General features: G+C 70.2%; 50 protein-coding genes and 2 tRNA genes. 22 read left to right on the forward strand and 30 right to left on the reverse strand.

Annotation, left to right across the window (positions count from 1 at the left end; all coding sequences use genetic code 11):
- Nucleotides 1–417: 417 nt before the first annotated feature.
- Nucleotides 418–1677 (reverse strand): tyrosine--tRNA ligase, encoded by a 1260-nt coding sequence (tyrS, locus tag ACFQW6_RS19555; RefSeq protein ID WP_378549442.1) that lies wholly within the window; start codon nucleotides 1675–1677, stop codon nucleotides 418–420.
- Nucleotides 1678–1749: 72 nt separating this feature from the next.
- On the opposite strand from tyrS, the gene ACFQW6_RS19560 reads away from it, so the two are divergent.
- Nucleotides 1750–3126 (forward strand): serine/threonine-protein kinase, encoded by a 1377-nt coding sequence (locus ACFQW6_RS19560; RefSeq protein WP_378549445.1) that lies wholly within the window; start codon nucleotides 1750–1752, stop codon nucleotides 3124–3126.
- Between the two features lie 3 nt (nucleotides 3127–3129).
- Here ACFQW6_RS19560 and ACFQW6_RS19565 read toward each other — a convergent pair whose 3' ends face one another.
- From ACFQW6_RS19565 to ACFQW6_RS19575, 3 genes are read right to left on the reverse strand one after another with little or no spacing between them, the layout of a single operon-like run.
- The gene (locus tag ACFQW6_RS19565; RefSeq protein ID WP_378549448.1) at nucleotides 3130–3795 is read right to left on the reverse strand and encodes a response regulator; all 666 of its coding nucleotides are present in this window, start codon (nucleotides 3793–3795) and stop codon (nucleotides 3130–3132) included.
- Nucleotides 3792–5060: a sensor histidine kinase gene (locus ACFQW6_RS19570; protein WP_378549451.1), complete on the reverse strand. Its 1269-nt coding sequence runs from the start codon at nucleotides 5058–5060 to the stop codon at nucleotides 3792–3794. Before ACFQW6_RS19570 ends, ACFQW6_RS19565 begins: the two co-directional genes overlap by 4 nt.
- Nucleotides 5061–5089: 29 nt before the next feature.
- Nucleotides 5090–5596 (reverse strand): hypothetical protein, encoded by a 507-nt coding sequence (locus ACFQW6_RS19575; RefSeq protein WP_378549454.1) that lies wholly within the window; start codon nucleotides 5594–5596, stop codon nucleotides 5090–5092.
- A 155-nt stretch (nucleotides 5597–5751) separates the two neighbouring features.
- On the opposite strand from ACFQW6_RS19575, the gene ACFQW6_RS19580 reads away from it, so the two are divergent.
- Complete coding sequence (locus ACFQW6_RS19580) at nucleotides 5752–7338, forward strand: protein kinase (protein WP_378549457.1); 1587 nt, start codon at nucleotides 5752–5754, stop codon at nucleotides 7336–7338.
- Between the two features lie 64 nt (nucleotides 7339–7402).
- Here the strand turns inward: ACFQW6_RS19580 and ACFQW6_RS19585 are convergent.
- Nucleotides 7403–7476 (reverse strand) — tRNA-Ile (locus ACFQW6_RS19585).
- 12 nt (nucleotides 7477–7488) lie between these two features.
- Nucleotides 7489–8475, reverse strand: coding sequence for a GNAT family N-acetyltransferase (locus ACFQW6_RS19590; protein WP_378549460.1), 987 nt, complete (start codon nucleotides 8473–8475; stop codon nucleotides 7489–7491).
- 172 nt (nucleotides 8476–8647) lie between these two features.
- Between ACFQW6_RS19590 and ACFQW6_RS19595 the strand changes: the two genes are divergently transcribed.
- Nucleotides 8648–10048, forward strand: a complete 1401-nt coding sequence (locus ACFQW6_RS19595) for a DUF1800 domain-containing protein (RefSeq protein ID WP_378549463.1) — start codon at nucleotides 8648–8650, stop codon at nucleotides 10046–10048.
- A gap of 1 nt (nucleotide 10049) precedes the next feature.
- On the forward strand, nucleotides 10050–11369 hold the full coding sequence (locus ACFQW6_RS19600; RefSeq protein ID WP_378549466.1) for a DUF1501 domain-containing protein: 1320 nt from the start codon (nucleotides 10050–10052) through the stop codon (nucleotides 11367–11369).
- A 24-nt stretch (nucleotides 11370–11393) separates the two neighbouring features.
- Here ACFQW6_RS19600 and ACFQW6_RS19605 read toward each other — a convergent pair whose 3' ends face one another.
- Nucleotides 11394–12626 carry a sulfite oxidase gene (locus tag ACFQW6_RS19605; protein WP_378549469.1) on the reverse strand — a complete coding sequence of 411 codons (1233 nt, stop codon included), beginning with the start codon at nucleotides 12624–12626 and terminating at the stop codon, nucleotides 11394–11396.
- A 58-nt stretch (nucleotides 12627–12684) separates the two neighbouring features.
- Here ACFQW6_RS19605 and ACFQW6_RS19610 point away from each other — a divergent pair, with 58 nt between their 5' ends.
- A complete protein-coding gene (locus ACFQW6_RS19610) occupies nucleotides 12685–13437 on the forward strand; it encodes a PIG-L deacetylase family protein (RefSeq protein WP_378549472.1) in 753 nt (250 codons plus the stop codon).
- On the opposite strand, the gene ACFQW6_RS19615 is transcribed toward ACFQW6_RS19610, so the two are convergent.
- Nucleotides 13391–14263, reverse strand: a complete 873-nt coding sequence (locus ACFQW6_RS19615) for a hypothetical protein (RefSeq protein ID WP_378549475.1) — start codon at nucleotides 14261–14263, stop codon at nucleotides 13391–13393. The genes ACFQW6_RS19610 and ACFQW6_RS19615 overlap by 47 nt on opposite strands.
- Nucleotides 14264–14376: 113 nt before the next feature.
- Nucleotides 14377–15072 (reverse strand): ANTAR domain-containing protein, encoded by a 696-nt coding sequence (locus tag ACFQW6_RS19620; RefSeq protein ID WP_378549478.1) that lies wholly within the window; start codon nucleotides 15070–15072, stop codon nucleotides 14377–14379.
- Between the two features lie 292 nt (nucleotides 15073–15364).
- On the opposite strand from ACFQW6_RS19620, the gene aqpZ reads away from it, so the two are divergent.
- The 4 genes from aqpZ to ACFQW6_RS19640 all read left to right on the forward strand — a co-directional run bounded on the left by aqpZ (nucleotide 15365) and on the right by ACFQW6_RS19640 (nucleotide 20211).
- Entirely contained in the window at nucleotides 15365–16090 is a 726-nt protein-coding gene (gene aqpZ / locus ACFQW6_RS19625) for an aquaporin Z (protein ID WP_378549481.1), read from the forward strand.
- Nucleotides 16091–16135: 45 nt separating this feature from the next.
- Nucleotides 16136–17884, forward strand: a complete 1749-nt coding sequence (locus tag ACFQW6_RS19630; RefSeq protein WP_378549484.1) for a glycosyltransferase — start codon at nucleotides 16136–16138, stop codon at nucleotides 17882–17884.
- A 176-nt stretch (nucleotides 17885–18060) separates the two neighbouring features.
- The gene (locus tag ACFQW6_RS19635) at nucleotides 18061–18654 is read left to right on the forward strand and encodes a DUF1269 domain-containing protein (protein ID WP_378549487.1); all 594 of its coding nucleotides are present in this window, start codon (nucleotides 18061–18063) and stop codon (nucleotides 18652–18654) included.
- 321 nt (nucleotides 18655–18975) lie between these two features.
- Entirely contained in the window at nucleotides 18976–20211 is a 1236-nt protein-coding gene (locus ACFQW6_RS19640; RefSeq protein WP_378549489.1) for a tyrosine-type recombinase/integrase, read from the forward strand.
- Between the two features lie 436 nt (nucleotides 20212–20647).
- Here ACFQW6_RS19640 and ACFQW6_RS19645 read toward each other — a convergent pair whose 3' ends face one another.
- Together ACFQW6_RS19645 and ACFQW6_RS19650 are read right to left on the reverse strand one after the other, a co-directional pair.
- A complete protein-coding gene (locus tag ACFQW6_RS19645) occupies nucleotides 20648–22474 on the reverse strand; it encodes a hypothetical protein (protein WP_378549491.1) in 1827 nt (608 codons plus the stop codon).
- A 769-nt stretch (nucleotides 22475–23243) separates the two neighbouring features.
- The gene (locus ACFQW6_RS19650; protein WP_378549579.1) at nucleotides 23244–24119 is read right to left on the reverse strand and encodes a GAF and ANTAR domain-containing protein; all 876 of its coding nucleotides are present in this window, start codon (nucleotides 24117–24119) and stop codon (nucleotides 23244–23246) included.
- Between the two features lie 113 nt (nucleotides 24120–24232).
- Between ACFQW6_RS19650 and ACFQW6_RS19655 the strand changes: the two genes are divergently transcribed.
- Nucleotides 24233–25033 carry a TSUP family transporter gene (locus ACFQW6_RS19655; protein WP_378549582.1) on the forward strand — a complete coding sequence of 267 codons (801 nt, stop codon included), beginning with the start codon at nucleotides 24233–24235 and terminating at the stop codon, nucleotides 25031–25033.
- A 60-nt stretch (nucleotides 25034–25093) separates the two neighbouring features.
- Here ACFQW6_RS19655 and ACFQW6_RS19660 read toward each other — a convergent pair whose 3' ends face one another.
- Nucleotides 25094–26248 carry an IS30 family transposase gene (locus ACFQW6_RS19660; RefSeq protein ID WP_378549494.1) on the reverse strand — a complete coding sequence of 385 codons (1155 nt, stop codon included), beginning with the start codon at nucleotides 26246–26248 and terminating at the stop codon, nucleotides 25094–25096.
- Between the two features lie 730 nt (nucleotides 26249–26978).
- On the opposite strand from ACFQW6_RS19660, the gene ACFQW6_RS19665 reads away from it, so the two are divergent.
- Nucleotides 26979–27260 carry a hypothetical protein gene (locus ACFQW6_RS19665; RefSeq protein ID WP_378549497.1) on the forward strand — a complete coding sequence of 94 codons (282 nt, stop codon included), beginning with the start codon at nucleotides 26979–26981 and terminating at the stop codon, nucleotides 27258–27260.
- 352 nt (nucleotides 27261–27612) lie between these two features.
- Here ACFQW6_RS19665 and ACFQW6_RS19670 read toward each other — a convergent pair whose 3' ends face one another.
- The gene (locus ACFQW6_RS19670; RefSeq protein ID WP_378549500.1) at nucleotides 27613–28365 is read right to left on the reverse strand and encodes a trypsin-like serine protease; all 753 of its coding nucleotides are present in this window, start codon (nucleotides 28363–28365) and stop codon (nucleotides 27613–27615) included.
- A 197-nt stretch (nucleotides 28366–28562) separates the two neighbouring features.
- Nucleotides 28563–29801 carry an IS110 family transposase gene (locus ACFQW6_RS19675; RefSeq protein WP_378549503.1) on the reverse strand — a complete coding sequence of 413 codons (1239 nt, stop codon included), beginning with the start codon at nucleotides 29799–29801 and terminating at the stop codon, nucleotides 28563–28565.
- Between the two features lie 301 nt (nucleotides 29802–30102).
- Between ACFQW6_RS19675 and ACFQW6_RS19680 the strand changes: the two genes are divergently transcribed.
- The gene (locus tag ACFQW6_RS19680) at nucleotides 30103–30567 is read left to right on the forward strand and encodes a hypothetical protein (protein WP_378549506.1); all 465 of its coding nucleotides are present in this window, start codon (nucleotides 30103–30105) and stop codon (nucleotides 30565–30567) included.
- Between the two features lie 101 nt (nucleotides 30568–30668).
- On the opposite strand, the gene ACFQW6_RS19685 is transcribed toward ACFQW6_RS19680, so the two are convergent.
- The 4 genes from ACFQW6_RS19685 to ACFQW6_RS19700 form a co-directional block, all read right to left on the reverse strand.
- Nucleotides 30669–30866: a helix-turn-helix domain-containing protein gene (locus ACFQW6_RS19685; protein WP_378549509.1), complete on the reverse strand. Its 198-nt coding sequence runs from the start codon at nucleotides 30864–30866 to the stop codon at nucleotides 30669–30671.
- Nucleotides 30859–31098 (reverse strand): hypothetical protein, encoded by a 240-nt coding sequence (locus ACFQW6_RS19690; RefSeq protein WP_378549511.1) that lies wholly within the window; start codon nucleotides 31096–31098, stop codon nucleotides 30859–30861. Before ACFQW6_RS19690 ends, ACFQW6_RS19685 begins: the two co-directional genes overlap by 8 nt.
- Nucleotides 31099–31268: 170 nt before the next feature.
- On the reverse strand, nucleotides 31269–34019 hold the full coding sequence (gene mobF, locus ACFQW6_RS19695) for a MobF family relaxase (RefSeq protein ID WP_378549514.1): 2751 nt from the start codon (nucleotides 34017–34019) through the stop codon (nucleotides 31269–31271).
- Between the two features lie 836 nt (nucleotides 34020–34855).
- On the reverse strand, nucleotides 34856–35479 hold the full coding sequence (locus tag ACFQW6_RS19700) for a hypothetical protein (RefSeq protein WP_378549517.1): 624 nt from the start codon (nucleotides 35477–35479) through the stop codon (nucleotides 34856–34858).
- Nucleotides 35480–36695: 1216 nt separating this feature from the next.
- Here ACFQW6_RS19700 and ACFQW6_RS19705 point away from each other — a divergent pair.
- Complete coding sequence (locus ACFQW6_RS19705) at nucleotides 36696–36902, forward strand: hypothetical protein (RefSeq protein ID WP_378549520.1); 207 nt, start codon at nucleotides 36696–36698, stop codon at nucleotides 36900–36902.
- Between the two features lie 175 nt (nucleotides 36903–37077).
- Here ACFQW6_RS19705 and ACFQW6_RS19710 read toward each other — a convergent pair whose 3' ends face one another.
- The 4 genes from ACFQW6_RS19710 to dnaG form a co-directional block, all read right to left on the reverse strand.
- Complete coding sequence (locus ACFQW6_RS19710) at nucleotides 37078–37398, reverse strand: hypothetical protein (RefSeq protein ID WP_378549523.1); 321 nt, start codon at nucleotides 37396–37398, stop codon at nucleotides 37078–37080.
- 936 nt (nucleotides 37399–38334) lie between these two features.
- A tRNA-Asn gene (locus ACFQW6_RS19715) sits at nucleotides 38335–38407 on the reverse strand.
- A gap of 52 nt (nucleotides 38408–38459) precedes the next feature.
- Complete coding sequence (locus ACFQW6_RS19720; RefSeq protein WP_378549526.1) at nucleotides 38460–38897, reverse strand: hypothetical protein; 438 nt, start codon at nucleotides 38895–38897, stop codon at nucleotides 38460–38462.
- A 74-nt stretch (nucleotides 38898–38971) separates the two neighbouring features.
- Nucleotides 38972–40879 (reverse strand): DNA primase, encoded by a 1908-nt coding sequence (gene dnaG, locus ACFQW6_RS19725; protein WP_378549529.1) that lies wholly within the window; start codon nucleotides 40877–40879, stop codon nucleotides 38972–38974.
- Between the two features lie 140 nt (nucleotides 40880–41019).
- Between dnaG and ACFQW6_RS19730 the strand changes: the two genes are divergently transcribed.
- The 3 genes from ACFQW6_RS19730 (at nucleotide 41020) to ACFQW6_RS19740 (ending at nucleotide 42086) form a co-directional block, all read left to right on the forward strand.
- Complete coding sequence (locus tag ACFQW6_RS19730) at nucleotides 41020–41439, forward strand: phage holin family protein (protein WP_378549532.1); 420 nt, start codon at nucleotides 41020–41022, stop codon at nucleotides 41437–41439.
- The gene (locus ACFQW6_RS19735; RefSeq protein ID WP_378549535.1) at nucleotides 41432–41692 is read left to right on the forward strand and encodes a DUF3618 domain-containing protein; all 261 of its coding nucleotides are present in this window, start codon (nucleotides 41432–41434) and stop codon (nucleotides 41690–41692) included. Before ACFQW6_RS19730 ends, ACFQW6_RS19735 begins: the two co-directional genes overlap by 8 nt.
- A 61-nt stretch (nucleotides 41693–41753) precedes the next feature.
- A complete protein-coding gene (locus ACFQW6_RS19740; protein WP_378549537.1) occupies nucleotides 41754–42086 on the forward strand; it encodes a YtxH domain-containing protein in 333 nt (110 codons plus the stop codon).
- A 24-nt stretch (nucleotides 42087–42110) separates the two neighbouring features.
- Here ACFQW6_RS19740 and ACFQW6_RS19745 read toward each other — a convergent pair whose 3' ends face one another.
- A complete protein-coding gene (locus tag ACFQW6_RS19745) occupies nucleotides 42111–43379 on the reverse strand; it encodes a deoxyguanosinetriphosphate triphosphohydrolase (RefSeq protein WP_378549539.1) in 1269 nt (422 codons plus the stop codon).
- 120 nt (nucleotides 43380–43499) lie between these two features.
- On the opposite strand from ACFQW6_RS19745, the gene ACFQW6_RS19750 reads away from it, so the two are divergent.
- The gene (locus tag ACFQW6_RS19750; protein WP_378549542.1) at nucleotides 43500–43976 is read left to right on the forward strand and encodes a DUF5994 family protein; all 477 of its coding nucleotides are present in this window, start codon (nucleotides 43500–43502) and stop codon (nucleotides 43974–43976) included.
- Here the strand turns inward: ACFQW6_RS19750 and ACFQW6_RS19755 are convergent, their stop codons facing one another.
- The 5 genes from ACFQW6_RS19755 to ACFQW6_RS19775 all read right to left on the reverse strand — a co-directional run bounded on the left by ACFQW6_RS19755 (nucleotide 43977) and on the right by ACFQW6_RS19775 (nucleotide 48964).
- The gene (locus tag ACFQW6_RS19755) at nucleotides 43977–44936 is read right to left on the reverse strand and encodes a hypothetical protein (RefSeq protein ID WP_378549544.1); all 960 of its coding nucleotides are present in this window, start codon (nucleotides 44934–44936) and stop codon (nucleotides 43977–43979) included. It lies immediately after the preceding gene.
- A 203-nt stretch (nucleotides 44937–45139) separates the two neighbouring features.
- Nucleotides 45140–46279, reverse strand: coding sequence for a tRNA dihydrouridine synthase DusB (gene dusB / locus ACFQW6_RS19760; protein WP_378549547.1), 1140 nt, complete (start codon nucleotides 46277–46279; stop codon nucleotides 45140–45142).
- A 37-nt stretch (nucleotides 46280–46316) separates the two neighbouring features.
- Nucleotides 46317–46922 (reverse strand): hypothetical protein, encoded by a 606-nt coding sequence (locus ACFQW6_RS19765; protein ID WP_378549549.1) that lies wholly within the window; start codon nucleotides 46920–46922, stop codon nucleotides 46317–46319.
- 236 nt (nucleotides 46923–47158) lie between these two features.
- Complete coding sequence (locus tag ACFQW6_RS19770; protein ID WP_378549552.1) at nucleotides 47159–48571, reverse strand: glycine--tRNA ligase; 1413 nt, start codon at nucleotides 48569–48571, stop codon at nucleotides 47159–47161.
- 63 nt (nucleotides 48572–48634) lie between these two features.
- The gene (locus tag ACFQW6_RS19775; RefSeq protein ID WP_378549555.1) at nucleotides 48635–48964 is read right to left on the reverse strand and encodes an antibiotic biosynthesis monooxygenase family protein; all 330 of its coding nucleotides are present in this window, start codon (nucleotides 48962–48964) and stop codon (nucleotides 48635–48637) included.
- A 70-nt stretch (nucleotides 48965–49034) separates the two neighbouring features.
- On the opposite strand from ACFQW6_RS19775, the gene ACFQW6_RS19780 reads away from it, so the two are divergent.
- The 4 genes from ACFQW6_RS19780 to ACFQW6_RS19795 are packed head-to-tail and all read left to right on the forward strand — an operon-like array spanning nucleotide 49035 to nucleotide 52144.
- Entirely contained in the window at nucleotides 49035–49961 is a 927-nt protein-coding gene (locus ACFQW6_RS19780) for a metal ABC transporter substrate-binding protein (protein WP_378549558.1), read from the forward strand.
- Nucleotides 49952–50740 carry a metal ABC transporter ATP-binding protein gene (locus ACFQW6_RS19785; protein ID WP_378549561.1) on the forward strand — a complete coding sequence of 263 codons (789 nt, stop codon included), beginning with the start codon at nucleotides 49952–49954 and terminating at the stop codon, nucleotides 50738–50740. Before ACFQW6_RS19780 ends, ACFQW6_RS19785 begins: the two co-directional genes overlap by 10 nt.
- Complete coding sequence (locus ACFQW6_RS19790) at nucleotides 50737–51744, forward strand: metal ABC transporter permease (RefSeq protein ID WP_378549564.1); 1008 nt, start codon at nucleotides 50737–50739, stop codon at nucleotides 51742–51744. The genes ACFQW6_RS19785 and ACFQW6_RS19790 overlap by 4 nt, the downstream gene beginning before the upstream one ends.
- A complete protein-coding gene (locus ACFQW6_RS19795; RefSeq protein ID WP_378549567.1) occupies nucleotides 51731–52144 on the forward strand; it encodes a Fur family transcriptional regulator in 414 nt (137 codons plus the stop codon). The genes ACFQW6_RS19790 and ACFQW6_RS19795 overlap by 14 nt, the downstream gene beginning before the upstream one ends.
- A gap of 10 nt (nucleotides 52145–52154) precedes the next feature.
- Here ACFQW6_RS19795 and ACFQW6_RS19800 read toward each other — a convergent pair whose 3' ends face one another.
- Both ACFQW6_RS19800 and ACFQW6_RS19805 read right to left on the reverse strand, forming a co-directional pair.
- Entirely contained in the window at nucleotides 52155–52943 is a 789-nt protein-coding gene (locus ACFQW6_RS19800; RefSeq protein ID WP_378549570.1) for an isoprenyl transferase, read from the reverse strand.
- A gap of 52 nt (nucleotides 52944–52995) precedes the next feature.
- Nucleotides 52996–53883 carry a hypothetical protein gene (locus tag ACFQW6_RS19805; protein ID WP_378549573.1) on the reverse strand — a complete coding sequence of 296 codons (888 nt, stop codon included), beginning with the start codon at nucleotides 53881–53883 and terminating at the stop codon, nucleotides 52996–52998.
- 266 nt (nucleotides 53884–54149) lie between these two features.
- Between ACFQW6_RS19805 and ACFQW6_RS19810 the strand changes: the two genes are divergently transcribed.
- Nucleotides 54150–55300 (forward strand): hypothetical protein (locus ACFQW6_RS19810; RefSeq protein WP_378549576.1); only part of this gene is annotated, 1151 nt, incomplete at its 3' end.

A 55300-nucleotide genomic window follows, 5' to 3' on the forward strand; every position in this document is an offset into this window, starting at 1 on the left:
CAAAACAAACTAATTCGTCGACTAATCAAACACACTGTTGAGTTCTCAAGAATCAGACGCACCCACATCGCGATCCGGTGAGGATCTCGGTTGCGTGAGGCAACTGGTCAAACTTAGCGAGCGACTTTCTGGCGAGGCAAATCCTCGGCTGTTTCGCTCTGACCCGGTGGTGTCACCGTGACCGATGACCGCTTCGGGTTGTCCTGCCCGGGGCCGGGAGCCCGACCTGACCGGTCTTGCTCCCCGCCGCTCCCTGGCGACAGAGAGAACATTATGCAGTTCGCCCGGATCGCGCAAATCGAAAAGCTGTGACCGCGAGCACACTCGCGTTTGCGCAGGTCAGAGGCCTGTTGTGGCCCCTGGGGCGGTGGTGACGGGGTGTCGGGCGGGGCCGCGGGGTCCCTCCCGACGACCTCCTCACGAGACCTCGACGCCCGCGAAGTTCTTCTTGCCCCGCCGCAGCACGAGCCAGGACCCGGCCACCAGGTCGGACGCGGTGGGCTGCAGCTCGGGATCCTCGACCCGCACGTTGTTGAGGTACGCGCCGCCCTCGGCGACGGTGCGCCTGGCCTCTCCCTTGCTCTTCGCGAGACCCGCGGCCACCAGGAGGTCGAGGATTACCGGCAGCTCGCCGGCCGGAAGCGTCGTACCCCCTGCTTCCCTCAGTGCGGAGGCGAGGGTGTCGGGCTTGATGCCCGCCAGGTCTCCCCCGCCGAACAGCGCGGCGGCCGCGGCCTTGGCGTGCTCGACCTCGTCGGCGCCGTGCACCAGTGCGGTGACCTCGTCCGCCAGGCGCTTCTGCGCGGCACGCAGGAACGGCTTGTCGGCCGTCTGCTGCTCGAGGTCCTCGATCTCCTCGCGGGAGAGGAACGTGAAGATCCGCAACAGCTCGCCGACCTTCTCGTCCTCGACGTTGAGCCAGAACTGGTGGAAGGCGTAGGGCGACATCATCTCCGGATCGAGCCAGAGCGCACCGCCCTCCGTCTTGCCGTACTTGGTGCCGTCGGCCTTGGTGATCAGCGGCGTGGCGAAGGCGAAGACGCTCTCGCCCGTGACGCGGCGCACGAGCTCAGCGCCGCCGGTGATGTTGCCCCACTGGTCGGAGCCGCCGAACTGGAGCGCAACCCCGTGCTCGCGGAACAGGTTGAGGTAGTCCATCGACTGCAGCAGGACGTAGGAGAACTCGGTGTAGCTGATCCCCGACTCGAGCCGACGTTTGACGGTGTCGCGGGCGAGCATCCGGTTGACCGGGAAGTGCTTGCCGATGTCACGCAGGAAGTCGATCGTCGAGAGCGACGCGGTCCAGTCGTAGTTGTTGACCGTCGTAGCCGCGTTGGCGCCATCGAAGGTCACGAACCGCGAGACCTGCTGCCGGACGCGCTCGGTCCACTCCTTGACCGTGTCGAGGGAGTTGAGCGTGCGCTCCCCCGAGTCGCGCGGGTCGCCGATCATTCCGGTGGCACCACCGACCAGGATGTACGGCGTGTGGCCCGCGTCCTGCAGACGGCGGGCAGTCACCAGCTGGACCAGGTTCCCCATGTGGAGGCTCGGGGCCGTGGGATCGAAGCCCACATAGAACTTGACGCTCCCCTCGCCCAGCGCGGCGCGGAGCGCGTCGCGGTCGGTGGAGTGCGCGATGAGGCCGCGCCACTCCAGCTCGTCGAGGACGTTGGTCACGTGAGTTCCTTCGGGTGAGGTGGACTGGTTCGCGGGCACTAGCCTAGGGCGACGACGCAGGAGGTTCGGCACGTGATCGCAGGCAGGTACCGGCTCGAGAGGCAGATCGGCCGCGGTGGCTCCGGCACGGTGCACCTCGCACTCGACGAGGTCCTCGGCCGCCAGGTGGCGATCAAGCGCATCGGGCTGATCCCGGGTTCGGACAGCGCCGAGCTGGAGCGCGCCGAGCGCGAGGCGCGGCTCGCCGCGGCGCTCAACCACCCGAACGTGGTGTCCGTCTTCGACCTCGTCGACGAGGAGGACGTGCGCTGGCTGGTGATGGAGTACGTCGACGGCGAGACGCTCAGCGAGCGGGTGCGGACCTCCGGTCCCCTGGAGGCCACCGAGGCGGCGACGCTGCTGGCGCAGACGGCGGACGCCCTGGTCGAGGCGCACGACCACGGCATCGTCCACCGCGACGTGAAGCCCAGCAACATCATGATCGCCGGCGGAGCGGCCAAGTTGAACGACTTCGGCATCGCCCGCTCGGAGGACGACCCCTCCCTCACCCAGACCGGGCTGGTGACCGGGTCGCCGGCCTACCTCGCGCCCGAGGTGGCGTCGGGCTCGTCGGCCACCCCGGCCAGCGACGTGTGGTCGCTCGGCGCGACGCTCTACCACGCGGTCACGGGCAAGCCGCCGTACGACGTCGGCGACAACCTGATCGGCGCGCTCTACAAGATCGTCCACGAGGACCCGCCGCGGTTGCCCGACGAGCACCCCATGGCCGGCCTGCTGACCGTCATGATGCACCGCGACGTCGAGGCGCGTTGGCCGATGCCGCGCGTGCGCGACGAGCTGGCGCGCATCGCCAGTGGGCAGCGCTCCACCGTGGTCCCGGCACCCGCTCCGGCGCCGACCCGCGAGGTGACCGGCGTGCTGCCGCCCGCGCTGGCCGTACCCCCGGCTGCGCCCGCCCGCCGGCACGGCGCCCGCTGGGCCGGGCTGGCTACCGTCGCGGTGCTCGCGGTCGCGGCGGTCGTGGCGGCGTACGTCTGGGCGGGGCGCGGCACCCCCGAGGCACTGCCCGACGAGCAACAGCCCCGCCCGGCGGCGACGTCCCAGACCACCACCGGCAGCACCAGTCCCCCGGTCACGGCGGAGGACACCCGCGAGCAGATGGATGCCTTCATCACCTCCTACCTCGCCACCGTCACGAGCGACCCCCGAGCGGCCTTCAACCGGCTGACGCCCGAGTTCCGGCGCGCCAGCGGCGGCTACGAGGGCTACATGGGGTGGTGGGGACGCGTGCAGTCGGCGTCCCTGGCCGAGGTCGCCAGTGACCCGTCTGACCTGACGGTCGGCTACACCGTCAACTACGTGATGACGAACGGTGAGCGGATCACCGAGCGCGTACGCCTCCAGCTCGAGCGGTTCGACGACCGGCTCCTCATCGCCGGCGAGGGGTAGTAGTCAGCCGGACCCGGTCGCGGATCCGCCGAGGTGGTGGCGCTGCGCCCACAGGGCTGCCTGGGTGCGGTCGGCGACGCCGATGCGCTGGTAGGCCGAGGTGAGGTGCGCCTTGACGGTGCGCTCGGTGATGCCGAGCCGCTGGGCGATCTGCTTGTTGAGCAGGCCCTCGACCACGAGTCGGAGCACCTCAGCCTCGCGCGGTGACAGCGCGGCGACGTCGACGTGCCCGGGCTCCGGGGCGGCGGCCGCGGCCGACCGGCGCGACAGGAGCCGCCGTGCGGCCCTGGGGTCGAGGGGCGACCCGCCCCGCGCCACCGCGCGGATGCCGTCGAGGAGCACGTCGGGCTCGGCGTCCTTGAGCAGGTAGCCCACCGCCCCGGCCTCGATGGCGGCGTCGATGCGGGCGTGGTCGGAGAAGGACGTGAGGACCAGCACCTCCGTGCCGGTCGCCCCGCCGACGATCGCGCGAGTGGCCTCGACGCCATCGAGGACCGGCATCTGCAGGTCCATCACCGCCACGTCGGGCCGGTGCTCCCGCACCAGGTCGACGGCCTCGCTGCCGTCCCTCGCGACGCCGACCACCTCGAGGTCGTCGGTCGACTCGATGAGACCGGTCAGTCCCCGCCGTACGACGGCGTGGTCGTCGGCCACCACCACGCGGATCATCCGACCGGCACCTCCACACGGACCATCGTGCCCGAGCCGGGCGCGGAGTCGACCTCCCAGGTGCCGCCGTGCTCGCGCACGAGGCTCTCGGCCGCGCGCAGGCCGAAGTGGTCGTCGGTCGCCACGGTGGCCGGGTCGAAGCCGACCCCGTCGTCGACGACCTCCAGCAGCAACCGGTCGCCCTCGTGACGGACGGTCAGCGACATCCGGTCGGCGCGTGCGTGGCGCGCCACGTTGCGGACCGACTCCTGGGCGACCCGCCACAGCAGCGCGACCGCCGGACGGGACGCGCCGTCGGCGCCACTGACGTCGACGTCGACCGTCGTCCCGGCCGCCGCCAGTGGGGCGACCAGGTCGTCGACCGCGGCGGACAGTCCGGCGGTGTGCAGGTCGGGCGGGTAGATCTCGACGAGGAGCGACCGGAGGGACCGCATGCTCACCCGCAGGGACCGCCCGACCTCCTCGAGCTCGCGGCGGTCCGGCTCGTCCGCGTGGGCCGCCAGCGCCGAGAGGGCCATGGACGAGCCGGACAGGTCCTGCACGACGCCGTCGTGGAGGTCGCGGGCGATGCGCAGCCGCTCGGCGTCGGAGGCGCGGACGGCGGCCTCGAGCAGGCGCTCGCGCTCGCGCGCGGCACGCGACAGGCGCCGGGACAGCAGCAGGACCAGCGGGGTGCCGAGCGCCACGAGGGCGACCAGGGCACCGATCGTGATGGGCAGGAACCGGTCGAGGATCTGGGCCCGGCTCGCGCGGATCTCCTCGACGCCGAGGTAGGCCTCGAAGAGCAGCGGCTTCCCCTCGGGGGAGCGGACGCGGGTGTAGACCTCCAGGAGGTCTCCGCCCAGGTCACGCTCGAAGCGGTTCTCCGGCCGGCCCAGGTCGGACAGCTCCGCATCGGTCCCCCCGTCGCGCAGCACCTCCAGCTCGTCGTCGTCGAGCGGGTAGCGCGCCCCGATCAGCTCGGTGCGGTCGCTGTAGAGCACCGTGCCGTCGGCGTCCCACAGCTTGATGCGCAGCACGTCGTCGACCAGCAGCCGGTCGAGCGCCGTACGGTCCATGCGGTCGATCGCGGCCGCGTCGCCCTCGGTCAGGCCGGGCGGGATCGCCGGCTGGGCCACGGACCGGGCGAGCACCCGGGTCAGCGAGCGCGCGTCGGCGATCGCCTCCTCATCGGCTGCCGAGCGGCTCAGTGCGCTGGTCGCCAGCACGACGACGACGAGCGTGACGAATCCCGCGGCCAGGAACTGGGCCACGGGATTCGTCAACCAGCGCATGGGGCGTACCTCCGATGTGGTCAGTAGTTGACCACACCGCGGCACACCTGGCCGTCCCGCACGGCGCGGAACACGAGGGCGTCGGTGCCTGCGAGGTCGACCATCTTGCGCTCGACCTCGAACGAGCCGCTGCGCGCGGTGGTGGTGGCGACCCCGCGGTCGCTCACCGAGCCGTTGTGGCGCAACGTCCAGCGCCACCGCTGTCCCGCGACGTTGGAGTCGATCTCGCCCTCGACCTCGAGGCGCCCGTCGTCGGTCTTGACCTTGAGCTTCCAGTCCGCGCCGGCGCTGCAGCCGCCGGTGCGGATCACGCGGTCGTCGTCACCCCCACCGTCCTCGCTGCCGCCGCTGTGACCACCGTGGTCGTCGCCGGGCGGGTCGTCGTCGCCGCGCAAGGACGACGGGTGGTCGACCTGTGCGGCGCCGGCGGTGCCGACGCCCACCGTGCCGACGCTGAGGCCGGCGAGGGCGACGCCGACAGCTAGTGCTCGGGCGAGTCGGGTCGTGCTGCTCATCGTGCGGTTCATGGGTCCTCCTCGGTTGGTGGTCCCAGCCTCGTCGCCCCGGGCGACGCCGACGAGATGGCCGATGGTGCTAGTACCCCGCCGACTGGTCCCAACGGGTGTGAGGGCGGCATGGTGCAGGTGACTAGCCTTGAACGTCAGCCACGGAAGGGGGCTACGTGATCGCAGGCAGGTATCGCCTGGAGAAGGAGATCGGCCGCGGAGGCGCCGGTGTCGTCCACCTCGCGCACGACGAGCTGCTGGACCGCCGGGTCGCCGTCAAGCGCATCGGTCTGCTCCCGGGGACCACCGACGACGACGTGTCACGTGCCCAGCGCGAGGCGCGGCTGGCGGCCGGGATCAGCCACCAGCACGTCGTGTCGATCTTCGACCTCGTCAAGGACGAGGACTGCTACTGGCTCGTGATGGAGCACGTCGAGGGACGCACGCTCGCCGAGCTGGTGACCGACGAGGGTCCGCTCCCGGTCCGGCGTGCAGCGTCGATCCTCGCGCAGGCCGCCGACGCGCTCGTGCAGGCCGGCACCGCCGGGGTCGTGCACCGGGACGTCAAGCCGAGCAACATCTTCGTGGGCGCGGACGACCGCGCCAAGCTCGGCGACTTCGGCATCGCCCGGGCCGCCAGCGACACCGTGCTGACCAGGACCGGCATGATCACCGGGTCCCCCGCCTACCTCGCCCCCGAGGTGGCGACCGGGGAGCCTGCGACCGCGGCGAGCGACGTCTGGTCGCTCGGCGGCACGCTGTTCCACGCGCTGGCCGGCAGGCCGCCGTACGACGTCGGGGACAACGTGCTCGGCGGCCTCTACAAGATCGTCCACGAGGACCCGCCCCGCCTGCCCGACGACCACCCGGCCGCCGGGCTGCTGGCCGCGATGCTCGTCAAGGATCCGACACAGCGCTGGCCCGCGGCGAGGGTGCGCGACGACCTGCGGCGCCTCGCCCGTGGCGAGCGGTCGGAGGCGCTCGCCTCCACCGGGCGCGACGCTCAGGCCACGGCCGTGATGGCCGCCCAGCCACCGGCGCCGCCGTCGCAGGACCCCGGCACCACGACCAGCACGAGCTCCGGTGCGACCTCCGGGGCGGGTGCGGCCGCCCCGACGTCGCCGCCCCCCGCCGCGGCAGCGAGACCTGCCCCGACCCCGGCACCGACCCCGGCACCGACTCCGGCCGCAGACACCACCCGCGGACGGTCGCGCGGCTGGGTGGCCGCGCTCCTCGCGCTCGCCCTGGTGGCGGGCGTCGGCGCGTGGCTGTTGTGGTCGCGCGACGAGGAGCCGGGCGACGCCGGTCCGAGCGGCGCCTCACCGAGCGCACCGCAGGACCCGACCTCGGACACCCCGTCCGAGAGCCCGAGCGAGAGCCCGACCGACAGCCCGACCGAGAGCCCGACCACCAGTGACGAGCCGACCACCGAGCCCAGCCCGTCCGACGCCGCGGGCGCGACCCCCGCGGCGATGCGGTCCTTCGTCCAGGACTACTTCTCGCTCGTGACCTCGGACCCGGAATCTAGCTTCGCGATGCTGACCCCCGAGTTCCAGGCGGAGAGCGGCGGTTTCGAGCGCTACAGCGGGTTCTGGAGCACGATCGAGTCGGCCACCCCGCGCGCCATCAAGGCCGATCCCGACTCGCTCACCACGACGTACACGATCGACTACGTCACGACGTCGGGTCGGGCGACCACGGAGCAGGGGCGGCTGCAGCTCGTGCAGCAGGGCGACGGCTTCCTCATCGCCGGCGAGGGATAGCGCGCCGCGGCACGCCGGGTGCCGACGTGTGGCCCGGGTCAGGCGAAGCAACACAACCACTGCGTAGGGCGGGTGGGGCTCGAACCCACGACCCAAGGATTATGAGTCCTCTGCTCTGACCGACTGAGCTACCGCCCCTCGGGCCGCACCCTAGGCGATGGGGGCCTCGACCTCGTACATGTGCTCCACGACGCGGAAGCCGAGCGCCGTGTTGGTGCGGTGCATCGCGGTGTTGGACGGCGCGGTCCACGTGTGGACGAGCCGGACGTCGTCGGGCAGGTCGGCGTAGTTGGCGGTCTTGAGGGCGGCCCCCAGCCGGTGCCCACGGTGCTCGGGCATCACCAGCGTGTCGTCCTGCCAGCCGTAGTCGGTGCCGTGGGGGACGAAGAGCAGGGAGTAGCCGCCGAACGTGCCGTCCGCGCTCCGGCGGGCAGCGGCCACGCGGACGTCGTACGCCCGCATGAGCCGTTCCTCCGACGTGGCCAGCCGCTCGTCGTCGAGGACCTCGGGCTCGAGGTCGAGCTCGCCGGTCGGGACGTCGGCGTTCATCTGGTTGCGCATGGCCAGGTACGCCTTGCGGTGCTCGTCGGGGCACCGGCCGCGCCAGGTGACGACGTCGTACGCCGGGTCGACGGGCGACATGGCTACGGGGAGGTCGGCGACGAGGTGGTCCTCGCGGTGCTTCTCGACCGTGCCCACGGCGGCGGCGAACTCGCGGGCGGGGCCAGGAGCGGCGGTGTCGACGGTCATCTCTCCCCCGACCCGGGTGCGCTTGGCGGCACGCGCGCGCTCCACCACGGCGTGCCAGAGGGCGCGGCCGACGCCGCGGCGGCGGTGGGTGGGAAGCACCTGGACCTCGGCCCAGGCGACGTCGGTGTTCTCGCTCAGCGGCAGCTCGAGCTCCGCGACCCCGACCACCTCGTGGCCCACGCCGCCCTGGCCGCCCACGACGGCCTGCAGCCACGTGCGGGCGTAGTGGGTGCTCGGCGAGGTGGCCGTGACCTCGAAGGCGGCCGCGGTGGTGACCAGGGCGTGCGGACGGTCCGCCCGGGCCGCCCGCTCCATCACGTCGTGCCACGCGGCCCGCGCCACCGGGTCGGTCGTGTCGAGCTCCTCGACCTGCACGTCGGTGTCCACCAGTCCATCCGACCGCACCCGCCACTCGACGGGCAACCGGGATTCGCGCGTTCGACTTCGCGTCCAGCGCCGGGCATGGGACAGTGACGCGTCTCGGAAGCGGCTCGGGTACGGGAGGACCTCGGTGGCCAAGGATCGGTCTGCACTGCTGCCCTCGTCGCAGCGTCACCTCGTGACGCGCTTCGGCTACGGCATCGACGCAACGCTCGCGCGCGACGTACGCCGTGCCGGCGGGGCGCCCGCGTGGTTCGAGCAGCAGCTCACCCGGCCGGGCTCCTTCCCGGACGGGGCCGCTGAGGCCGTGCGACGGTGGTGGCCCGACCTCGACCGGCGCGCCGCCGACCTCTGGCAGCGCCAGGTCCAGGAGGTGCGCGGCGGTTGGCAGGTCATGGAGGACTACGGCCGCTGGCTGCTCGTGCGGCGCATCCGCACCCGACGCCCGGTGCTGGAGAAGATGACCGAGTTCTGGGAGGCGATGCTCCACGTGCCGGTGAGCGGCGACGCCCACTTCACCTGGCGCGTGGACTACGGCGACACGGTCCGGCGCCACGCGCTCGGCCGGTTCGACGAGCTCCTGGCCGCGACCACGACCCACCCGGCGATGCTGATCTTCCTCTCCGCCGCGACCTCGACCAAGCGCGCGCCCAACGAGAACCTCGGACGCGAGCTGCTCGAGCTGCACACGCTCGGAGCCGGCAACTACGACGAGGACGACGTGAAGGCGTCGGCGCGGATCCTCACCGGCCACCACGTCGACCTCTGGGAGTCGTGGAAGGCGTCGTACGTCAAGGAGGACCACGCGACCGGGAAGGTGCAGGTCAGGGGGTTCACCCACCCGAACCGCAAGGCCGACGGCCGCGAGGTCACCCGGGAGTACCTCCGCTACCTCGCGCACCACCCGCTGACCGCCGAGCACGTCTGCCAGCGGCTGGCGACCAAGTTCGTGCGCGACGACCCGCCGCGGTCGCTGGTCAAGCGGCTGACGAAGGTCTACCTGAGGAACGACACCGCGATCGTGCCGGTGCTGCGCGCCCTGGTGGCCAGCAAGGAGTTCCGGTCGTCCGCGGGTGACAAGCTGCGCGACCCGGGCGAGGACGTCGTCGCCACCTACCGCGCCCTGGGGGTCGAGGTCGGCCGCCCGAGCCGCAACGACTCCGCGTCCAACGCGATCCTCTGGCAGGCGTCCCGACTGGGCCTCACCCCCCACGCCTGGCCGCGCCCCGACGGCACCCCCGTCACCGACCGCGTGTGGGCGTCCCCCTCGCGCGCACTCGGCTCGATGGACCTGCACTACTCGATGGCCGGCGGGTGGTGGCCCGCCGAGGGCATCCGCTACCGCAGCCCGGCCGCGTGGGTGCCGGCCAAGAAGCCGGTGCGCTTCGAGGACCTCGTCGACGCGGTCAGCCGCGACCTGCTGCACCGGCCCGCGAGCAAGCGCCTGGTGCAGACGGCGATCCTCGCGACCGGCTGCAAGGCCAGGGAGAAGATCGACCGCGACCACGCCCTCTACCAGTGGGGCTTCCCGCGGCTGCTGGCCGCCGTCCTCGACTCCCCCCACCACCTGGCGTGCTGACATGACTGCTTCCCACCCGACCTCTGCCCCCGCCGCTGCCTCGCCTGCCGCTTCCGTGGCCCGGCCCTGCGGCTGCCCCGACTACGACGAGGCACGACTGGCCCTCAGCCGCCGCGCCCTGCTCGGCACCGCCCTCGCCGGCGGCGCCGTCGCGCTCGGCCCGTCACTCACGGGCGCCGGCTCGTCGGCGTACGCCGTCACCGGCCGCAGCGCCGCCGGGCTGGCTGCCCCGGGCGGCTCGGTGCTGGTGATCCTCTCGCTGCGCGGCGCGGCTGACGGCCTCTCGCTCGTCGTCCCGCACGCCGACCCGGTCTACTACGCCGCGCGGCCGCGCCTGGCGATCCCCCACACCGCGCTGCTGGCACCGGACGCGATGTTCGGGCTGCACCCCGCCCTGGCGCCGCTGCTGCCGATGTGGGACGCGGGCACGCTGGCCGCCGTGCACGCCACCGGCATGGCCGCGCCCAACCGGTCGCACTTCGCGGCCATGGAGGCCATCGAGGACGCCGCGCCCGGCTCGTCCGAGCGCACCGGCTGGCTCAACCGCCTGCTGGGCGAGCTGCCCGGCACGTCGCCGCTGCAAGGCACGGCGATGGGCAACCAGGCGCCGACCTCGCTCTTCGGAGCCCAGCCGGCCTTCGTCGTCGGCCGGGTCGACCAGGCCAAGGTCACCGGGGCCGACGAGGAGGGTCGCCGGCTGGCGTCCCTGGCGCACGCGTGGCGCGGCAGCAGCCCGATGAGCCGCGCGGTGCGCGACGCGATCTCGGGCGCGCAGACCTTCGGTGCCGCCCGCGACACCCCGGCCGGCGCGCCCGCCACCGCCTACCCGGACAGCGGACTGGGCAAGGCACTGTCGGACGTCTCCCGGATCGTACGGTCCGGCGTGGGCACCGAGGTGATCACCGTCGACCAGGGCGACTGGGACATGCACACCGACGCGGGCACGCTGGAGTGGGGCGACATGAGGCGCAACGCCGGCGACCTCGCGAGCTCGATTGCGGCGTTCTTCGCCGACCTCGGCCCCGCCGCCGAGCGGGTCACCCTCGTGACCCTCAGCGAGTTCGGTCGCCGGGTGCGGGAGAACGACGACTACGGCACCGACCACGGCTTCGGCAACGTCATGTTCGTCGCGGGCGCCGGGGTGCGGGGCGGCCGCTACTACGGCTCGTGGCCGGGTCTGTCCGACACGCCTGACGCCGACCTCCTCGTCACCACCGACTACCGCAGCGTGCTCGCCGAGGTCGTCACCCGGCGCTTCGGCGTCTCGGTCGCGCAGGTCTTCCCCGGCTTCGCACCCCAGGCCGTCGGCGTGATGGTCTGACGGTCTCCCCGTCCCGGCACACCGTCAGACGACCTGCACGGGGTGGCGCACGACGGCGTCGAAGAAGTAGCCCTGGGTGTTGAACGCGGCCACGAGCGGCTGGGTGCGGCCCTGCTCGTCGGTGGCCCGGGCGAGCAGCTCGTGGCGGCCGGGGCGCGGGTTGCCCCAGCGCACCGACCACTGCGTCCAGCCCTGGTCCTCGAGTGACCGGCGGTCCAGGACGGCGGGGCGCCAGCTGGAACCGCCGTCGAGGCTCACCGAGACGCGCGTGATCCGGCCGGCGCCGCTCCACGACCGACCGGTCAGGGTCACGGGCCGCGACGGCAGCACCTGGTCCGGGGCCAGCTCCCACGCCGAGCGCACCGGGTTGACCGTGAGCGGCGGGGAGTCAGCCGGCCAGTCGGGGCCGACCATCCGGTAGAAGGTGGTGTTCCACGGCGACGTCAGCTGCGTCGTCGACACCTCCAACGACCCGAGCCACTTGATGCTCGCGATGCCGACCCAGCCGGGCAGCACCAGGCGGAGCGGGTAGCCGTGGTCGGGCAGCAGGTCCTCGCCGTTGATCCCCCACGCGAGCAGCGCGTCGTCGAGCGCCTTCTCCACCGGGAACGGACGCCGCACCCGGCCGTAGTCAGTGCCGCCCGAGACGAAGGGGTCGTCGAGCCCGGTGGCCTGGATCGACACCGCGTCCGGCGACAGCCCGACCGAGGCGAGCACGTCGCGCAGGCGTACGCCGCTCCAGCGCACCGTGCCGACGGCGCCCAGGGTCCAGGCCGTGCCGGAGCCGGCCTGCCCCTGCTGCGTCCTGAAGTAGCTCCGACCGTTGCCGGTGCACTCCACCACGGCGGTGAGGTCGTGGTGGGGCAGCCGCTGCAGGTCGGCGAACGACAGGCTGAGCGCCTCGCCCTCCTCCCTCGGCGTCGCCAGCCCGTCGCCGTGCACGCGCAGCGCATAGGTGGACCGGTCGACCTGCGGCGTGCGCGTGTGGTTGCGCACGAACAGGCTCGACTGGGGTGTCAGGTAGCGCTCCGGGGCCACCGCGGCCCAGCGCATCTCGGCGTTGGTCCCGAAGTCGGTGAAGTAGGTCGGCGGGGTGGGCTTGAGGATGAAGGGCGACGCAGCGGACGCGGGGCCTGCGCGCCACACCTGGGTGGGAGCGACCGCGGCGCCCGCGAGCGCGGCAGCGGCGGTGAGGAAGCCACGGCGGGTGGGCGCGTACGAGGTCAGGCGCCGACCATATAGGAGTAAGTCATTCATTTCACTACACAACACGCGCTGGCAGACACGCCGTCCTCGCGGTGCCATGCTCGGGGACATGACCGCCGAACGACCCACGCTCCCGTCCTTCGAACCGCTGCCCGAGGACTGGCAGAGCGCCCTGTTCGTCGTGGCGCACCCGGACGACATCGAGTACGGCGCGGCCGCCGCGGTCGCGCGGTGGACCGGCCAGGGCAAGAAGGTCGTCTACTGCATGGTGACCAGCGGCGAGGCCGGGATCGACGGGATCCACCCCGACGAGTGCGGACCGCTGCGCGAGGCGGAGGAGATCGCGTCCGCCGCCGCTGTCGGCGTCGACGAGGTGCTGTTCCTGCGACTGCCCGACGGCATCCTGGAGTACGGCGTCGAGCTGCGGCGGGCGCTCGCGAAGGTCGTGCGGGAGCAGCGACCCGACGTCGCGCTGACCATCAACTTCCGCGAGACGTTCGGCGGCACCAACCTCAACCAGGCCGACCACATCGCCGTGGGCAAGGCGCTCCTCGACGCGGTCCGCGACGCCGGGAACCGCTGGGTGTTCCCCGAGCAGCTGACCGACGGCCTCGAGCCGTGGGGCGGCGTGCGGGCGGTGTGGTCGGGCGGGTCACCGCAGGCGGCCCACGCGGTCGACGTGACCGAGACCTTCGCGGCCGGCGTCGCCTCCCTCAAGGAGCACCAGGCGTACATCGAGGGCCTCGGCTGGGAGGGCTGGGACCCCGAGGAGTTCCTCGACGGGATCCTCCGCGCCGGCGGCCAGGGGCTCGGAGTCACCCACGCGTCGACCTTCGAGGTGTTTCCCCTGGGCTGGGGCTGAGCGTCCCCCGCCCGAACCGCCGCCGGCCCTTGCGCGGCTCCCTCGCACCCGCACCGGCGAAACGGGCACCGACCAGCGGCGGCGGGGACGGCGCGGCCTCCACGCGGACCTCGTCGGCCGTCTCGTCCACGGACGCGGCACCGGCTGCAGACGGGTCGTCCTGCGTCGGCACCGATAACAGGTCGTGGTCGGCCAGGATCGCGCGCACCTCGTCGATCGTCGCGAGCAGCGCGTGCTCGTCCGTCGCGTCCGTGCAGGCCACCAGCACGTGGCGACCGAGCGACGCGCCGACCACGAACGCCTCCTCGAACCGGAGCCGGACGAAGCCGGCCACGTGCTGGTCCTCCAGCGAGCGCAGGATCGCGAGCACGCGGTTGCCCACCTCGTCGAGGTGGCCCCTGGCCACCCCGTCCCCCGCTGTGGCGACGACCCGCGACCCTGCGGTGACGACACCAGCCCAGCGGACGCCCGCGACCGCCCGGACCCGGTCGACGCAGTGGACGGCCGTGGCCGTGGCGTCCGCGCCGCCGACCACCATGAAGGTCGGCACGGTGCGGGTCTCGGCGGGCGCGAGCACCGCGCGGTAGGTGCCCTCCCCGGCGGGGGTCCAGGTCACCCCTACCGTCAGGCGGCGCCTGCCCAGTGCCTCGAGCGCCCGCAGGTCACCGACCCCGAGGAGCTCACCTGCGCGACGCGCCAGCCGGCCCGTGTAGGGCAGTGCGGCGGCGAGGGCACCCGCTGCGCCGTCGTCACCGGCCACGGTCCCGTCCGGGCGTACGACGAACTCGCAACGGCCGCCACCACCATCCATCGGTCCTGCGCTCATGCCGCCACCCTGTCGCAGCCCGGCGCCGGGCGAGGGCGGTGTAACGCACCGTTCACACGCGACCGCGGAAGCGTTACGCGCCGGCAACGCGCCACTCCTGCCAGGGGCTGCGGCTAGGGCGCCGCACCCGGGAGCGTGCCCGTCTCGACCACCTGCTGGGCCACGACGAAGAGCTTGATGTTCTGCTGGGAGGAGACCCGCTTGAGCACGGCGAAGGCCTGGTCCGAGGTCAGCGCGAACCGCTCGCGCAGGATCCCGGTCGCCTCGCCGATGAGCTGCCGGCTGGTCAGGGCCGTGTGCATCTGGTCGCGCCGCACGGTTGCGCTGAGGGCCACCGAGGCGTGCGCGGCAGCGACGAGGCCGTCGAGCTTGTCGTCACTGTCGAAGGCGTCGGGTTCGTAGGCGTAGAGGTTGAGCAGCCCGATGCTGTCGTCCTCGACGAACAACCGGAAGCCCAGGTAGGCCCGCACCCCGGTCCGGTCGACCACCTCCCTCCCCCACCGCGGCCACCGCGTGTCCGTGCTGAGGTCGCCCACCGAGACCACGTCGGTCGACGGTCCGCCCATGGCAGGTCCCTCGGCGAGGTCGTGCTGCAGGTCGTCCATGACCTGCAGCGACGTGTGCGTGTGGGCGCAGGTGTCGTTGCGCCCGGTCCGCAGCACGCAGACACCGGCGACGTCGCAGGCGTCGATCAGCTCGACGGCCATCGTGGCGATGCGTTGAAGGGTGTCGGCGGGGTGCCGGGCCTCCGACATCTCCCGCGCGGCGTCGGCGAGCCGGCGCCCGAACTCATGTCGGTCGATCCTCACGCGTTTCCTCCCCGGTTCGCCCCCGAGCGCATCGTATAGATGCACGGGTGGACCCGCGCGGCAGGCAGAGGGTGGCGGCCCGGGTGGCCGCTTCTTGACCACCCGGGCCTGGGTCACTGCGGAGTCGCGACACTGCAGGGACCTGGCCCGCTGTACCCGGATAGTGCCGCGACGATCCGCACCTGCGAGGCCGGCAGCACGCATCACCCGGAGAGGATGAGGTGCGGCGTCCGTGCGCTGGTTAGCGTCCGGCACGACGGACGTGGTCGGGCCGGCCGAACGGGGGCACTTCATGCACAGCAACCCTCAGCGTCTCGCAGCGGAGTTCTTCGGCACGTTCTGGCTGGTCTTCGGCGGCTGCGGCACTGCGGTGCTCGCGAGCGCGAACGTCCAGTGGCTCGGCGTCTCGTTCGCCTTCGGTCTCACGGTGCTGACCATGGCGTACGCCGTGGGTCACGTCTCGGGCGCGCACTTCAACCCGGCGATCACCGTCGGACTCGCGATGTGCAAGCGCTTCTCCTGGAAGGAGGTGCCCGGCTACGTCGTCGTCCAGGTCGTCGCGGCGATCGCCGCGGCCTTCGTGCTGTGGCTCGTGGCGCACGGCATCCCCGGATTCAGCTCCACGGAGACGGGCTTCGCCACCAACGGCTACGGCGACAGGTCGCCGATGGGCTACGACTGGTGGGCCGTGGCGATCATCGAGCTCCTGCTCACGGCGTTCTTCCTCTACGTCATCCTCGGCGTCACCGACACCCGCGCCCCCAAGGGCTTCGCACCGATCGCCATCGGCCTCACGCTGACGCTGATCCACCTCGTCAGCATCCCGGTGTCGAACACCTCGGTGAATCCCGCCCGCTCCATCGGTCCGGCCCTCTTCGCGGGGTGGGACGCCGTCGGGCAGCTGTGGCTGTTCATCCTGGCGCCGCTCCTGGGCGGGCTCATCGCCGGGGCCACGTACGCGACGTTGTTCGGCGACGGGGAGCCGGCGACCCCGCTCGAGGTGGCGACAGAGGGGTGACCAGGCCCTAGCGGGCTGGGGACGGCGGCAATGGACGATCCGGTTGTGGGAACCACCCGGAGTCCCAGCCTGCGTGGTCGCGCCGCGCGCCTGGGGTGGCTGACGGCGGGACTCGTCGTGCTCAGCCTGGTGCTGCTCGCGGTCGCGGCCTGGCAGCTCACCACGACAGCCGGGCAGGCGACCGTCCCGGACACGGCCGTCCTCCCCCTGAGCGTGGAGTTCAGACGCCCTGGTCTGGCCGTGCTCCTGGCTGCCGTTGCGCTGGTCGCGGCGACCTTCCTCGCCCTCACCGCTCTGGAGACGGCGACGGCGATGCAGGTCCTCAACCGCGACCGCCGTATCCCTCCTCCCCTGCCGGCGCACCTGCAGCAGGCTCGCAGGTGGACCTTGGGACCGGTTGCCGTCCGCGCCCTCGACATGGAGCACCCACCGGAGTGGCCGGCCCTCGCCGTCCCGGGTGAGGACGCGGCACCGGGTAGCCGTCTGCGCTGCACCGTGCTGGTGCCCGCCCACGACGAGGAGGCTGTCATCGGCGCCACCCTGCGCTCGTTGGCCGACCAGACCAGGCTCCCGGACCGGATCCTCGTGATCGCGGACAACTGCACCGACGCGACCGAAGACGTGGCACGCGCGTGCGGGGCCGAGGTGGTGGAGACGGTCGGCAACACCGAGAAGAAGGCCGGCGCGCTCAACCAGCAGCTCGCGCTGCTCCTGCCCTCGCTCGACGCCGAGGACGTCGTCCTGGTCATGGATGCCGACTCGACGATCTCACCCGACTTCCTGGAGACCGCACTCGGCCTGCTCAAGGACGACGCAGACCTGATGGCGGTCGGCGGGCTCTTCTTCGGCGAGGAGGGCGGAGGACTGGTGGGACAGCTCCAGCGCAACGAGTTCGGCCGCTACCAGCGGATCGTCGCCCGCCGACTCGACCGGGTCTTCGTGCTGACCGGCACCGCATCGGTGATCCGCGGCTTCGCACTCAGCGCCGTCGCCCAGGCCCGGGGCTCCCTGATCCCCGGCCCACCGGGCGAGGTGTACGACACGCTCGCACTGACGGAGGACAACGAGCTCACCCTCGCCCTGAAGACCCTGGGAGCCCAGATGACCTCCCCGCACCAGTGCCGGGTCACCACCGAGGTCATGACCCGCTGGCGCGACCTCTGGCGGCAGCGCCTGCGCTGGCACCGAGGAGCGTTGGAGAACATCGGCGCGTACGGCTTCACGCGCGCAACCGCGATGTACTGGATCCAACAGCTCGCGTTGGCCTACGGAGTAGTCGCCCTGTGGTCCTACGCGCTCCTCCTGGTCATCACGGTGCTGGCCGCCGACAGCATCCGATGGTCGCCCTTCTGGGTGACGATCGGCCTGGTGTTCCTCCTCGAACGACTGGTCACCGTGTGGGCAGTCGGATGGCGGGCCCGCGCACTGGCCGCGCCGGTGGTGATCGAGCTCGCCTACGCCTTCTTCCTCCAAGCCTGCTTCGTGACGTCCATCGTCCAGATGGCCACGGGCCGCAAGGCCGGGTGGAACTACGTCGCCCGCCCTGCCCTGCAGGCGGCGATGCTGCCCGTGCTCGCCGCGTACGTCGTCGCGTTCGGCATCGTGCTCCCGAGCTCGCTGCTCCTGACGGACTGGTACCGGTCACTCAGCATCTGGGTCGCGTTCAACACCCTGGTGTTCGTCGTCCTCAGCCTGCTGCAGCTGCTTCCGCCCCTGCGCCGCGACGCCCGGCGCGCCTGGGCCCGGCGAGGAGATGGACACGTGCCTGCAGTGGACATGCAGAACGGCTCGTGACCTGCGTTCGCCCACAGCGGGTGACCCCTTCCCCCCATCCGGGCTGCCACCATCAGCAAGGTGGGCTCACGCTCCCGTGCCGGTCGCGTGGCGCAGGCAGAGCGATCGTAGGAACGCGGTCGTCGACCAGAGCGAAACCACCGGCCAGGCATCTCAAGACGACGCAAGGAGCAGACATGACAGAGAACCAAGGCACGGACAGACCGGATGCGGACATCGTCGCCGGGGTGACGGACGGCGCCTACGCCCTCGTCGTTGCCGACTTCGCGGACACCGAGTCTGCGTGGAGCGCCTATGAAGACCTCAAGTCGGTCGAGGACGGTCGCACCGTCGTCATCGAAGGCATCGTGGTGGTCAAGCGCGGCGAGGACGGACAGCTCGAGATCCAGAAGTCCACCGACCACAGCACCCGTTCCGGGCTCCGGTGGGGACTTGTCGGCGGCATCGCGCTAGGAGTCGTCTTCCCGCCCTCGATCCTGGGAAGCGCTGCCGTCCTGGGCACGACCGGCGCGGCCGTCGGCAAGATCCGCCAGCTGCACCATCGCCACGACCTGGCCGAGGACCTGCAGGACTCGATCGCACCCGGCCACTCGGGCATCGTGGCTCTCGTCTCGGACCCCAGGGCGGTGAAGATCCGTGAGGCGCTCGCGATGGCGGATGCGATCGTCGAGCGGACGATCGACAAGGTGGCGGCGGATGACATCAAGGCTGCCGCCGAGGAGGCGGCCGCCGAGGAGAAGGCCGCGAAGGACACCTCCACCGAGAAGTAGAGGCTGCGCAGGACGGTCTCGTGGACGCACGGGAGGCGGCCGAGGAGGCGGCCACCGAGCTCCGCCCCAGCCGTCCGTGGCTCGACATGCAGAACGGCTCGTGACCTGCTTCTGCGCAGGTCACGAGCCGTCGTGCTGTTGCTCCCCCGGTTGGACTCGAACCACTAATCCCTACTGTTGGACCGCGGTGGACAGAAGTGCCCAATAGTGGCTCTGACCTGCGGAAACGTGCTTCGAACGATGCAATCCAACAGGCCCCGATTGGACCGGAATTGACGTACGATCCGATGCATAGCCGATGCAAAGGTAGGACGTCCAACTATGCCCTCGAAGACTTCCAGGCGCCGGTTCGGCCAGGTCACGAAGTTACGGTCGGGCCGCTGGCAGGCCCGCTTCACCGTGCCGCTGGGCCACCCGTCCGGCCGTGGCGGGACGCTTGTAACGGCACCCCATACGTTCGAGGCGAACACCTACGGCCGGGAGGCGGCCGGCGACTGGCTCCGGGCCGAGGAGCTGCGGCTGAACGCGGAGGGCGCGTCGTGGCGCACCCTGGTCGAGCACGCGGAGGAGGAACGGGTCCGCGCAGCGGCCGAGACCGTTCCGACGTTCGCCGACTATGCCTCCATCTGGCTGCGGGCCCGCAAGGTGAAGGGGCAGCCTTTGCAGGAGTCCACCAAGCGGGGCTACCTGATCTGGCTGGGCAAGTACCTCCTGCCGACGTTCGGTGAGATGCCGCTGAACATGATCACCGCGGCCGACGTCGTGCGGTGGTACGAAGGACTCCCCCACGAGAAGGGGAAGACCGTGCGTGAGTGCTATGCGCTTGCGAAGGCGATAATGAAATCTGCGACTGCTGCGGACGGGGTGCTTCCCGGCGCAGTCAACCCGTTCGCCATCGACGGCGCCGGCACCATCGGCAAACGATCGGACAAGCGAACCGAGGTAATCGAAGAGGCCGACCTGGGTGTCATCCTCGACACGATCCGCCCTGAGTGGCGGGCGATGATCGCTCTGGCCCTGGGGTGTGGGCTTCGGTTCGGGGAGATTGTGGCGCTCCGACGCTCCGATGTCGACCTGCGCGCGAAGCCACCCGTGGTGCGTGTGCGACGGGCGATCGGCACAGGGCCAGGCGGCAATCGATACGAGAAGGGACCGAAGTCGCGGGCCGGCGTCCGAGACCAGCGTGTCCCGGCGAGCGTTGGCACGGTCCTGGCGGAGCATCTCCGGACCTACCTCACCGGCCGTGACGGGCTGCTCTTCCCCGGGCCGTACGGCGAATGGCTGCAACCTACGCGATTCCGCGACGCGGTTGGCGGATGGTGCGACGTGCGCGAGGCGATTGGCCGGCCGATCAACTTCCACGATCTCCGAGCGACCGGTGCCACCCGATTGGCGCAGAGCGGCGCACACGTCGCCGAGGTGCAGGCATTCCTGGGTGACTCGTCGTCCCAGGCCGCCGAGAGGTACGTCCGGGCGACGCAGAGCCGGATGGACGACCTGACGACGGCCGCCTTCGCCGGCTTGGATTTCGGGACGACTAGGCTTGTTTCTTCATAACCTTCGGAGAGCGAAGTCCCGGAGGGCGCGTCCGCCTCAGCCGTCGTCGTGGCTGACGTCCTAGCCATCACCTCGACCCACCACTGACACGCCCCGCGGAGACGGCGTTCCCCGGCGCACCGGATGGTGCACAGGCGCCCGGCACGCCGGGTCACTAGGGCGCGGCGGGCCGCGCGATGTGGCGAAGCGCTCCAGGTGGAACAGACACTGACGCAGCGGTGCGAGACCCTCCGTGGTCAACGGGGCGGAGGCGCCATTGCCGGAATCCAAGCGACGGTGATGAACGCGCCGACGAACTCCACGCGGGTTCAAGAGAAGCGGCGTGTCGATGTCCGCGCCGCAGTCGCGCCGCAGTCCTCCGAACGAGAGACGCTGCTGGGCCGGGCATGAGCCCGACCCAGCAGCGCAGATCATCGGTTGACCACGCAGGTGATCGTCACGGACTGGAGACGGTCCCTCCGTTCGCGACCGTCAGCGCTGAGGTCTCGTGGCATGAGCCCGGGATGTCTTCTTGGGCCGCGTTGGTGCTGTCGTAGGCGACCTTCCAGGAGAAGCTGCCCGAGGCGGTGACGGCGGTGGTGTTCGACGTCTCCACCGTCACTCCCGTGGCTGGCCCGTCGACGGTTCGGTCGAACGGGCCGTACACCACGGCGCCGGTGCAGTCACTGTTGTCGTAGAGCGTGAACGTGACCTTCCCGGCCAGGCTGCCGCTGCCCGCAGGTGCGGTGATGGTTGCCGAGTCGTTCGGCACCCACGTCTGTTCGGTCGACATCGACGACTTCACGGTCGTGACGACGACGTCCTCGTTCGCGTCACCGCACGCCGCGTTGTGCGTCGTGCCGTTGGTGTTCGGGCCGTTGCCGCTGTAGACCGCGACCCAGTGGTACGTGCCGGCCGCGGTCGGCGTGAACTGCGGGTTCGGTGTGTTGTACGTGCCGTTGCCGCTCACCGGCACCGCCGCCGACGTGTAGGCCACGGTGGTGCAGTTGTCGGGGCCGTAGAGCTTGAAGGTGATGGTGCCGCCAGCAGCCGCACCTCCCGTGCCTGTCAGGTTGATGATCGGGTTGGCCGGCTGGGTTGCCGTACCGCCCAGGTTGGCGGAGTCGGACACCGTGCCTCCGAGGTTGGTGCCAGGGCCCGCCGTGGTCGCCAGGTCCGGGGTGACCGGGTTGACCGTGAAGCACTCGGTTGCGCTCGAGTCGCTCGAGACGGGGATGCCGTTGGCAGCGTCACCGCTGAACGTGGCACGCCAGCAGTAGCGACCAGCGGACGTGACGTACGCCGTCGGGGAGTTGACGGTGACCGGGTACGCCGTCCCGGTCAGGTTCGTCGAACCGACCGAGGTGCCTCCCGTGGCGCACAGCGCCGGCGCGTCTAGCTTGCACAGCGAGAAGGCGACCGAGCCCGCTGGAGTGGAGGTCCCGCCCGTCAGGCTCACCACGGCCTGGTCCCGTACTGCCACGACACCGGTTCCGATGGAGAGCCCACCGGCCGGAATGGCATTGCCGGCGGCGGTCTGCGGTGTGGTCACCGTCGACGAAGCGCAGTTGGTGATGGGTGGGGCGTTCTTGAGGATGGTGTCCTTGTAGTCGGCGGTGTCGGAGTTGCCGGTCACGGTGCTGGGGATGGTGTTGGCGAACGTCCGGCACGCCGTGGAGCCGCCGAAGATGGTCGCGGTCAGGTCGACCGCGGCCTCGCCGCGGAACCCGTCGGCGCTGTAGGCCGCCTGGGACACGGCGGCGTTGAGCAGCGTCGGCGCACTCAGCGTCAGGTTGGGCGCGGTGCCGCTCCAGGTGCGAAGGTAGAGGTCCTTGCTGCCGCCCTGCTGGTCCCACAGGATGAGGAAGTCGCCGGCCTTGCGGTTGGCCCACGGGTTGCAGTTGGCGATCAGCTGGGCGTCGGTGGCCGTGTCGTAGGCACAACCGGCGGGTGCGGGGTTCTGCATGAACTCGTAGGCGATGAAGCCGCTGCCGCTGTTGGCGTCTCGCTCCCAGGCGAAGTAGAGCCAGTCGTGCTGGGTCGTGGTGTCCCGCTCGGTGTCGAGCCAGGCTCGACGGAGGTCGACCTGCCCGTTGGGGTTGGTGGTGTCGAGCGTTGGGAGGGCGTCGTTGTGGATCACGCCGATCTTCGTGGTGTTCGAGTTGACCGGTCCGAGCTCCTTCACGTTGCCGGACAGGTCCGCAAGCTCGGTGGTCCCGGCGTCAGGGACGACACCCTCGATGTTGTAGGGGCCGTCAGCCGCATACGCGGCGAGTGGTACCACGACGGCCGCTGCGACGGCCAGGGCGGCTGCGGCTCTGGCGGTCCGACGCCGTGTCCGGCTGGTGGTTCGTCGCGCGAAAGCCCGTGTGAGGGCATGGTTGAGATGAGGCATGGACGTTTCCTTCCGTACGGATGCTCCCGGCCCGGAATTCGCGTCGAGAGGGGCATCGCGTCGGCCGCGCACCGATCCACACCATGACAATTCAGAGTGCCGCGGAAGGAGCCCGCGAGGGGGGATCACTACAAGGTCGTCGTTGAACCTCCTTGCGACGCTAGCGAGCCGACCGGGGCGCGCCATCATCAATATGGTGTACGCCCACTCACCCCTACGGGCGGGGCAGTCGGAAGCTCGTTCGCGTAGAGGTGTCGCCGTCCGAGAGTGCATCTTCCGGCCGCGGTCTCGAGCGCTAACGGCCAGTACGAGACAGGCGGGCGCAGTCCAGAGCGGTCTGTCCAAGGGTTTTGGCGCGGCCGTCGCGGTGGCGCACCCGTTCCTTGTCGCGCGCGGAGGACCCGCTGCCAGAGATCCCTGCAGTGTCTGCAGGATGGCGGTCACACGGATGCTCCGGGGCCGTTCGAACTTCGACTAGTGACCGGACTGGAGGCCAGGGATGCGCACACCCGATCGCGCACCTATGCCTGTGCCAAGGCACTAACACGGGTATCCACGCACTTGCCTAGGCGTGTTCTCTCATGACGTTGTCGACACGAGCAACACACTCATCGCGGTCATGTGTGGCCAGGTTTGCCAGGACGGGCGCAGGGGCGCTTCAGAGCTCGTGCTCCTTGATCTTGACGATCATCCGTGCGAGTTCCTCGAGTGGGAGACCGGCTCGTGCGGCGGAGTCCTTCAGCTGTTCTCTGGCGCGGTCCAGAGGGATCTGGTGGTAGGCCGCGAGGATTCCCGTCGCCTCGTCGATCGTTGCATCGTTCCGGAGCTTGGCGGGCGCCTGCTCGGCGAGCAGTCGGGTGGAGAAGGAGAGGTCTGCGTTGGTCACTGCGCCGGGCGCCCAGGCCCGGAAGATGACGGCGAGGGCCGCGCGCTTGCCGTCGAAGGCGGTCTCGGTGCGGCCGTACAGGTTGACCGTGCCGCTCACCTCGTCGCCGTCCATGATTGGGAAGGTCAGGGTGCTGCGCACGCCCGCTGCGGCGCTCGCCTGGGCGAAGGCGCGCCAGCGGGGTTCGTTGAACAGGTCCTCGGACGTCGTTACCAACCCTTGGCCGTCGTCCACCACCTCGACGCACGGCCCGCTGGTCGCGTACTGGACGCAGTCAAGGGCGGCCATCTCGTCGTCTCTTGCCACCATGGTGAAGGTGATGCCGTGCTCGAGTGAGGCGACGCTGATCCCGGCGAGGTCCGGCGCGATCCGCTGCGCCAGCGCTGCCTTCTGCTTCAGCTCGTCGAACAGCGTGCGGTCCGTTACCCCGATGTCAGCGGGTGGATGCGGGCAGGATTGGGAATGACCTCGAGCAGCTCTTGCCTGTGCGTGAACGCGCGCCCGGGAGTACGGCAGGCGTCCGGTAGGGATGACGGCCGACCGTCTCGCTGGCTCACGGTCGAAGGTGGCTAGGACCCTGAGCTGCGGCGATGGATGAGCACGAAGCCGAAGCGGTGCATCGCGCTCATCTCCCCCGGACCGAGACATCCGCTCATGCCGCGATGAACCTCGAATCGAGGCAGAACCGGATGTCTCGGCAGCAAGCGCGCCGGTGCTCCTAGGCTTGGCGAGTGACTGGTGACCCGACCGCTTCACCGAGTGTGCCGGTTGCTGCGACGGGTAGGCGCTCGAGCCCTCTCGCGTTCGCCGCCGGGGCCGCCGTAGGACTGCTTGGCGGCATGATCGGGCTTGGCGGGGCTGAGTTCCGGCTTCCGATGCTGATCGGGCTGTTCGGCTTCGTCGCGTTGCAGGCCGTCATCTTGAACAAGGCCTTGAGCCTCGTGGTGGTAGCGACCGCCCTTCCGGCTCGTTTGTTCGCGGTCCCAATCGAAGATGTCACCAGCCACTGGGGCGTCATCGTGAACTTGCTGGCTGGCAGCCTGGCGGGCGCATGGCTGGGCGCTACGTGGGCGACGCGGATGCGCTCGCGGACCCTGTACCGCGTGCTTGCGGTTCTACTGGTTTTGATCGCGGCGACACTTTTGGTGACTCACCTTGGCACCGTCCAACCGTCCGGCATCGACGGACCTTGGCAAGTCGCGGCGGGTGTCGCCGCCGGGGTAGCAATCGGTGTCGTCGCGGCCTTGATGGGGGTGGCGGGAGGTGAACTCCTTATCCCGACCATCGTTTTGCTCTACGCCATCGACATCAAGGTGGCCGGATCTCTGTCGCTCGCCGTGTCGCTTCCCACGATGCTCGTCGCGTTCGCCAGGTACAGCCGTGATCAGTCGTTCACGGTCCTTGCCAAGAACCGGACGTTCCTGATCGCCATGGCCGCAGGGTCTGTCGCAGGCACGGTTCTCGGTGGGCTCCTGCTCGACGTCGTGCCCAGCGCCGTCCTCATCCCACTGCTGGCCGCACTGCTGGTGTTGTCCTCGTTCAAGGTGTGGCGGCACGACTGAGGCGCGTGCCTGTGTGCGGGTGGAACTCGAACGTGCGCCCATCGGTGCGGGTTCAGGCGGTCATCGCAACACCTCGGCTAGTGCTTGTGATGGTGTCTTGAAGCCGAGGGTCTGTCGAGGGCGTTCGTTGAGCTCTTGAGCGATGGCATTGAAGTCGTCCTGGGTCAGGGTGCGGAAGTCGAGGCGGCGGGGCAGGTACTGACGCAGAAGTCCGTTGGTGTTCTCATTGCTGCCACGCTGCCAAAGCGACTTCGGATCGCAGAAGTAGACCTGCACGCCGGTGGCGACGGTGAAGCGCTGGTGCTGGGCCATCTCGTGGCCTAGATCCCACGTCAGGGACTTCGTCAGCTGCTGCGGCAGCGTCGTGATCGCGGCGGCCAGCGCATCGGCGACCGCGTCAGCCTTGTGATTGCCACCCGGTAGCGCGACCAGCATCAGGAACCGGGTCGAGCGCTCCACCAGCGTGGCAACGGGGCTCATCCCCTTGCCGAACACCAGGTCGCCTTCCCAGTGGCCGGGCACCGCCCGGTCCTCAACCTCGGCCGGTCGCTCGGAGATGTGCAGCGTGTTGGGCCGGCCGCCGCGACCGTCGGGCAACCGGACTCCCTTGGGGCGCCGGATCACCCGCCCGGTGCGCAGGTGAGCGGTCAGTTCTTTGCGCAGCGCGCCGCGGGACTGGACGAACAGGGTGCGGTAGATGCTCTCGTGGGACACGTGCATCTCCGGGTCGTCGGGGTAGGTGGACGTGAGCCAGCCTGCGATCTGCTGGGGTGACCATCGTCGCTGAAGCTTCTCGGTCACGATGCCAGCCAGCACCGGGTTCATAGCCAGCTTGCACGCCTTGGGACGGGTCGTACGCGACCACGCCTCACGATCGGCTCTGGCTGCTCGGTATCGCCTGGGCCCGCCGTTGGTGTTGATCTCTCGGCTAACCGTCGAGGGCGCTCGACCCAATCGAGTCGCGATGGCTCGGATCGACTCCTTGGCCGCCAAGCCCCGAGAGATCTCCTCGCGCTTCGCCATCGACAGGCGACGACCTGATCGACGCCGGGGATCGGGTCTGACCCCGCCACAGCGCACCAGGTAGGTACGCACCGTGCTCGGTGAGAGACCTAGTTGCCGAGCCGTTGGCTTCGCTGCCTGCCCCTCACGCAGCCTCGCCCACAGTGCGTCGATCGTCTCTGGCGTCAGCTTCTCGTAGTCACCGTGTCCCACCGCAACCTCCTCGAGTCAAGGAAGTGTTGCGTTGACCCCTTGAGAGCGCCGGCATGGGAGTGCGTTCGGGCATGACGTATGGCCGTCGTCAGTCGGTCCATCTGGCCAGCCGCGGGCATTCCGCTGGCAGAAGGTTCCTCTGCGCTCTGACCGCCCGGAGGTGTCCCCACCCTTGCCTCACAGGACCAGCGAGGCGGTCCCGGTGGTCGGAGGGAGGTGACCACCGGGACCTTGCGCCCTCACAAGGGAGATTGCTCGGACAACAAGCGGGCGGTACCCCGAGCCGCCTCGGGACATGTGATGGTGGCCGATGAGGCCATGACCGCCAGAGCATCCCTACGGGGGCAGACGGTCGGACATGCGGCTGCGACACTGCGACAACAGAGCCCAGTGCACATTCCGCGGGAGGGATTTAGCGCTGGGCTCTGCTGGGCTCTGGGCGCTAGTGGTCCCGAAGGCGCTCCCCCGCCACGGACCTAGCGCCTAGCCCGGCGGACTGCAGGGTGTGATGGACCCTCTGCTGTCCTCAGTGCGACTCGAGGGACCCCAGGGGGCTCGCCACTCCTTGAGACGAGCACGTGTGCCGCCCCTCCTATCTGCGATCCAGGGCCACATGCTGCGAATGCATGTGCAGCCTGTCTGCCGGGTACTCGCGCCTGTGCACCACCTGGTGCAAGGGGCTCAAGACCATGGGCACACCATCTTTGCGAGTTCAACAGGAGAACAACCAATGTCGACCACCAACGCCGACACTCGGCACTCGACCGTCCGACGCGTCAGCACCGAGACCAAGTCGTCGTACAAGACGACCGAGCTCATCGCCTACGTCGTCGTCGCCATCGCCGTGCTCGTCGCGTCCGCCGTCACCGACACCAATGACTTCGGCACTCAGGAGGCGTGGTTCTACGTCACCCTGCTCACCATCGGCTACATGATCAGCCGTGGCCTCGCCAAGTCCGGCAGCCGCGACTTCTACGACGACGACACCGCCGACACCGCCGCTCGCCGGTGACCCCGCTCTACCTGCGCTCAATCGGCCAGGTGCTGGGCATGTTCAGTGCCACCGCGGCACACGCCGCCGTCTCGTTGCTCCCAATTCGGCACCGGACGTAGCGCCTCACTACGGATATCCGTCCGACTCGCACGGGAGTCGGGCGGATACATCCGTTCCGGGCACATGTGAAACGGCCAGCGTTCGCATCTAAGCATGTGCATGCACTCGGATCGCGGCAACTCCCGATGAAGCACGCGCGGCCCGACGGGCTGCGGTTCAAGCTAGACACAGCAGTGCCTCGGTCACACCAGACCCACACGAAGTGTTTGTGACGATGTCGATCGACGAATCGCGCAGCAGTCGTGTCAGCTCAAGGCAGCACGACGAACTCTGCTAGGAACGCCCGGGCGGACTCGGTGTCGAGGCGGTAGACCACGTTGGTGGAGCGACACACGGCGTCGCCCGTGATCGTGATCGCGGCGATGATGTCGGTCGTGCCGAGGAAGTTCGGGCCGCCGGAGTCGCCGTAGCAGGTGCCACCGTTACCGGTGCTGGCGTTCATCGAAATGCGGAGCCACGTCTTGTTGATCGCGTTCAGCTCCCCAGTGGCCACCATCCGCCGGTCGTCGTACAGGTAGCGATGTCCGCCAGGCTCGTTGGTGACCTCGTAGGCCCCGTACCCCACCGAAGTGAAGCGTTGAGCCAAGGACAGATCCGAGAGGGAGTCAGCCTCGGGCAACCGCGCCGGTGTGATGCCCTTGACGGCCTTGTCGAAGACGACGACCGCGATGTCATGGCTGTCGCTCGAACTGCCCGGATAGAGCGGGTCCGCCTCGAAGGTGCCGTAGTAGACCTTGTCGCCGTCCTCGTAGTCGGGGTCGAACGTCACGCCGACACGCTCGCCGTCGGTGCCGCAGTGCGCGGCGGTGAGGAAGACCGTCGGTGAGATCAGCGTGCCCGAACAGTAGAGCCACGTCCCATCGGAGTATTGCGTCGGGGACACCAGGCCGCCCACCGATGGATGTCCGATGCCGTCGAGCGTGCCATTGGTGATCGCCGTCGCCGGCGAGCCGGCGAGGAGCAGGCCGAAGAGCATGAGCAGGGTAAGGAACGGACGGCGCATCTCAACTCCAGGTAAGAAGGGGGGACTCCCACATTCAGCCCTGACCTGCGTCGCGTCAAGGGATCCGACGGCCGCTCGGGAGGGACGCGGGACAGCCAGACCAGGCGCCCTCAGCACCGACGCATTGATCGGATCTCGGCAGATCCGGGCGAGCGTAGCCGCCCTCAACGCGGCAGACATCCCAGGTTCTGCGGGTGTCAAGCGGCATTGCTGAGGTGGTGGTTCCAGGCAGTGTGTTCGTCGTAGGGGGTGTGGGTCTTGAGGCAGCCGTGGAGGATCCCGACGAGTCGGTTGGCGAGCTGGCGTAGTGCGGCTTGGTGGCCGACGTTCTTAGCGCGGAGCTGCTTGTAGTACGCCCTGGCGCCGGGTGATCCGCGCAGCGAGCAGAACGCCCATTGCTGCACGGCGTCGCCGAGTCGGCGGTTTCGGGCGTAGCGGGCCAGGACGATCTTCTTCTTGCCCGAGGCTCGGGTGATTGGTGAGGTGCCGGCGTAGTTCTTGCGGGCCTTGGCGTCGGTGTAGCGGTGCGGGTCGTCGCCGAACTCGCCGAGGACCCGGGCGGCGAGGACCACACCGAGGCCGGGTTGGCTGGTGTAGATCTCAGCGTCCGGGTGTCGACCAAAATGCGCGTCCACCACCGCCGCCATCTGCTCGACCTGGGTGTTGAGCGTCGCGATGATGGCGGCCTGGCTGGCCACGACCGCCGCGTAGGCCGCCTCGACCGGTGCTGAGCGGCGCAGCTGCTCGGCACCGAAGACCCGGAGCAGCTCGGTGGCCCTGGCCTCGACGTTGCGTCGATGAGCTCTCTTCAGCGCAGGGATGATCCGGCGGCGGTTCAGCCGGCCCGCCCGGCCGGGATCGGGCGCGGCCGCCAGCAGCTCGAGCGCGTCGGGGGCATCGAGATCGTCGAACGCCTCCAGCGCGGCGGGGAAGAAGTCCCGCAACGCCGCCCGCAGCCGCAGGACGTGGCGGCTGCGTTCCCAGATCAGGCTCTGGTGGGTGCGCGCGACGAGCTTGATCGCCTCGGCTTCCTGGGAATCGCCGGCCAGCGGCCGGTGATGGGCCCGGTCGACGCGGACGATCTCGGCCAGCACGTGCGCGTCGCCGGCATCGGACTTCGCGCCCGAGGTGGAGTGGCGCTCGCGGTACCGGGCCACCGACAGCGGGTTGATCGCGAAGACCTCGTATCCCGCCGCGACCAGGGCCGCCACCCAGGGTCCTCGGTCGGTCTCGATGCCGACCTTGACCAGCGACTGCACCTGTTCGGGTTCCAGCTCGATCCAGTCTTCGGGCAGGTGATCGGCGATCAGCGCATGCAGCCCGGCGATGCCCCCGATCCCCTCGGGCAACCGTCTACGCGCCAACACCTGTCCTTCGTCGTCGACCAGCTCGACGTCGTGGTGATCCTCGGCCCAGTCATCTCCGATGAAGAGCATCGCCTCGCCTTCCTACTCGCCTCACCAATGGTCAGCAGCGCGGAGGAGGACAGCCAGCGATCTAATGGTCCAAGTGCTCACCATCGGCGACGGGGCACGACATCCCAGCAGCGGTTTCGCCTCCTCACGACCAACGGGCGCACGGTCTGCCGCGAGACCTGCAAAGCGATCAGATTCGGAGAGTGCTGACCCGCCGGCCGCTACCGGAACCAGCCTGCCGAAACAGACCGGCAGAAGCCATTAGATCCGGACGTCTGCGTATGCCGAGCACCCGTCCTCATCGGCCGCCATACTCATGAACGTGAAGTCCTTGGCCGCGCTGACAGCGGTGACGCTGTTGGTGGCTGGATGCGCCGATTCATCCAACGCCCCCGCACGTACCGACCCGTGCGACTTCCGCAACGTCACCGCTGAGGTGGTGAGCGAGTCGGAAATCGCCTCGGTGCCCGAAGCGGAAGCAAACCTGGTGCTGGATCTGAGTAGCACCACTCGCGAGCCCACTCGCGTCACGGTCCACTTCGACCGCGACGTAGCGCTTGACGTGCGTACACCTGCTGTCGCCGACGAGTGCAGCCATTCGCCGGTCTACTCACACGCGTTCCGGCTCCCGGGCGAATCGGTAGGGCTCACCGTCAACACGGATCAGGGTCGCCCGCGCAGCGTCACAGTGCCGCTTGACGAGGCAACCCACTGGGTCGCCGTCCAGCCTCAAGACGGCTTCCCCATTGGACTCGACGTCTTCGATCAAGAGCCTGCATGGGGTTAGCGCCATGCCGACGAACGGCACCATCCGGTCATCGGCATGTGCGGATGTCGCCACAGCCGATCCGCCGTCGACATGCCCCGCCTGACTGTGGCCCGACGGACCTAGATTCTCGCCACGGGGATCTGCCGAGGGGCGGCCACCAAGTCCTCGAGCTTGACCCGGATGGCCCGCTTGCCACAGCGATATCCGGGGAGGGTGCCGGATGAGATCCACCGCCGGATCGTCTTGACCGAGACCGACATGCAGTCGGCTGCTTCCTCGAGGCTGAGGTAGACGGGAATGGCGCGTCGCTCAGTCATCGGAACGCACCCCCTCCCGGCTGACGGTGGCCGAGGCGAGGAACCGTCGCGCTTCGGCGACGGTGATGTAGAGCCGGCCGACGCCCTGGAACCGGGTCCAGCGTGGGCCGACGCCACGCTGGCGCCAGTCGCGGACGGTGCGCTGCGGTGTTCGAATGAGGTCGCAGAACTCCTCGAACAGGAGCAGGTTGTTGTCGTCCCACTCGTTCGGGATGCCGATCGGTGTCACCATCACGTCTCCTCTCGTCGTGGCCGCCGACGGATTCGGCAACCCATCTGGAGAAGCAACCTCGCGCCCAGCGGTTCGGACGCCTGTGACCGTTCCCGTCAAGACCGGAGCCTCTCCTGGTCACCTATGCCGTGCAGGTCCTTCCGGGCGATCACTCGACGCCAGGGAGTCGGTCAGCGGCCGATCCCGCGCGGCGTCGGCGGGGAGGTCGGGACCGGCTGAGGGACCGGCCGACGCTCAGCGCCCTCCCGCAACGCCGCAGCCTGCATTGCGGCGGCCGGCGACCGCCGCGACGGCGCGTTCGGTCCGTACCGGTCGATGTCGTCCGCCGCCCGCTGGGCGGCGTGTCGTGGCCCGAGGTCGGCACGGTCACGGCTGAAGACGTCGACCCATTGGCGGCGAGCGTCGTCGACGGACTCGGCGACGAGGTGGGCAGTGTTGTGGTGACGGCCTCGGGTCATGCCGACGTACGCGGAGGCGGCGCCGGTCGTCTCCCCGAGCACGAAGTGGGCCGAGCCGACGGTCTCGCCCTGGGCTCCGTAGGCGGTGGTCGTGAAGGCAAGCTCAACGTGCTCGCGGACGTAGTCGGCGGGAAGGACACGTTGGCCGGCGCGGCCGATAACGAGCAGGCTGCCGTCCTCGCCGGTCCCGGCCACCGTCCAGATGTCACGATTGGCGACCCCCAGATCGCGGTCGTTGCGTCGCGTGGCGACCCGGTCACCGAGACCGATCCGCTCACCACGACGCGTGACGGGTTCATCAGACCGCTCATCCGACCGCTCACCAGTATGCTCACCAAGAGGTACGCCGGCACCGTTACGGCGGTCGCGGATGGCTGCGTTGAGCGCACCGACCTGGTCGCGGGTGTCGGCGATGATCAGCTGGTCACCGTCATCAGCCCCGTCACGGGCACAGTTGACGCTGATGGCGGCCAGAGCTGCGGTGCGTTCGACCTCGCTGGCATGCAGGACGACCTGCCCGCGCTCGAGGAGGGCGTCGAAGACCTCACCAGCCTGCTCACCAGTGCGCATGGACAGGCTGAGGTCGGCGTACGCGGGATCGCTGAACCGGTGGACCGACTCGAGCTCGTGGTGGGCCGCGGGTCGCACCCAGCGTGCGGCAAGGTCCAGGACGCCGCCTCGACCGACCGCCGGCAACTGGTGGCGGTCGCCGAGGAGTGCGACGGTGGCGTGCGCTCGGTCGGCGATCGCGAACAGCGCGCGGGCGGTGTCCTGATCGAGCATGCCGGCCTCGTCGACGAGCAGGACGTCGCCCGGAAGCAGACGCGCGCGGGCCTCAGGTGCCGCGTACGGTCCAGGGTCAGTGTCGGACCAGTGGCCGTCCTCGTCCCAGCGGTAACCGTGTTGGCGGACCAACCAGGCGGCGGAGAACGCGTCGGCGCCGACCTCCTGCCGCGCAGCGTGGGCGGCCTTGAGTGTGGGGGTGACGACCACGAGCCGGCGCTCCGATGCGTCGAGTACGGCGCGTGCCGCGGCCAGGGTCGCGGTCTTGCCCGTTCCGGCGGCGCCCTCGATCACGAGCAGACCAGCGCCGCCGGCCAGCGCCGCGACGACTCGTTGCTGCGCTGGGTCGAGGTGCCGGCTGCCGCGGAGCCGGCCCGCAGTCGTCACAGGTTGCGAAGCGCGCGCGGCGAGGGTCTTGACCAGGTCGGCTTCGACGGCGAGCACGTGGTCGGACGTCAGGCTGCGGACGTGCTCAGGGACGTCCCCTCGGTCCAGCAACGGCACGCACCGTGTCCGGGCACGCTCGGCGATGTCTTCGACCAGCTCGTGACGGACGGGGCGTTCGGCGACCACGCCGACGGCGGCGATCAGGCGTTCGACCTCGCCACGGATGTCGGCGGTGTTCCACGCCGAACGCCTGGCGCCGAGCCGGGCAAGCACGAGGTCGGCGGCCACGTCGCGGTTCAGCCGGCCGATCTGAAGACCCGGCTCGGTCGCCGGATTGGTCGGAGACGTGATCGGTGGGGTGAAGCCGAGGTCGCGTAGTTCGTTGTTCCATGCCACGACGAGGTCGGCGCCGCTGCGAGGCACGACCTTGTCGGGCCGCGCGTCGGCCCACGCGCGTCTGTCCCAGGTACGCCGCAGTCGCGGTCCCGGCTCCTGGCCGGGGTGCTCGGCTCGCCATGCGGCTTCGTACCGGTCGACGTTGCGGTTGATCTGTGCAGCGCGCTGGCTGAACCCGCCGGCGTACGGCGCGAGCTGCTCGATCTCGCCGTCGTCGTCGAGCGTGTAGCCACGGGCAGCGAGAGCGGCCCGGAACTCGGGATCGCACATCACGGCCGCGTGCCCGAACCCGTTGAGCGCCTCGATGCTGTCGACAACCCCGACCGAGTGCAGCCCTCGCCACGCCCCACGCGCGAAGACGCGGGCGTTGATCTGCACGTGAAGATGGCGGTGAGGGTCCCCGGCCCGGGAGGTGTAGTGACGCACGACGGCCGCCTCGAGCTCCTCCACCGGGACCTGCACCTGCCGACCACGGGGACCGACGCGGGTGGTGGCGTGCTCGGCCACCCACCCGATCACCTCACCAGCCGCCCGATCCATCGCCGCGTCGTACGCCGTCGCGACATCGGGGTGGAGCGCGGCGGCGAGCGACCAGGACTTCGGCCCATTGACAACGACCTCGACGAACCGCAACGCATGTGCGTCGTCACGCAGTCGACCCTTCGGCGTCCCAGTCTCGACGTTGTAGCCGGCGACCCACCGCTCGTAGGCGTCCCCATCCATCGTCCCCCCGTGCTGAACTGCGGAAACACCGCGTCCCCCCACCTCCGGGAGAGTCGTGGCGACGTAGCGCTCGGCCACCCCGGTGCCCTCGGCGAGGTAGTAGTCGTCGACCCGTGAGCGGTCCGTCTCCACGTACGAGCGCGCGGCGGACGCTGCGCCGCGGTAGAACTTCACCCCACCATGCAGCGGTCTCGTCACCGCCCGTCAGCACTCGTCATCTAGCCTTGAAATGACGCTCGGCCCGCCCCGAGGGGCGGACCGATCTACGGACCTTCGTAGCATGCGTGCCGCTCAGTATTGAAGCGTTCCTGCGGCTCTTGGGAACGACGCGTTCACGACTCGTTCGTCCTCGTCAACAGTCGTCAGTCGAGGTAGGGCGACAGGGCTCGGAGGGTCGTCCCTGGAGACGCGACGAGGTCCTCGAGCAGCTGGACGGCAGAGATTGCTTCGGTAGGCCGTGACAGCGCGTGGAAGAGATCGCCCGGGTGGTACGTCCATCGTGTGCCTGCCGCCCCAACCATCGGTGAAGTCAAACAACGTCCGCCCGCACACCAAGGCGCCGAGCCCCTCGACCCACCGCCGCATGTACTCCGCGCTTGGCTGGCTCAACTGGAGCGTGATGCTTTCGGCGGCGGTGGGTACCTCGATGGCTCCGTTCTGCAACAAGTCGAAGAGCCGAGCGATCGTGTTGTCGTCCTTCGGATGTAGCCGTCCAGCGACATCGACGCGTTGGCGATGACCTGTCCCACCTCGTGCTCCCGTGCTCCTCCTCGTCCGATCGACACCCACGTGACGCCAGTGCGCGGCCGACGTCTGGGCGCGCGGAGATCCTGGCGCCCTGCCCGTGCCACGTAGGTGGTCGCAGCAGGGTGACGCTGATCCGTTCGGGGCGCTGCGCGGCTGGCGGCCGGAGTTGTTGCAACGTTCGCGCAGACTCCTCCGGCCGCCCCTCGTTCAGTCGATGAACTGGCTGATCCAGGCCAAGACGTCGGGATCGTCCACCCGGTGATTCAGGGACGTGATGCGACCGCAGATTTCACCCTCGAACCCGAGGTTGTATCCGCCGGTGTGCACCGCGACGATCGTGTCACCGAGCTCGCCCTCGGCGTCGGGGAATATCGCCGAGCCTGAGTCTCCACCGCAGCCGGAGCCGTGCTGGGAGGACGGCACGTTCCCAAGGATGAACCACAACGGGTCGAGAGCGCCGACGGAACCTTGCCCGGGTCGGAAACGCTGGAAGCTACCTTGCGGACGAAGTCGAGCGTCGATACCGGTGTGCCTCCGCCTCGCTCGATGGTGCTGACGCCGTAACCGACGTCCAGGAACCGATAGCCGGTCTGGCCGGCGGTTCCCACCAGCTCGTCGATCAACCCTGGCGTCGGGAGGTTCGCCGGCTCGATGCCCACAACGTCGTCCTCGAGGAGGATCACGCCGTAGTCGTAGGTGAACGGCCAGTCGGCCTCGACGTAGTCGGGGTGGGTCTCCCAGCTGCTGGCCTCGTACCACGTGCCCTCGCCCTCGATGGGTAGCCAAGTCTCCGGGTCGACCGCGGCCTCGGAGTCAAAGGTCACCAGGACCGTCTCAAAACCCTCCTGATCGAAGAAGTCAGTGCAGTGTCCCGCCGTGAGGACCACGTCCTCGTCGATAGCGTGCCGGAGCACACGCCCTCGCCGGGCACGAGGATCAGGCCGGCGTACGGATGTGCGTCGCCGTCCGGTTGTCCGCCAACGATGGCGTCGGCCGGGCCGGGTACTAGAACCAGTGTGAGTGCGGCAGCCGCAGCAGCGGCCAGAGTTCGACGCATGGGACCTCCCCAGTCAGTGAGCGCCTGGGCAACGCTCTGCCACAAGGCTCGAACTCGACCGTGTGTGGGTCAAGGCCCCCTCGATGGACGACACCGGACCGGCTACGACGATGAGCAAGCGGGCGGCCTTGTCGGGGCTCTGACCCGCATGCTTCGTGCCGCCGAAAGCGAGGTGGATGTCAAGCAGAGTGAGACCTCCACGCGGGCCGCCATACCGGTGACGATGCACGGCCCGCCGGCCCGCAGCCGTGCCGCCGCCACCTCGGGGCTGGCACGACGGGGCGCCATTCCGCCCGGGAAATACACCGAAGCCGCTGACACCCGCGGGCGCGGCCCCTACATTCGATGGATGACCGACAAGCAACCCTCGGTACAGGTCCTGGCCGAGCTCGCTAGGAGGCTCCAGCGTCTGGCAGTCGAACAGGGGACAACTGCATAGGTGGTGGGGACCGTGACGACTGGAGATCTGATGGTCAACGCCGCGTGGCTCAAGCAGTCGGGCCGCCCGGTGATCAAATGGCCCCAGTTGGCCGCTATTCCTGCGGGCCACAGGACGCGAGGGGTCCCCGGCCACCAACGGGGGAACTGGCGACCGGGGCCTAACGGTTGAGCCTACGCTCGACTAGCGTTCACGAGAATCCTTGCCGCTTGGGGGCTGGTTGGGCGGCGCTCGCGAACAGCTAACAGACCGCCTCGTGCCCGCGCATTTGAGAAGAAGCGGCCACATCGGCAGCATCACGTCCGGCTTCTGCTCGCCGCAATTGCGATCTGGTTCCCATGCCGCGCCCGCGTGCGCCCTACCTCACCCTCAGCGGTGGATTTGCGAGCCGACGCTTGGCCACCACAACGGCCCGTGCTTAGGGTGACCGGACCCTGTGGGGTTGGGGTCGAGGTCTCGCCGGGCCTGGGGGGCTGGCGAGACTGGCCGCCCGCGCGTCAACACTTCGGATCAGCCACTTCGCGGACCCGCGAACCCAACGCTCCCCGGACGGGACGGGCAGTCAGCGCTCGCGCTCGCGTTGGTATCTGAGGGCCACAATGTTCGGGTGTGGTACCTGATCGAGTTCGTCGTGCAAGTCGTGGCGTGGGCGTTCCTCGCCATGGCTGTGGGCTCGCTCTTCCTGCTTGTCACGCAGGGCACGGCCAATGTTTTCGCGTCTTACTGCAGCGCGTCGACAGTCGCGGTCGTCTCCGCTCTCGTCGTCTGGCTCACACGTAGGAGCCTTCTCAAGCGGGAGCACCGCAGGGACTGACATCGGTCAGGGCATGTCTGACAACGGCAGTTGCTGGGAAGGGCACCGCGACCTACGCTGACCGCGACGCGTGCCGCCGTGGGTTCGACATTCCACCGGAACATCACCTGCTGCGGATCTCGCTCGCCTCGCACCTTGCCCGCGTATCCCCCTCCGGATCGCGGGCAGGTCGCTGTCAGACGAGGGCCTCATCGAGGAAGGCGCGCAAATCGGCAACAACCTCCTCCTCGCTGACCCGTCCATGGCTTGTCGCCCGGGCGACCAACCACTTCATCGACACGACGACACCAGCCATGAGTGGCGTGACGTCCACCACCGACCGCACGCCCGTACGGGCTTCGACCCTAACCGCTATTGCCCCCGCGTCCGCGAGCCGCTGAAAGGCGACGTTCATCGCCGCCACGTTCGCGCCATCGTCACCGGAATCGTTGTCATACGCAGTGACCGCATCCAAGTAGATGTGGGCTGCCGCTCGCGCGGCGCTGAGATCCGTCATTCGACAAACGTTAGTCGCCAAAGGCGTCGAACGGCTCCTGGCACTCACCCTCACCGTCCAGCTTGCCCTGACCCGGTCGCTCACGATGGTCGATAGGCGCGGGCACGGGCTTGGACCAGATTCGCCCGGGACGAGGGAGGACACGGACAGCGCCGTGCGAATCGATTGGGACGGGCGGGCCGATCGCGATGGCCATCGCAGGCACGGGTTTGACGGACTTGGCGTCGCGTGGCCTGCTAGCCCGGAAAAGCTCCCGTGCGGGCTAGCAGGCCTTGAATCGCGCGACGAGACGCAGTCGCCGATCCACCTAGTAGGTACCGGTCACTGGGGTCCCTTATACCTCGTCGTCTTGCCTGCTTTGCTCGCCTTGCGCTTGCGAGCCGAGGAACTGCCTGCCCTTACGTGGGTGACGGAGCGCTGCCAGACCGGCGGCAGGGGCGTTCGAGGCCGCGCTATGCGTGGCCATGATGGTGAGCGAGCCCGGGCGTGGGGCTCGTCACCGGCCGCGACGGCCGGGCTCACGTGGACCGTGACCTCGGCGAGCTTGGGGCCTCGTGCAGCAGCCGGCGGTGCGCCTCGACCTCGATCGGGCATTCCGTCCACGACCGAGAAGGGTGGGCCGCTCGACAGTGAATTCCGCCTTGGCGACGATCCGGTTCCTGCTAACCGCAGCCGGACCTCCGCCGACGGCCTGGTCGCTGCGGCTGGCGGTGAGGGCGTGCTAGGCGAGGGGACGAGTCGCGGTCGATGGCAGCCATGAGGCGTGCGCAGAGCTGCTTGGCGGCGTCGCGAGCACGAACCGACGGGAGGCGCTGACCGAGTCAATCCGACGTCTCGATGCAGCAGCAAGGAGGTTGAACGATGCATAGCCGATGCACGGAAGTGCAGAACGGCCCGTGATCTGCGTTTCCGCAGGTCACGGGCCGTTTGCTGTCGCTCCCCCGGTTGGACTCGAACCAACAACCCTCCGGTTAACAGCCGAATGCTCTGCCAGTTGAGCTACAGGGGATCGCTTGTGCAGCGAGGCGAAACCTTAGCAAGCCCCGACACCGCGGGGGAAATCAGGGCAGGCCGACGTCACGGCGGGCCAGCTCGAGCGCCTCGTGGGCCGCGGCACGGACCTCCGGGTCGTCGGGGTCGACGCCCTCGTCGTACTCGTAGACCCACTGGACAGCACCCGCACCGGACGGTGCTCGGCGCGCGATCACCCGCAGGCCGCGGCGTCTGCCGAGGGTCACGTGCCGCTGCAGGACGACGCTCGCGGTGACCCGCTCGCGGACCAGCTCGAGCAGCCGCCCCGGGTCGGTGAGCGTGGCGGTGTGCACGGGCCGCTGCTCGCCCCAGCTGCCGACCTCGGAGAGCCGGAACGTGTCGGTGTCGCGGTCCCAGTTGGCCGCCTCCACCTGCTCCCACGGAACGCGCCGGGTCCCGCCGTCCCGGACGACGTAGAACGCGTCACGGGTGCCGGCGAGGACCGCACCGTCGGTCGCGGTGGTCATGGCGAGGACCTTCTCGCCGCGCGGCACCGCCACGGAGGGGACGAGCGAACGCCGCCGCCAGCTGACGGGCACCATCAGGACTGACCTCCCGGCTGGCCCACGGCACCCTCGCGCAGCTTGCGGCGGTGCTGCTCCAGCATCACCAGCTCGCCGAACATCCGGTTGTAGTCGAGCGCCTGGTCGACGGGGTTGGTGCGCTGGAGGCGGGCCTTGACGTCGGCGATGCGACGGGACGTGGTGAGCTCCTGGAGTCGGTAGACGTAGGCGACGGCGAACGTCGGGTTCGGATCGGCCGTGCCGCGGACCGGCTCGACCGCGAGCTCGGTCACCGCAGCGACGACCGCCGGCTCGGTGGCGGACCCCCGCACCTTGGCGGCCCATCCCGCGTCGTCGACGCCGGCGACGGGCCCGCCGGCCGCGGTCACTGCCTCCCACACGCCCTGGAACGTCGGGTGGGTGAAGTCGCCCGTGGTCACGTGGGCGGTCGTGCGGCCCACCCCGGCAGGGTGCTGGATGACGAGCTTGAGCAGCTCACGCTCGATCAGGAACCGGGGGTCGGACAGGCTGGGCAGGGACGGACGTACCGGCTCGGGCGCCTGCGGGGCGTCGCGGCCGCGGACCGGACGACGCTCGTCCTTGGGGGAGGAAGCGGGGCGGTCGGCCGCCCGACGCACCTCCGCGCGCACCTGGTCGAGGTCGACGCCGACCATGTGCGCGAGCTCGCGGGAGAAGCTCTCGACCTTGGTCTTGTCACGGATGCCGGCCACCAGCCCGGCGGCGTCGCGCAGCGCGTCGACGCGGCCGTCGGCGCGGTCGAGGTCGTAGCGGGTGAGGACGTTGTCGAGCGCGAAGCGGTAGAGCGGCTGACGGCTGGCGACCAGCTCGCGCACGGCCTCGTCGCCCTCCTTGAGCCGCAGGTCGCAGGGGTCCATCCCCTCGGGCGCGACGGCGACGTAGGTCTGGGAGGCGAACACCTGGTCGCTGTCGAGCACCTTCATGGCCGCCTTCTGCCCGGCCGAGTCGCCGTCGAAGGTGAAGATCACCTCGCCGCTGGTGGTGTCGTGGTCGCCGAGGAAGCGGCGCAGCACCCGCGCGTGGTCCTGGCCGAAGGCCGTGCCGCACGAGGCGACCGCGGTCTTGACGCCGGCGAGGTGGCAGGCCATCACGTCGGTGTAGCCCTCGACGACGACGGCCTGCTGGCTGTCCTTCATCGCGGTGCGGGCCAGGTCGATGCCGTAGAGCACCTGGCTCTTCTTGTAGATCGCGGTCTCGGAGGTGTTGAGGTACTTGGCCTCGATCCGGTCGTCGTCGAAGATCCGGCGGGCGCCGAAGCCGATCGTGTCGCCGTTGGCCTCGCGGATCGGCCACACCAGGCGGCCGCGGAAGCGGTCGTAGTGGGAGCGACCCAGCGCGACGAGGCCGGCGGCGACCGACTCCTCGTCGCTGAACCGCCGACCGCGCAGGTGGCGCACCAGCGCCTCGCCGTCGCGGGGCGCGAAACCCACCCCGAAGGTCGCGGCCGCGGACTGGTCGAACCCGCGCTCGTGCAGGAACTGGCGCGCGACCACGGCGTCGGGGCCGGCCAGCTGCTCGGCGTAGAACTGTTGGGCGACCTTGTGCGCCTCGATCAGTCGACCGCGGGCCGGTCCGCGCGGTCGTACGGGCTCGTCGTCGCCGTCCTCGCGACGCAGCTGGACGCCGAACTTGTCGGCGAGCCGCTCGACGGACTCGGTGAAGGTGAGCCCGTCGACCTTCATCAGGAAGGAGATGACGTCACCGCCCTCGCCGCAGCCGAAGCAGTGGAAGAACTGGCGGGCCGGGTTGACGTTGAACGACGGCGTCTTCTCGTCGTGGAAGGGGCACAGGCCCTTGAGCGACCCGCCGCCGGCGCGCTTGAGCGTGACGTAGCCCGACACCACGTCGTCGATCCGCGCCTTCTCGCGCACCTCGGCGATGTCGTCGTCGCGAATCCGGCCTGCCACGCCGGGGAGTCTACGGGCGCCCTCCCACGAGCACGGCGCAGTCTCCACAACCAGTGCCGGTGCCCAAGATCCTCGCCCCCGGCCACCCCTTGGGGCGTGCGTCGCTGGTGCCCCGTCGGCGGGTCTGGGAGGGTCGAAGCATGACCGCTCAGCACGGAGCGCCAGAGCGTCAGACCCCGGACCAGACCCTCGGCGCGCTCGTCCACCAGCTCACCCAGCAGGTCCCCGAGCTCATCCGCTCGGAGATGCGCCTCGCGCAGGCGGAGGTCGCCCAGAAGGGCAAGCGCGCGGGTGTCGGGATCGGCATGTTCAGCGTCGCCGGCCTGCTCGCGTTCTTCGCGTTCGGGTCGCTCGTCGCCACCGCCATCCTGGCCCTCACGCTGGTGGTCGACGCCTGGCTGGCCGCGCTCATCGTGGCGCTGGTCCTGCTCGCCGTCGCCGCCGTGGCCGGTCTGATCGGGAGGAACAAGGTCGCCGAGGCCGGACCTCCCGCCCCCGAGCGGGCGATCCAGGGGCTGAAGGACGACATCGCGACGGTCAAGGGAGACCACCATGAGTGACCAGACGCCGGAGAGGACGCCCGAGCAGCTCGAGGCCGAGATCGCGCTCCAGCGCGAGCAGCTGGCCGGGACCGTCGACCAGCTCGCCGCCAAGCTCGACGTGAAGTCGCAGGCGCAGCAGCGGGTGGCCTCGCTCAAGGACGCCGCCACGACCGACACCGGCAAGCCTCGCACCGAGGTGATCGCGGCCGCCGGCTCGCTCGTGGCGATGGCCGTGGTGCTGCTGCTGTGGCGGCGCCGCGGAAACCGCTGAGCACGACAGCGGGGCAACACACCGAATCTCGCACAGAAGCCAACCAGGGAAGGGAGACCCCATGAAGAAGCTCATGCTGCTCGTCGCCGGAGGTGTCGGCTACGTGCTCGGCACCCGTGCCGGCCGGGAGCGCTACGAACAGATCAAGAAGGCGGCCACCCGCGTCAAGGAGGACCCGCGGGTCCAGGAGAAGGCGCACCAGGCCGCCGACCTCGCCAAGGACAAGGCCCCGGTGGTGAAGGACAAGGTCGCCTCGGCCGCCAGCACGGCCGCCGACAAGGTGACCCCGTCGGGCAGCGGCAGCGGCGAGCACCGCTCCGACCTCGAGGAGCAGCTGCACCCCGACAGCACCGCGCGACAGGACGACCCCTACCCCCAGGGCAACCTGCCCTGAGGCATGCGCACGCTGCGCTCGCGACTAGCCGAGCGCAGCGTGCCGCGCCACGGCGCTGGCGTCGGTCAGTGACGCGACCTGGTCGATGACCACGCGTCGCCGGCCGGCGTCGTCGCCTGCCTGCTCCCAGTCCTCGACGAAGACCGGGTCGAGGGCGTCGACCCCGCGCGCCCACAGTCCCTCGACGAGCTCGGCGACGAGCTGGCGTTGGCGTCGCATCAGCGCGACCCGGTCGTCGGCCTGCATGACGTAGAGGGACGCGATCCCCTTGAGCACGCCGATCTCGACCTCGGTGGCCTCGGGGACCACGAGGTCGGCGCGGTGCCGCACCGGCGGCTCCCCCGCCGTCGCGGCGAAGGTCGCCTGCTGCACGCTGCCGCAGAAGCGGCCGATGAGGTCGCTGGTGAGGTTCTTGATCGCGGCGAGGCTGCGCCTGCTCCCGTCGTACGACGACCGGGGCCAGCTGCCGACGGCCCGCAGGTCCGCCAGCGCCACGTCGAGGGCGGCGTCGTCGATCCCGGGCAGGTACCACGAGCGGACGGTCTCCCAGAGCGCGTCACGGTCGAGCCGGGTGAGGTCCAGGCGACCGGCCACGATGCCGTCCTCGACGTCGTGCACGGAGTAGGCGACGTCGTCGGCGAGGTCCATCACCTGGGCCTCGAGGCAGCGCCGGCGGCCCTCGACGCCTGAGCGCACCCAGTCGAAGACGGTGCGGTCGTCGTCGTAGACGCCGAACTTCACGACGACTCGCGGCGTGCCGTCGGCGTGGACCCCGTGGGGTCCGGTCGCCTCGGCCCGGACCCAGGGGTACTTCGTGCAGGCGTCGAGGGTCGCGCGGGTCAGGTTGAGCCCGACCGAGCGGCCGTCGGCGTCGAAGGTCTTCGACTCCAGCCGGGTCAGCAGGCGCAGGGTCTGGGCGTTGCCCTCGAAGCCTCCGCAGTCGGCGCTGAGCTCGGCGAGCACCCGCTCACCGTTGTGGCCGAAGGGCGGGTGCCCGAGGTCGTGCGCGAGGGCTGCGGTCTCGGTGATGTCGGGGTGCGTGCCGATCGCGCGCGCCAGGTCGCGGGCCACCTGTGCCACCTCGAGGCTGTGCGTGAGCCGGTTGCGGACGAAGTCATCGGTCTGGGGACCGACGACCTGCGTCTTGGCCGCCAGCCGGCGCGACGCCGCCGCGTGCACGACGCGCGCCCGGTCGCGCTCGAACGCCAGGCGCACCGGCGCCTCCACCCGCTTGGGCGGCTCGCCGACGATGCGCTCGCGCGCCGAGTCGTCGTACGGGTCCTCGATGCTCATCGGCCGGTCAGCCTAGCGACGCCCGCTGACGTCGCGGGCGGCACCCGGCGTACGCTGACGACGAAGGACCGGTGAACCGGCTGCCATGAGGCAGGCCTTCCCGGTCGAGAGGCGGACGTCATGACGACGTCGGACAGATCTGAGCACCCCCGCGAGCGCCTTCACGACACACCGACCCGGCTCAGGCTCGCCACGCACCTCGGCAGCAACTCGCTGGACGGCGGCTGGTGGCCACGGAGCCGCGACCTCGGCCGCGAGCTCGGCGAGCTGGTCGCCCAGTTCCCGGCCGACCTGGGTCGGATCACCCAGGTCAGGGTCTCTCCGGCGGACTGGGGAACGCGGCCCCGCACGGTCCAGGTCGCCCGCGGCATGGTGCGGGTCAGCTCGTTCTCGACGGGCGACGCCCACGTGGCGCACCTGACGACGTCGAACAGGACCCTCCTCCGCCTGCTGGTCGTGCCGCCGGGGCTCACCGACTACCAGGGCGAGGAGGCCCTGCTGGCGGCGGCGACGGCGGGCAACGCCCACACGGCCCGCGAGCTGCTCCGCACGGTCACCGACAGCCCCGACGTGGACCCGCGGGACCACTGGACCTGATCAGTAGACCGTGACGTGCACGTGGTCGTAGTGGTTGGCGGTCGTCGACCCCCGGTCGGACATCCCGCGCCAGCCCTCGCCGCTGCGCTCCACCGACCACATCTGCTGGGAGTAGATGATGTACTCGATGCCCAGCGCGGCGTAGTTGGCGCGCAGGAACTCGGCGATGTCCCAGCCGGTGTCACCGCTCACCATGATGTCGATCGCGCGGCCCTGGCCGTGCTCACCGTCACTGCGCCACGTGCCGTAGGACGTGATCTCGGGCCAGTTGGCGCACACGACGTCGTGGATCTCGTAGAGCGAGGCACGGCCGGCGTCGATGGACGAGCCGTTGGCGCAGACGCCGCCCAGGCTCGGCCCGGCGGGCGCCTTGGCCTCCACGGTCTCGGGCTTCGGCTTGTCCTGGCTGAGGTAGTCGGAGGTGACCCAGCGGGACTGGCCGTCGATGACGACCTGGGTGCGGCCGGCCTGCTCCCGGCCGGTCACCGACACCCGCTTGAGGGCGCCGATGACGCCGTGCTTCTCGGACTTCTCCGACGGGCCGTCCCAGAGGTTGAGGGCCTCGGTGGTCCACACGACGTCGTCCAGCTTCTCGGCGAGCTGGCGGGCCTTCCTGTTCACGCTGCGTTCCTCGCGTGCCGCGGCGATCTTCTTGCGGGCGGCGGCCTCGGCCTTCGCGGCGGCGCGGATCTGCGAGCGGGAGACGGTGGTCGTCTCGCTGCGCCGACGCAGCATGGTGTCCTCGACGGTGCCGGCGGCTGATCCGGCGGCCGGCTGGGAGGTGCCGGACGAGGCAAGCAGGTTGTCGTTGGTCGCCGGCTCGGCGGCGAGGACGCCCATGGTCACCGCGGACAGCGTCGCCACGACGGCGAGCGGTGCGGAGACGAGGACGGAACGGGGGATCCGAGACGGACGGGGGGTGGTAGCAGGGGCTTCCCGCTTGTGGCGATGCTGAGCCACAGCGCTGATCCTTTGCACTTGCTGACGGGGGACGTTGCGCCGATCCACGAGCCCGGAAACGGGGGAAGAACTCATGCCCACGTCGACGCGATCATCGAGTGAAGCACAGGAAACTCGGCCTGTCCCAATCTTCCACGGTAAATTCCAGCGTGTTCCGGCTCACCGTGGCGGGATCGGTGCGTACGACGCCGCGACTGCCGGGATCAGCCCCCGGTGGTCTCGTCGACATCCTCGCGCAGGTGCGCGCCGCGCCCGTCGGTGTCGTCCAGCCACCCGTCAGGGAGCACGACCTTCTTCCGTGGGGCCCCCTGTCGTCCGCGCGGGGTGCCGAGCTCGCGCTCGGGGAACGGCGCGGCGTCGTCGAGCCCTGCGAGCAGCGCGTCGAGGGACGCGAGGGAGTCGACGAGGGCCAGCTGGTGGCGCAGCTCACCGCCGGCGGGGAAGCCCTTGAGGTACCAGGTGATGTGCTTGCGGAACTCCTTGCAGCCCCGCTCCTCCCCCATGTGCTCGGACAGCAGCTCGGCGTGGCGGCGCATCATCGCCTTGACCTCGCCGAGCACCGGGAGCGTGGCGACGTCCTCGCCGTGGAAGGCCGCGGCCAGATCGCGGAAGAGCCACGGGCGACCGAGGCAGCCGCGGCCGACGACGACGCCCGCGGCGCCCGTCTGCTCGACCATCCGGACGGCGTCCGCGGCCTCCCAGATGTCGCCGTTGCCGAGGACGGGGATGTCGACGTGGTCCACCAGCGCGGCGATGGCGTCCCAGTCGGCCTCGCCGGAGTAGGCCTGCTGCACCGTGCGCCCGTGCAGGGCGATCGCGGCGACGCCGCTCTCCTGGGCGATGCGGCCCGCGTCGAGGTAGGTCAGGTGGTCGTCGTCGAGGCCCTTGCGGGTCTTCATCGTCACCGGGACGTCGTACGGCGTCGCGGCGGCCACCGCGTGCTCGAGGACCTCGGCGAGGAGACCGCGCTTCCACGGCAGCGCTCCCCCGCCGCCCTTGCGCGTCACCTTGGGCACGGGGCAGCCGAAGTTGAGGTCGACGTGCGCGACGCCGTGCTCGGCGCAGAGGATCTCCACCGCCTTGCCGATGTAGACGGGGTCGGTGCCGTAGAGCTGCACCGAGCGCACGGTCTCGAGGTCGTCGAAGGTCAGCATCTTCCTCGTGACCTCGTCGCCCTCGACGAGGCCGCGGCTGGTGATCATCTCCGAGACGTAGAGCCCGGCGCCCTGCTCGGCGCAGAGGCGGCGGTAGGCGGCGTTGGTGATGCCGGCCATCGGCGCGAGCACGACGGGGGTGTCGACGCGCAGCGAGCCCAGGGTCAGGGAGTCGGGCACGACGGTCATCTCCCCATTGTCGAGTGCTCGACAGATTCGACCCAAATCAGCGTCCGGAGCGCAGGCGGACCTTGGGCGGTCCCATGACGTCGCCGGTCCAGGTGATGGGGTCGTAGCCCTCGGCGGGTTCGAAGACCATGTCCGTGATGTGAGCACCATCGGGCGCGAGGTAGACCAGGCACATCTCGGTGCTCGCGCCGGCCTCGAACGGCTCCGGCAGGGGCCCGCTCTGGCAGGCGGTGAAGTCCCCACCCACCGTCCAGGGCGCACCCAGTCGCCCCTGGTCGTCGCGGAGGTAGAGCGGGACGGCCTGCCCGGCGAGGTCGCTCCCACCGACGTTGGTGAGCGCCACGCTGACGAAGTAGGGGCGAGCCTCCTGCATCGAGTCGCCGACCGACCAGCCGTCGAAGACGGAGGCCCGCCGCTCCTGCACGGCCTCCACCGTCAGGTCGAGCGCGCCGGTGAGCGCTGTCGTGGGATGCCACACGAGCGTGGCGGTGTCGCCGTGCTCCAGCCGGGTCCCGGGCTCGGTCCCGTCGTCGACAGCGGTCGTGGCCGCGGGGCTCAGCTCCTCATCCGCGTTCGGCTCGGGATCGCTGCACCCGGTCAGCGACAGCGCGAGGAGCGTCGCCAGGACCGGGGTGCGCAGCATGGCGACATCATCCACGCCCCAGCGGATCGGACGCCATTGGAACGAGCGCCCCAACCCTCGCGCTCGGCGCCCGACGTCGTCTGGACTGACGAGCGAGCAAGCGCGACGAGCGCAGCGAGACAGCTTGGGAGCGAGGAGGGAAGACGACGTCTTGAAGGGCGCCGAGCACGCGCGAGCGGAGCGAGCGCCGTCAAGCACGGAGCCGAGCACGCGCGAGCGGAGCGAGCGCCCACAGCTCAGCAGCCGAGCAGCTTCTGGGCGAAGTAGGCGCTGATCCCGTCGAGGCTGACCCGCTCCTGGTGCATCGTGTCGCGCTCGCGCACGGTGACCGCGTCGTCGTCGAGGGTCTCGAAGTCGACCGTCACGCAGAACGGCGTACCGATCTCGTCCTGGCGGCGGTAGCGGCGGCCGATGGCGCCGGAGTCGTCGAAGTCGACGTTCCAGTTCTCGCGCAGCTCGGCGGCGAGCGCCTTGGCCTTGGGCGAGAGGTCGGCGTTGCGGCTGAGCGGCAGGACGGCGACCTTGACCGGCGCGAGGCGCGGGTCGAGCTTGAGCACGACGCGCTTGTCGACGCCGCCCTTGGTGTTGGGGGCCTCGTCCTCGGTGTAGGCGTCGATGAGGAACGCCATCAGCGAGCGGGTGAGGCCGGCGGCCGGCTCGATGACGTAGGGCAGGTAGCGCTCGTCGGCGGCCTGGTCGTAGTAGGACAGGTCCTTGCCGGAGAACTCGCTGTGCTGCTTGAGGTCGAAGTCGGTGCGGTTGGCGATGCCCTCGAGCTCCTCGAAGTCACGGCCGGAGAACCCGAAGCGGTACTCGATGTCGGTCGTGCCCTTGGAGTAGTGCGACAGCTTCTCCTGCGGGTGCTGGTAGTGGCGCAGGTTGTCGGGGTTGATGCCGAGGTCGACGTACCACTGGGTGCGCTGCTCGATCCAGTAGCGGAACCACTCGTCGTCCTCGCCGGGCTTGACGAAGAACTCCATCTCCATCTGCTCGAACTCGCGCGTGCGGAAGATGAAGTTGCCGGGAGTGATCTCGTTGCGGAAGCTCTTGCCCATCTGGGCGATGCCGAACGGCGGCTTCTGGCGGCTCGAGGTCACGACGTTGGCGAAGTTGAGGAAGATGCCCTGCGCGGTCTCGGGCCGCAGGTAGTGCAGGCCGGACTCGTCCTCGATCACGCCGAGGTAGGTCTTGAGCATCATGTTGAAGTTGCGCGGCGCGGTCCACGCGTTTCGGGTGCCGCAGTTGGGGCAGGCGACCGACTCGTTGATGTCGACGGTGTCGGGGTCGATCGGCCTGTCGGGGCTGCCCTTCTTGGCCGCGTAGTCCTCCTGGAGGTGGTCCTCGCGGAAGCGCTTGTGGCACGACTGGCACTCGACGAGCGGATCGCTGAAGGTGCTGAGGTGGCCGGAGGCCTCCCACGTGCGGGTGGGCAGGATGACGCTGGAGTCGAGGCCGACGACGTCGTCGCGCCGCGTCACCATGAACTTCCACCACTGGCGCTTGATGTTCTCCTTGAGCTCCACGCCGAGCGGGCCGTAGTCCCAGGCCGACTTCGTACCGCCGTAGATCTCGCCGCAGGGGTAGACGAAACCTCGGCGCTTGGCGAGGGAGACGACGTTGTCCAGGGCGGTGGGGGCGGGCTTGGCCACGGTGCAGGTCCTCAGGTGTGGGCAGGTCGGGCCGGCTGGCTGCCGGCTCGGAGAAACGAGCGGTCAGCCTATCGAGCGGGGGTGCGCCTCGTTGAGGTCGGTCCCCTCCTCGACCACCTCGTAGGCGCTGGGCTCGTCGAGCGCGTGGACCATCAGCGGCTGGATGTGCATCTTGCCCTCGTACGACCCCAGCGCGCGCCGGTAGGAACCGACGTTCTCCCAGCGGGTGGTCAGCACCCAGAGGGTCGGGTCGTCGACGTTGCGGCCGACGTCCCCGCCGACCCACCCGGGCTTGGCGGCCAGGATGCCGAGGGCCTGCAGCAGGCCGCGACGCAGGTCGTCGCCTGCCACCTCGTCGGAGCCGGGGGCGCGGAGGCGGGTCACGACGAGCACGGGGCCACCCTACGGCCGGGTGGTCCACCTGGTTTGACAACGGTTCTCAATCCGCGTGAGAATCGTTCTCATGTTGTCCGCCAGCCGATCGCTCGCCCTCGCCACCGCCCTCGCCTCGGCCGCTCTCCTTGCCGGCTGCGGCGGGTCCGACGACAGCGCCGGGAACGGTCGCTCGGCCGTCGCCGCGTTCTACCCGTTGGCCTGGGTGACCGATCGGGTGGCGGGCGACGGCTGGGAGGTCACCAACCTCACCGGGCCGGGCACCGAGCCGCACGACCTCTCGCTCGACATCAAGCAGACCGCGACCCTCGCGGAGGCCGACCTGATCGTGCTCCAGCACGACTTCCAGCCTGCGGTCGACGAGACCGTCGAGACCAACGCGGCGGAGGCCGAGGTCGTCGACGCGGCAGACGCGGTCGAGCTCATGCCCGCCTCCGAGCACGAGCACGAGCACGACGAGGCGGGTCACGACCACGGCGACCTCGACCCCCACTTCTGGCAGGACCCCTTGCTGATGGCCGACCTCGGCGACGCCGTGGCCGACCGGCTGGTCGAGCTCGACCCCGACGGCGCAGCGGCGTACGACGACAACGCTGCGCAGCTGCGCGAGGAGCTGGAGGCCCTGGACCAGGAGTACGTCGACGGCCTGGCGCGGTGCGAGCGCACGACGACCGTCGTCAGCCACGAGGCGTTCTCCTACCTCGCCCGCTACGGCCTGCAGTTCGAGGCGATCGCCGGCCTCTCCCCCGACGCCGAGCCCACGCCGGCCGACCTGGCCCGGCTCCAGCGGCTGATCACCGAGGACGGCATCACCACCGTCTTCTCCGAGCGCCTCGCGAGCAGCAAGATGGCCGACTCGCTCGCCGGCGACCTCGACCTCGAGACCGCGGTGCTCGACCCGGTCGAAGGCCTCTCGGACGAGACGTCCGACGACGACTACCTTTCCCTCATGGGCCAGAACCTCGACGCGCTCCGGAAGGCCAACGGATGCCAGTGAGTCCCGGAGCACCTCCGGTCGAGGTCCGCGAGGGGTCGGTCGCGATCGGCGGCCGCCCGATCCTGCGCGGGATCGACCTCACCGTCCGGTCCGGCGAGCTCCTGGCGCTGATGGGCGCCAACGGCTCCGGCAAGTCGACCCTCGTGCGCGCGATCACCGGCCTGCTGCCGGTGACGGGTGGCGGCGTCTCGCTCTTCGGCACGCCGTACGCCGAGTTCCGCGACTGGAAGCGGGTCGGCTTCGTGCCGCAGCGCGCCTCCGCGGGCAGCGGCGTGCCCGCGACCGTCTGGGAGGTCGTCGCGTCCGGGCGCATCAGCCGCCGGCGTCCCTTCGTGCCGCTCTCCCGCGAGGACCGACGGGCGATCGCCCACGCGATCGACGTCGTCGGGCTGTCCGAGCGATCGGGCCTGGGCGTGTCCCAGCTGAGCGGCGGGCAGCAGCAGCGCGTCCTGATCGCTCGCGCACTGGCCGGGGAGCCCGACCTGCTGGTCCTCGACGAGCCCACCGCCGGCGTCGACCTCGGCAACCAGCGCGCCCTCGCCGACGCGCTCGCCACGTTCAAGGCGGGCGGCGCCACCATCGTGCTGGTCGCCCACGAGCTCGGCCCGATGGCGCCGCTGATCGACCGCGCGGTCGTGATGCGCGACGGCCGGATCGCCTACGACGGGCCTGCGCTCGACGAGGAGGACGCCCACGGGCACCACCACCCGCTGGCCGCGACGCACGACCACGTCCCGCACGTGGGATCGCCCCTCGACGAGCTGGGAGGCGGACGATGAGCGACTTCGTGGATCTCTTCTCGCTGCCGTTCATGCAGCGCGCCCTCCTCGCCGCACTGCTGACAGGCCTGGCCGCGCCGGCGATCGGCACCTTCCTCGTGCAGCGCCGCCTCGCCCTGCTCGGTGACGGCATCGGGCACGTCGCCGTCACCGGTGTCGCGATCGGCCTGCTCACCAACACCTCGCCGACGTGGACCGCCGTCGTCGTCGCGGTCCTCGGTGCCGTCCTGATCGAGGTCATCCGCGAACGGGGCCACACCAACGGAGACGTCGCGCTGGCCCTGCTCTTCTACGGCGGTCTCGCCGGCGGCGTGCTGATCACCGGCCTCGCCGGACAGGGAGCGGCACAGCTCCAGGAGTACCTCTTCGGGTCGCTCACCAGCATCACGGCCGGTGACGTGTGGTTCACGTTCGGCCTGACCGTGGTGCTGCTCGTGACCACGCTCGGCCTGCTCCCCCAGCTCTTCGCGGTCTCCAGCGACCCCGACTTCGCCCGGGTCGCCGGGCTGCGCGTGCGCCTCTACAACCTGCTGATCGCCGTGCTGGCCGCCGTGACCGTCACTGTCGCGATGCGCACGGTCGGCCTGCTGCTCGTGTCCGCGTTGATGGTGGTGCCGGTCGCGACCGCCCAGCAGCTCGCCCGCTCGTTCCGTACGACGATCACGGGAGCGATGGTCGTCGGCGTCCTCGCCGCCCTCGGGGGCTTGCTGCTCAGCGCGGCCCTGTCGTTCCGGGCCACCGTGGCGCCGGGCCCGACGATCGTGCTGCTCGCCCTCGCGATGTTCGCCTCCACCTGGCCCATCGGCGTGTGGCTGCGCAGGCGACGCCGGATGCTCTCGCCGTTCCCGAGCGTCGAGGTGGCCACGCACACCGTCACCGACGAGCACCCCCACGAGCACGGCACGGACTGCGGCCACCCGGCGGTGCCGCACGCGGACCACGTCGACTACGTCCACGACGGCCACCGGCACGCCGTACACGGAGAGCACTATGACGAGCACTGACCCGACCTCGCGTCCCTCCGTCCGGCCGACCCGCCAGCGCCGCGCGGTCGCCGCCGCGCTGGCCGGCTTCGACGACTTCCGCAGCGCGCAGGAGATCCACGACCTCATCTCGCAGCAGGGCGAGTCGGTCGGCCTCGCGACCGTCTACCGCACGCTGGCGACGCTCGCCGACGCCGGCGAGGTCGACATGCTGCGCAACGAGGACGGCGAGGCCATCTGGCGCAGCTGCTCCGACACGCACCACCACCACCTCGTGTGCCGCACGTGCGGGGCGACCGTGGAGGTGGAGGGGCCTGCCGTCGAGCGGTGGACGAGCGCGATCGCGACCGAGCACGGCTACGCCGACATCAGCCACACGCTGGAGATCTTCGGGACCTGCCCGGCCTGCCGGGTCTCGTGACGACCCCTCCTCAACCGGCGGACGGAGTGTTGGGGATCGCGCCGCCGTAGCGGCGGTCGCGGCTGGCGTACGTCTCGACGGCCGACCACAGGTGCCGTCGGTCGACGTCGGGCCACAGCACGTCGGTGAAGACCATCTCGCTGTAGGCCGCCTGCCACAGCATGTAGTTGGACAGCCGCTGCTCCCCCGAGGTGCGCCAGACCAGGTCGGCGTCCGGCAGCTCGGGGACGTAGAGGTGGCGGGCGAAGACGCGCTCGTCGATCTTGTCCGGGTTGAGGCGCCCGGCGGCGACCTCGCGGCCGATGGCGCGGGCGGCGTCGGCGAGCTCGGCCCGGCCGCCGTAGTTGACGCACATCGTGAGCGTGAGGACGTCGTTGTCCTTCGTCATCTCCTCGGCGACCTGGAGCTCCTTGATGACCGACCTCCACAGCCGAGGAGCGCGGCCGGCCCAGCGCACGCGTACGCCCAGGTCGTGCATCTCGTCGCGACGACGGCGGATCACGTCGCGGTTGAAGCCCATCAGGAAGCGCACCTCGTCGGGCGAGCGTGACCAGTTCTCGGTGGAGAACGCATAGGCCGAGATGGCCTTCACCCCGATCTCGATCGCGCCCTCGACGACGTCGAACAGCGTGTGCTCGCCCTGCTCGTGCCCCTTGGTGCGGGGCAGCCCGCGCTCCTTCGCCCAGCGGCCGTTGCCGTCCATGATGATCGCGACGTGCTCGGGCACGAGGTCGCGCGGGACCTGCGGCGGCGTCGCGCCGCTCGGGTGCGGGGTCGGCGGCTTCACCTGTCGCTTCACGCCCGCCAGAGTAGTCGCGGCGCGTCGTGGCCGATGTCTGCTGCGCGAGGAGTCACGCGAGCAGCCGCCGTCCCACGGCCAGCGACAGGCAGACCATCAGCAGCCCCAGCAACCGCCCTCCCATGCTGGACGTCCCTTGCGCCCGCGCGCCGGTCCCGTCACCCGGGACGCCGGCGTCGACGGAGCCGGGTGTGTTGTCACCGGCCCACATGTGCATGAGTGCGTTCGTCAGGTTCCACAACGCCTCCGCACTCAGGTCCTCGCGCTCGTCGGACTGCTGGGGGGCCACGGTCCCCGTCGTCCCTCGGGGGGCCTGGTCGGTGACGTGCTCGCGGAGAGTGGCCGCTGAGGAGCGCCGCTTGTTGCCCGGTTCGCGAGTTGCCGCACTGACGGGCTTGGCGCCCTTGTGGCCCGACTCGTCGTCGACGTGGCTGCTGGTTGCATCACCAGTGACAGCCTCCTGCGACGCGGCAGGGGCCGGGGCCGACCTGACGACGCGGTCGGCCGTCTGTGGCTGTGCCTGAGGCTGCTCGACCGGTTCCTCGGCTCGACGCACCTCCGGCTTGATGACCTCGGACACCGGTTGCACCGCCTGCTCGGCGTCCTTCACCGCCGCCTCGACCGTCTGCTCAGTGCTCTTCACCGTCGCCTCGACCGTCTGCTCGGCGTGGGACACCACCGGCTGCATGACCTGCGAGACGGCTGGCTCGACGACCTGTTGCACGGGTTGCGGGACGGCTGACTGGACTGTCTGGGCCACGGGCTCCGCGACCGGCTGGGTCACCGCTCCCGCCACCTCGGTGACGTCACCGAGGAGTCCATCGTCTGCGTGCGCCCCGGGACCGGCGGACAACGACATCAGGAGCGTGGCTCCCGCGAGGGCAGCTGCGCGCCCCAGCCAGGCTCGTACGACGGGTGAGTCCGTCTGGTTCGTCGTCATGGTGATCGCCTCCGGGACAGCCGACTCGCCTGGACCGGATCGGGCAGCCAGGCTCGTACCAGGCCAACGAGGCTCCGTGCCTCACGGATACGCGGCAGGTGCGACTTTCCGGTCGCGGACCGGGAACTTCATCAGTTTGGGGGTGCCGTACGGCGCCGTCACCAGCGCGACGAGCGACGCGGTCCACCCATCAGAGGCGGACCGGGGTCGGTGTGCGAGTCGGTCACTCGAAGCCGGTGTCGGTGGCCGCCGGTAGAATCGAACGCATGATCGAGACGCTGGCAGGACCGAGAGCAGGTGAGGTCGACGACCTCACCGCTCGCGAATTGCTCGCGCTGGCGCGGGATCGGAAGGCAGCCGAGGACCGGGCAGCCGCCGATCTTCTGGTGGTGGCGGCTCGGTGGGCGGACCTCCACCCGCCGGAGTCGATCCACTCGGCTGCGACGTTCGCCGTGCCGGGGTGTGAGCACGAGGCACCCATCGCGGGCGTGGGTGCGCCGCTGGTCGCGGAGTTCTGCCTGGCCGAGCTCGGGACCGTGCTCAGAATCTCGACGACGGCTGCGAAGAAGCTCGTCGGTCACGCCCTGGAACTGCGGCACCGCCTCCCCCGACTGTGGGCGCAGGTCCAGGCCGGGCGGGTCCCGGCGTGGCGGGCCCGCACGGTCGCCGAGGTCACCATCCACACCACCCCAGCACTCACCCGCGAGGCAGCGGCGTTCGTCGACGCCCAGGTCGCCGCGGTCGCCGGCCGGATCGGTGCGGCACAACTGGACCGGCTGGTCGCCGAGACGATCAAGAGGTTCGACCTCGCCGCGACAGATCCGACCCAGGATCCGGAGGACGGCTACCTCCACGTCGACCCACGCCACGCCACTCTGCACGCCGACGACGTGCACTACGCGGGCACCATGCGCATGGAGGCCGAGCTCGACATCGCGGACGCCCTTGACGTCGACCGCGCTCTCGCCCACCGCGCCGCGAGCCTGAAGGCCCTCGGGTCGACGGCCCCGCTCGGCGCTCGTCGCGCCGCCGCTCTCGGCGAGCTGGCGCGTACCCAGACCGCGCTCGAGCTGGCTGGAGCCGAAGCCGATCGTCAACACCTGCCCGCGGCACGCGAAGTCGTGCTGCACGCGCACTTCGACGCCACAGCCGATGGGCTGACCACCGTTTTCGGCCCGACCGGGCGGATGGAGGAGGGTCAGCGCCTCGTCCTCCTCGACCGGGTCCGCGACTGGTGTGGCGACTCCCGCACCAAGGTCACCATCAAGCCCGTCGTCGACCTCAACGCCACCCTGTCGACACCGGCGTACGAGGTGCCCGACCGGATCCGCGAGCAGGTGATTCTGAGAACTCGCAGGCGAGTTCTAGGTAGTGACGCAACACCTCACCTGAGGAGTTGTGATGAGGAAGTTCACCA

The organism is Nocardioides sp. GCM10028917 (genome assembly GCF_042666175.1).
Lineage (GTDB): Bacteria > Actinomycetota > Actinomycetes > Propionibacteriales > Nocardioidaceae > Nocardioides.

Coding starts and splice junctions, on each gene's coding strand:
- ACFQW6_RS19640 (WP_378549489.1), top strand. CDS start 18,976: ATGCCCTCGAAGACTTCCAGGCGCCGGTTCGGCCAGGTCACGAAGTTA.
- ACFQW6_RS19665 (WP_378549497.1), top strand. CDS start 26,979: ATGTCGACCACCAACGCCGACACTCGGCACTCGACCGTCCGACGCGTC.
- ACFQW6_RS19610 (WP_378549472.1), top strand. CDS start 12,685: ATGACCGCCGAACGACCCACGCTCCCGTCCTTCGAACCGCTGCCCGAG.
- ACFQW6_RS19795 (WP_378549567.1), top strand. CDS start 51,731: ATGACGAGCACTGACCCGACCTCGCGTCCCTCCGTCCGGCCGACCCGC.
- ACFQW6_RS19635 (WP_378549487.1), top strand. CDS start 18,061: ATGACAGAGAACCAAGGCACGGACAGACCGGATGCGGACATCGTCGCC.
- ACFQW6_RS19685 (WP_378549509.1), bottom strand. CDS start 30,866: ATGACTGAGCGACGCGCCATTCCCGTCTACCTCAGCCTCGAGGAAGCA.
- ACFQW6_RS19780 (WP_378549558.1), top strand. CDS start 49,035: ATGTTGTCCGCCAGCCGATCGCTCGCCCTCGCCACCGCCCTCGCCTCG.
- ACFQW6_RS19615 (WP_378549475.1), bottom strand. CDS start 14,263: ATGAGCGCAGGACCGATGGATGGTGGTGGCGGCCGTTGCGAGTTCGTC.
- ACFQW6_RS19730 (WP_378549532.1), top strand. CDS start 41,020: ATGACCGCTCAGCACGGAGCGCCAGAGCGTCAGACCCCGGACCAGACC.
- ACFQW6_RS19710 (WP_378549523.1), bottom strand. CDS start 37,398: ATGACGGATCTCAGCGCCGCGCGAGCGGCAGCCCACATCTACTTGGAT.
- dusB (WP_378549547.1), bottom strand. CDS start 46,279: ATGACCGTCGTGCCCGACTCCCTGACCCTGGGCTCGCTGCGCGTCGAC.
- ACFQW6_RS19575 (WP_378549454.1), bottom strand. CDS start 5,596: ATGAACCGCACGATGAGCAGCACGACCCGACTCGCCCGAGCACTAGCT.
- ACFQW6_RS19765 (WP_378549549.1), bottom strand. CDS start 46,922: ATGCTGCGCACCCCGGTCCTGGCGACGCTCCTCGCGCTGTCGCTGACC.
- ACFQW6_RS19745 (WP_378549539.1), bottom strand. CDS start 43,379: ATGAGCATCGAGGACCCGTACGACGACTCGGCGCGCGAGCGCATCGTC.
- ACFQW6_RS19600 (WP_378549466.1), top strand. CDS start 10,050: ATGACTGCTTCCCACCCGACCTCTGCCCCCGCCGCTGCCTCGCCTGCC.
- aqpZ (WP_378549481.1), top strand. CDS start 15,365: ATGCACAGCAACCCTCAGCGTCTCGCAGCGGAGTTCTTCGGCACGTTC.
- ACFQW6_RS19675 (WP_378549503.1), bottom strand. CDS start 29,801: ATGCTCTTCATCGGAGATGACTGGGCCGAGGATCACCACGACGTCGAG.
- ACFQW6_RS19565 (WP_378549448.1), bottom strand. CDS start 3,795: ATGATCCGCGTGGTGGTGGCCGACGACCACGCCGTCGTACGGCGGGGA.
- ACFQW6_RS19650 (WP_378549579.1), bottom strand. CDS start 24,119: ATGTCTCGGTCCGGGGGAGATGAGCGCGATGCACCGCTTCGGCTTCGT.
- ACFQW6_RS19720 (WP_378549526.1), bottom strand. CDS start 38,897: ATGACCACCGCGACCGACGGTGCGGTCCTCGCCGGCACCCGTGACGCG.
- ACFQW6_RS19790 (WP_378549564.1), top strand. CDS start 50,737: ATGAGCGACTTCGTGGATCTCTTCTCGCTGCCGTTCATGCAGCGCGCC.
- ACFQW6_RS19805 (WP_378549573.1), bottom strand. CDS start 53,883: ATGACGACGAACCAGACGGACTCACCCGTCGTACGAGCCTGGCTGGGG.
- ACFQW6_RS19605 (WP_378549469.1), bottom strand. CDS start 12,626: ATGAATGACTTACTCCTATATGGTCGGCGCCTGACCTCGTACGCGCCC.
- ACFQW6_RS19735 (WP_378549535.1), top strand. CDS start 41,432: ATGAGTGACCAGACGCCGGAGAGGACGCCCGAGCAGCTCGAGGCCGAG.
- ACFQW6_RS19740 (WP_378549537.1), top strand. CDS start 41,754: ATGAAGAAGCTCATGCTGCTCGTCGCCGGAGGTGTCGGCTACGTGCTC.
- ACFQW6_RS19690 (WP_378549511.1), bottom strand. CDS start 31,098: ATGGTGACACCGATCGGCATCCCGAACGAGTGGGACGACAACAACCTG.
- ACFQW6_RS19750 (WP_378549542.1), top strand. CDS start 43,500: ATGACGACGTCGGACAGATCTGAGCACCCCCGCGAGCGCCTTCACGAC.
- ACFQW6_RS19785 (WP_378549561.1), top strand. CDS start 49,952: ATGCCAGTGAGTCCCGGAGCACCTCCGGTCGAGGTCCGCGAGGGGTCG.
- ACFQW6_RS19670 (WP_378549500.1), bottom strand. CDS start 28,365: ATGCGCCGTCCGTTCCTTACCCTGCTCATGCTCTTCGGCCTGCTCCTC.